This window comes from Pseudomonas sp. PB3P13 (genome assembly GCF_054897735.1).
On record NZ_CM142702.1, the window covers coordinates 1433949 to 1490459 of the forward strand.

The 56511-nt window shown below is 59.2% G+C and carries 51 protein-coding genes and 2 tRNA genes (2 of these 53 running past the window's edge); 17 read left to right on the forward strand and 36 right to left on the reverse strand.

Translation table 11 applies throughout. From position 1 onward, the window contains the following. From ACYZT1_RS06385 to rimO, 4 genes are all read right to left on the reverse strand, one after another. Positions 1-164, reverse strand: the 5' portion of a protein-coding gene (locus tag ACYZT1_RS06385) for a YehS family protein (RefSeq protein ID WP_462018180.1). It extends 304 nt beyond the left edge of the window; the window shows 164 of its 468 coding nt (coding positions 1-164); it begins with the start codon at positions 162-164; the stop codon falls past the left edge of the window. A gap of 74 nt (positions 165-238) precedes the next feature. Continuing rightward, positions 239-949 carry an rRNA pseudouridine synthase gene (locus ACYZT1_RS06390; protein ID WP_462018181.1) on the reverse strand — a complete coding sequence of 237 codons (711 nt, stop codon included), beginning with the start codon at positions 947-949 and terminating at the stop codon, positions 239-241. Positions 950-1052: 103 nt separating this feature from the next. Then, positions 1053-1526: a GNAT family N-acetyltransferase gene (locus tag ACYZT1_RS06395; protein WP_462018182.1), complete on the reverse strand. Its 474-nt coding sequence runs from the start codon at positions 1524-1526 to the stop codon at positions 1053-1055. A 111-nt stretch (positions 1527-1637) separates the two neighbouring features. Then, positions 1638-2975 (reverse strand): 30S ribosomal protein S12 methylthiotransferase RimO, encoded by a 1338-nt coding sequence (gene rimO / locus ACYZT1_RS06400; protein ID WP_462018183.1) that lies wholly within the window; start codon positions 2973-2975, stop codon positions 1638-1640. Positions 2976-3266: 291 nt separating this feature from the next. Between rimO and ACYZT1_RS06405 the strand changes: the two genes are divergently transcribed. After that, positions 3267-5168, forward strand: coding sequence for a potassium transporter Kup (locus tag ACYZT1_RS06405; protein ID WP_462018184.1), 1902 nt, complete (start codon positions 3267-3269; stop codon positions 5166-5168). A 62-nt stretch (positions 5169-5230) separates the two neighbouring features. On the opposite strand, the gene ACYZT1_RS06410 is transcribed toward ACYZT1_RS06405, so the two are convergent. The 4 genes from ACYZT1_RS06410 to ACYZT1_RS06425 form a co-directional block, all read right to left on the reverse strand. After that, positions 5231-6520: a virulence factor family protein gene (locus ACYZT1_RS06410; protein ID WP_462018185.1), complete on the reverse strand. Its 1290-nt coding sequence runs from the start codon at positions 6518-6520 to the stop codon at positions 5231-5233. Beyond that, on the reverse strand, positions 6520-9090 hold the full coding sequence (mprF, locus tag ACYZT1_RS06415) for a bifunctional lysylphosphatidylglycerol flippase/synthetase MprF (RefSeq protein ID WP_462019199.1): 2571 nt from the start codon (positions 9088-9090) through the stop codon (positions 6520-6522). Before mprF ends, ACYZT1_RS06410 begins: the two co-directional genes overlap by 1 nt. Before the next feature lie 347 nt (positions 9091-9437). After that, positions 9438-9514 (reverse strand) — tRNA-Met (locus ACYZT1_RS06420). Positions 9515-9719: 205 nt separating this feature from the next. Further along, a tRNA-Met gene (locus ACYZT1_RS06425) sits at positions 9720-9796 on the reverse strand. A 300-nt stretch (positions 9797-10096) separates the two neighbouring features. Here ACYZT1_RS06425 and dinB point away from each other — a divergent pair. Further along, positions 10097-11158, forward strand: coding sequence for a DNA polymerase IV (gene dinB / locus ACYZT1_RS06430; protein ID WP_462018186.1), 1062 nt, complete (start codon positions 10097-10099; stop codon positions 11156-11158). A 66-nt stretch (positions 11159-11224) separates the two neighbouring features. Here the strand turns inward: dinB and ACYZT1_RS06435 are convergent, their stop codons facing one another. From ACYZT1_RS06435 to ACYZT1_RS06450, 4 genes are all read right to left on the reverse strand, one after another. Further along, positions 11225-12178, reverse strand: coding sequence for a hypothetical protein (locus ACYZT1_RS06435; protein WP_462018187.1), 954 nt, complete (start codon positions 12176-12178; stop codon positions 11225-11227). 17 nt (positions 12179-12195) lie between these two features. Next, positions 12196-13911, reverse strand: a complete 1716-nt coding sequence (locus ACYZT1_RS06440; protein WP_462018188.1) for a proline--tRNA ligase — start codon at positions 13909-13911, stop codon at positions 12196-12198. Positions 13912-14052: 141 nt separating this feature from the next. Then, positions 14053-15612, reverse strand: a complete 1560-nt coding sequence (locus ACYZT1_RS06445) for an AmpG family muropeptide MFS transporter (RefSeq protein WP_462018189.1) — start codon at positions 15610-15612, stop codon at positions 14053-14055. A 43-nt stretch (positions 15613-15655) separates the two neighbouring features. Then, positions 15656-16009: an MGMT family protein gene (locus ACYZT1_RS06450; protein WP_462018190.1), complete on the reverse strand. Its 354-nt coding sequence runs from the start codon at positions 16007-16009 to the stop codon at positions 15656-15658. Positions 16010-16167: 158 nt separating this feature from the next. On the opposite strand from ACYZT1_RS06450, the gene ACYZT1_RS06455 reads away from it, so the two are divergent. Next, entirely contained in the window at positions 16168-17175 is a 1008-nt protein-coding gene (locus ACYZT1_RS06455; RefSeq protein ID WP_462018191.1) for a DUF481 domain-containing protein, read from the forward strand. Positions 17176-17258: 83 nt separating this feature from the next. Here the strand turns inward: ACYZT1_RS06455 and ACYZT1_RS06460 are convergent, their stop codons facing one another. Continuing rightward, positions 17259-18695 carry a toxin-antitoxin system YwqK family antitoxin gene (locus ACYZT1_RS06460; RefSeq protein WP_462018192.1) on the reverse strand — a complete coding sequence of 479 codons (1437 nt, stop codon included), beginning with the start codon at positions 18693-18695 and terminating at the stop codon, positions 17259-17261. 131 nt (positions 18696-18826) lie between these two features. Then, positions 18827-19036, reverse strand: coding sequence for a cold-shock protein (locus tag ACYZT1_RS06465; RefSeq protein ID WP_002554837.1), 210 nt, complete (start codon positions 19034-19036; stop codon positions 18827-18829). Between the two features lie 353 nt (positions 19037-19389). Between ACYZT1_RS06465 and dcd the strand changes: the two genes are divergently transcribed. Then, positions 19390-19956, forward strand: a complete 567-nt coding sequence (gene dcd, locus ACYZT1_RS06470; protein WP_462018193.1) for a dCTP deaminase — start codon at positions 19390-19392, stop codon at positions 19954-19956. Between the two features lie 106 nt (positions 19957-20062). Continuing rightward, positions 20063-20272: a hypothetical protein gene (locus ACYZT1_RS06475; RefSeq protein WP_462018194.1), complete on the forward strand. Its 210-nt coding sequence runs from the start codon at positions 20063-20065 to the stop codon at positions 20270-20272. 156 nt (positions 20273-20428) lie between these two features. Here ACYZT1_RS06475 and pdeM read toward each other — a convergent pair whose 3' ends face one another. From pdeM to ACYZT1_RS06525, 10 genes are all read right to left on the reverse strand, one after another. Next, a complete protein-coding gene (gene pdeM, locus ACYZT1_RS06480; RefSeq protein WP_462018195.1) occupies positions 20429-21085 on the reverse strand; it encodes a ligase-associated DNA damage response endonuclease PdeM in 657 nt (218 codons plus the stop codon). Then, on the reverse strand, positions 21085-23571 hold the full coding sequence (locus ACYZT1_RS06485; RefSeq protein ID WP_462018196.1) for a ligase-associated DNA damage response DEXH box helicase: 2487 nt from the start codon (positions 23569-23571) through the stop codon (positions 21085-21087). The genes pdeM and ACYZT1_RS06485 overlap by 1 nt, the downstream gene beginning before the upstream one ends. A gap of 200 nt (positions 23572-23771) precedes the next feature. Further along, positions 23772-24536 (reverse strand): ABC transporter ATP-binding protein, encoded by a 765-nt coding sequence (locus ACYZT1_RS06490; protein ID WP_462018197.1) that lies wholly within the window; start codon positions 24534-24536, stop codon positions 23772-23774. 13 nt (positions 24537-24549) lie between these two features. Further along, positions 24550-25668, reverse strand: a complete 1119-nt coding sequence (locus ACYZT1_RS06495; RefSeq protein WP_462018198.1) for a succinylglutamate desuccinylase/aspartoacylase family protein — start codon at positions 25666-25668, stop codon at positions 24550-24552. A 24-nt stretch (positions 25669-25692) separates the two neighbouring features. Then, the gene (locus ACYZT1_RS06500; protein WP_462018199.1) at positions 25693-26403 is read right to left on the reverse strand and encodes an ABC transporter permease; all 711 of its coding nucleotides are present in this window, start codon (positions 26401-26403) and stop codon (positions 25693-25695) included. Continuing rightward, positions 26400-27128: an ABC transporter permease gene (locus ACYZT1_RS06505; RefSeq protein WP_462018200.1), complete on the reverse strand. Its 729-nt coding sequence runs from the start codon at positions 27126-27128 to the stop codon at positions 26400-26402. Before ACYZT1_RS06505 ends, ACYZT1_RS06500 begins: the two co-directional genes overlap by 4 nt. Before the next feature lie 58 nt (positions 27129-27186). After that, the gene (locus ACYZT1_RS06510; RefSeq protein ID WP_462018201.1) at positions 27187-27969 is read right to left on the reverse strand and encodes a transporter substrate-binding domain-containing protein; all 783 of its coding nucleotides are present in this window, start codon (positions 27967-27969) and stop codon (positions 27187-27189) included. 311 nt (positions 27970-28280) lie between these two features. After that, positions 28281-29969, reverse strand: a complete 1689-nt coding sequence (locus ACYZT1_RS06515; RefSeq protein ID WP_462018202.1) for an ATP-dependent DNA ligase — start codon at positions 29967-29969, stop codon at positions 28281-28283. Next, complete coding sequence (locus ACYZT1_RS06520) at positions 29966-31000, reverse strand: ligase-associated DNA damage response exonuclease (RefSeq protein ID WP_462018203.1); 1035 nt, start codon at positions 30998-31000, stop codon at positions 29966-29968. Before ACYZT1_RS06520 ends, ACYZT1_RS06515 begins: the two co-directional genes overlap by 4 nt. Positions 31001-31187: 187 nt before the next feature. After that, positions 31188-33638: a penicillin acylase family protein gene (locus tag ACYZT1_RS06525; protein WP_462018204.1), complete on the reverse strand. Its 2451-nt coding sequence runs from the start codon at positions 33636-33638 to the stop codon at positions 31188-31190. Between the two features lie 298 nt (positions 33639-33936). Here ACYZT1_RS06525 and ACYZT1_RS06530 point away from each other — a divergent pair, with 298 nt between their 5' ends. Continuing rightward, positions 33937-35250, forward strand: coding sequence for an IS4 family transposase (locus ACYZT1_RS06530; RefSeq protein WP_462015893.1), 1314 nt, complete (start codon positions 33937-33939; stop codon positions 35248-35250). A 108-nt stretch (positions 35251-35358) separates the two neighbouring features. On the opposite strand, the gene ACYZT1_RS06535 is transcribed toward ACYZT1_RS06530, so the two are convergent. Beyond that, positions 35359-36003 carry a glutathione S-transferase N-terminal domain-containing protein gene (locus ACYZT1_RS06535; RefSeq protein ID WP_462018205.1) on the reverse strand — a complete coding sequence of 215 codons (645 nt, stop codon included), beginning with the start codon at positions 36001-36003 and terminating at the stop codon, positions 35359-35361. Positions 36004-36139: 136 nt separating this feature from the next. Between ACYZT1_RS06535 and ACYZT1_RS06540 the strand changes: the two genes are divergently transcribed. Next, a complete protein-coding gene (locus tag ACYZT1_RS06540; protein ID WP_462018206.1) occupies positions 36140-36697 on the forward strand; it encodes a cysteine hydrolase family protein in 558 nt (185 codons plus the stop codon). 161 nt (positions 36698-36858) lie between these two features. Here the strand turns inward: ACYZT1_RS06540 and ACYZT1_RS06545 are convergent, their stop codons facing one another. From ACYZT1_RS06545 to ACYZT1_RS06560, 4 genes are all read right to left on the reverse strand, one after another. After that, the gene (locus ACYZT1_RS06545) at positions 36859-37062 is read right to left on the reverse strand and encodes an SEC-C metal-binding domain-containing protein (protein WP_038979222.1); all 204 of its coding nucleotides are present in this window, start codon (positions 37060-37062) and stop codon (positions 36859-36861) included. Continuing rightward, positions 37059-37553 carry an LEA/WHy family protein gene (locus ACYZT1_RS06550; RefSeq protein ID WP_462018207.1) on the reverse strand — a complete coding sequence of 165 codons (495 nt, stop codon included), beginning with the start codon at positions 37551-37553 and terminating at the stop codon, positions 37059-37061. The genes ACYZT1_RS06545 and ACYZT1_RS06550 overlap by 4 nt, the downstream gene beginning before the upstream one ends. 72 nt (positions 37554-37625) lie before the next feature. Beyond that, entirely contained in the window at positions 37626-38102 is a 477-nt protein-coding gene (locus ACYZT1_RS06555; RefSeq protein ID WP_462018208.1) for a YchJ family protein, read from the reverse strand. A 4-nt stretch (positions 38103-38106) separates the two neighbouring features. Next, positions 38107-38604: a DUF6231 family protein gene (locus tag ACYZT1_RS06560; RefSeq protein WP_462018209.1), complete on the reverse strand. Its 498-nt coding sequence runs from the start codon at positions 38602-38604 to the stop codon at positions 38107-38109. Between the two features lie 190 nt (positions 38605-38794). On the opposite strand from ACYZT1_RS06560, the gene ACYZT1_RS06565 reads away from it, so the two are divergent. From ACYZT1_RS06565 to ACYZT1_RS06580, 4 genes are all read left to right on the forward strand, one after another. Beyond that, positions 38795-39490 (forward strand): OmpA family protein, encoded by a 696-nt coding sequence (locus ACYZT1_RS06565; protein ID WP_462018210.1) that lies wholly within the window; start codon positions 38795-38797, stop codon positions 39488-39490. A 91-nt stretch (positions 39491-39581) separates the two neighbouring features. Then, positions 39582-40304: an OmpA family protein gene (locus tag ACYZT1_RS06570; RefSeq protein ID WP_462018211.1), complete on the forward strand. Its 723-nt coding sequence runs from the start codon at positions 39582-39584 to the stop codon at positions 40302-40304. A 147-nt stretch (positions 40305-40451) separates the two neighbouring features. After that, positions 40452-40730: a DUF1145 domain-containing protein gene (locus tag ACYZT1_RS06575; protein ID WP_462018212.1), complete on the forward strand. Its 279-nt coding sequence runs from the start codon at positions 40452-40454 to the stop codon at positions 40728-40730. Continuing rightward, on the forward strand, positions 40723-41481 hold the full coding sequence (locus tag ACYZT1_RS06580; protein WP_462018213.1) for a collagen-like triple helix repeat-containing protein: 759 nt from the start codon (positions 40723-40725) through the stop codon (positions 41479-41481). The genes ACYZT1_RS06575 and ACYZT1_RS06580 overlap by 8 nt, the downstream gene beginning before the upstream one ends. Before the next feature lie 35 nt (positions 41482-41516). On the opposite strand, the gene ACYZT1_RS06585 is transcribed toward ACYZT1_RS06580, so the two are convergent. Continuing rightward, the gene (locus ACYZT1_RS06585) at positions 41517-41981 is read right to left on the reverse strand and encodes a CopD family protein (RefSeq protein WP_462018214.1); all 465 of its coding nucleotides are present in this window, start codon (positions 41979-41981) and stop codon (positions 41517-41519) included. Between the two features lie 98 nt (positions 41982-42079). Between ACYZT1_RS06585 and dinG the strand changes: the two genes are divergently transcribed. From dinG to ACYZT1_RS06615, 6 genes are all read left to right on the forward strand, one after another. Beyond that, positions 42080-44224 carry an ATP-dependent DNA helicase DinG gene (dinG, locus tag ACYZT1_RS06590; RefSeq protein ID WP_462018215.1) on the forward strand — a complete coding sequence of 715 codons (2145 nt, stop codon included), beginning with the start codon at positions 42080-42082 and terminating at the stop codon, positions 44222-44224. A gap of 96 nt (positions 44225-44320) precedes the next feature. Next, the gene (locus ACYZT1_RS06595; RefSeq protein WP_462018216.1) at positions 44321-46762 is read left to right on the forward strand and encodes a beta-agarase; all 2442 of its coding nucleotides are present in this window, start codon (positions 44321-44323) and stop codon (positions 46760-46762) included. Between the two features lie 105 nt (positions 46763-46867). Then, the gene (locus ACYZT1_RS06600) at positions 46868-48013 is read left to right on the forward strand and encodes a serine hydrolase domain-containing protein (RefSeq protein WP_462018217.1); all 1146 of its coding nucleotides are present in this window, start codon (positions 46868-46870) and stop codon (positions 48011-48013) included. A gap of 114 nt (positions 48014-48127) precedes the next feature. Further along, positions 48128-49255 (forward strand): OmpA family protein, encoded by a 1128-nt coding sequence (locus ACYZT1_RS06605; RefSeq protein WP_462018218.1) that lies wholly within the window; start codon positions 48128-48130, stop codon positions 49253-49255. Between the two features lie 24 nt (positions 49256-49279). Beyond that, on the forward strand, positions 49280-49927 hold the full coding sequence (gene pdxH, locus ACYZT1_RS06610) for a pyridoxamine 5'-phosphate oxidase (RefSeq protein WP_462018219.1): 648 nt from the start codon (positions 49280-49282) through the stop codon (positions 49925-49927). Between the two features lie 189 nt (positions 49928-50116). Then, positions 50117-50581 (forward strand): outer membrane lipoprotein, encoded by a 465-nt coding sequence (locus tag ACYZT1_RS06615; protein WP_064676178.1) that lies wholly within the window; start codon positions 50117-50119, stop codon positions 50579-50581. Positions 50582-50656: 75 nt separating this feature from the next. Here ACYZT1_RS06615 and ACYZT1_RS06620 read toward each other — a convergent pair whose 3' ends face one another. From ACYZT1_RS06620 to ACYZT1_RS06645, 6 genes are all read right to left on the reverse strand, one after another. Next, positions 50657-50911: a colicin E3-like toxin immunity protein gene (locus tag ACYZT1_RS06620; RefSeq protein ID WP_462018220.1), complete on the reverse strand. Its 255-nt coding sequence runs from the start codon at positions 50909-50911 to the stop codon at positions 50657-50659. Between the two features lie 7 nt (positions 50912-50918). Further along, entirely contained in the window at positions 50919-52139 is a 1221-nt protein-coding gene (locus tag ACYZT1_RS06625; RefSeq protein WP_462018221.1) for a colicin E3/pyocin S6 family cytotoxin, read from the reverse strand. 119 nt (positions 52140-52258) lie between these two features. Beyond that, entirely contained in the window at positions 52259-53446 is a 1188-nt protein-coding gene (gene nhaA / locus ACYZT1_RS06630; protein WP_462018222.1) for a Na+/H+ antiporter NhaA, read from the reverse strand. A 277-nt stretch (positions 53447-53723) separates the two neighbouring features. Next, positions 53724-55337, reverse strand: coding sequence for an NAD(P)/FAD-dependent oxidoreductase (locus tag ACYZT1_RS06635; protein WP_462018223.1), 1614 nt, complete (start codon positions 55335-55337; stop codon positions 53724-53726). Positions 55338-55432: 95 nt separating this feature from the next. Further along, positions 55433-56098: a COG3650 family protein gene (locus ACYZT1_RS06640; RefSeq protein ID WP_462018224.1), complete on the reverse strand. Its 666-nt coding sequence runs from the start codon at positions 56096-56098 to the stop codon at positions 55433-55435. A 195-nt stretch (positions 56099-56293) separates the two neighbouring features. Then, positions 56294-56511 carry the 3' portion of a short chain dehydrogenase gene (locus tag ACYZT1_RS06645; protein WP_462018225.1) on the reverse strand. Its footprint extends 382 nt past the window's final position, so 218 of the gene's 600 nt are visible here — the last part of the coding sequence; its start codon lies beyond the right edge, outside the window — the gene reads right to left on this strand; it ends in the stop codon at positions 56294-56296.

Here is a 56511-nt window from a genome sequence, read left to right on the forward strand (position 1 = left end):
GGGCAACGGACGAAGCCTTCCTCGTCTTCCTCTTTCTTGTCGAGGTACGTCAGCAAGTCTTCGAGGCTCACGTCCATGCCGCCGATCTTGATGATCTCGATGACTTTCTTGTCACTGATGTCGAGCATGTAGCGCACGCTGCGCAGTACGTCGTTATGAATCATGGTGTGCAATCCTGATATTCAGCAGTGGGCGCCGCATAAACAACGACGCCAAAAATGGGGGGCGGCGTAAAGTCTTAAAACTTCTCTTTGCCGGACAGGTAGCGCCACTGTCCCAGCGGCACTTTGCCGATGGACACGCCGCCGATACGGATACGGCGGATGGCAACGACCTTCAGGCCAACGGCCTGGCAGAACAAGGCGATGACGCCCGGTTGCGGGTTCTTCATCGCAAAGCGCAGACGGTTTTCGTTCTGCCAGCTGGCCTTGACCGGCGGCAGCTCCTTGCCTTTGTAGGTCAGGCCGTGATTCAGGCGATTGAGACCGTGAGCCACCATCTCACCTTCAACCTCGACCACATATTCTTGCTCGATCTTGGCAGCATCGGCCGTGAGCTTGCGCAGGATCTTCCAGTCCTGGGTGAACACCAGCAAACCGCTGGCTTTGGCCTGCAGGTCAGTGCTGGCGGTCAGGCGCAGGAAGTGACCCTTGAGCGGGCGTTTGCTGAAGCGGTGTTCTTCGCTCAGGGTTTCGGCGCTGATGGCCGCCATTGCCGTGTCCGCATCCATGTTTGCGGGGACGTTGAACAGGATAGTCACCGGCTCCGGTGCAGTGGCCTTGGCTTCAGGATCGAGCTCGACTTTTTGCTTTTCGACCTTGAATTGCGGTTCGTCGATGACTTCACCGTCCACGGTGACCCAGCCGCCCTCGATGAACAGCTCAGCCTCGCGACGGGAACAGCCGACGAGTTCGATGAGGCGTTTGGAGAGACGAATCGGGTCAGTCATGACAGGGCCGTAACAAAAAAGGAGTGAGCATTGTACCTGCCTGGCGCCGGTTAATCGCGGGTCCATTTCATTGGGGCTGATTTTCCTGTGGGGTTGCGTGGTGTCAGCCCTTTCGCGTCAATCGTTCCGCCTGCCGCAACCGCATATGCAGCAATGGATAGGGCTTGCCCATCCCGTCTACTTCAGAGCGCGCGATCACCTCGAAGCCCTGCTTGAGGTAAAACGCCAGTGCCTGGGCGTTCTGTTCGTTAACGTCCAGTTCATCGGCGTTGAACTGCTCCATGGCATAACGCAGCAATTGTTTGCCAATTCCCTGGCCGCGATGCGCCGGATCGATAAAAAGCATTTCAATCTTGCCCGCCGCGACCCCGGCAAACCCGGTAATGCGCTGGCGTGAGTCTTTGGTGCACACCAGCATCACCGCATCAAGGTAGCGGGTCAGCACCAGATTCTTCAGCAGTTCAATGTAGCTGTCCGGCAAAAAGTCATGGGTGGCGCGCACCGAGGCTTCCCATACCCGAGTGAGTTCTTCGTAGTCGCGTTGTCTGGGCGTGTGGATGACCGAATGCAGGCCCATGCCGGGGGCTCCTTGAGTCGTTGATGTGATGCGTCCCTCTCATCCTCAAACGATAGACCTAAAAAAGCCCCGCATGTCGTCAGGAGAGCAGGGCTTTCGTATTTTTTGCGTTTAGATCTGTTCAGCCCACAGGTCGTATTCGTCGGCGTCGGTCACTTTGCACCAGACTTTATCGCCCGGTTTCAGGTTGCTGCCGTTGTCGATGAACACGTTGCCGTCGATTTCCGGGGCATCAAAGAAGCAGCGGCCGACCGCGCCCTGGTCGTCGACTTCATCGACCAGCACTTCGATTTCCCGGCCAATACGCAGTTGCAGACGCGCCGAGCTGATGGCTTGTTGATGCGCCATGAAGCGATCCCAGCGGTCCTGCTTGACGTCGTCCGGCACGATGTCCAGGTCCAGCAGATTGGCCGGCGCGCCTTCGACCGGCGAGTACTGGAAGCAGCCGACGCGGTCAAGCTGGGCTTCCGTCAGCCAGTTCAACAGGTACTGAAAATCTTCTTCGGTTTCGCCCGGGAAGCCGACGATGAAGGTCGAGCGGATGATCAGGTCCGGGCAAATCTCGCGCCAGTTCTTGATGCGCGCCAGGGTCTTGTCTTCGAAGGCCGGGCGTTTCATCGACTTGAGGACTTTCGGGCTGGCGTGCTGGAACGGGATGTCCAGGTACGGCAGGATTTTGCCGGCCGCCATCAGGGGAATCAGCTCGTCAACGTGCGGATACGGGTAAACGTAGTGCAGGCGCACCCAGACGCCGAGCGAGCTCAAGGCTTCGCACAGTTCGGTCATGCGGGTTTTCACCGGCGCGCCGTTCCAGAAACCGGTGCGGTACTTCACATCGACGCCGTAGGCGCTGGTGTCTTGCGAAATCACCAACAGCTCTTTGACGCCGGCCTTGACCAGGCGTTGTGCCTCGTCGAGCACGTCACCGACCGGACGACTGACCAGTTTGCCGCGCATCGACGGGATGATGCAGAAGCTGCAGCTGTGGTTGCAGCCTTCGGAGATCTTCAGATAGGCGTAGTGGCGCGGAGTCAGTTTGACCCCTTGCGGCGGCACCAGATCGATCAGCGGGTTGTGGTCCTGACGCGGCGGCACGGCGTCATGCACGGCATTGACCACTTGCTCGTACTGCTGCGGACCGGTCACGGACAGCACGCTGGGGTGAATCTTGCGAATGTTGCCTTCTTCCACACCCATGCAACCGGTGACGATGACCTTGCCGTTTTCCTTGATCGCTTCGCCAATCACTTCCAGCGACTCGGCCTTGGCCGAATCGATGAAACCGCAGGTGTTGACCACCACGACGTCCGCGTCCTGATACGTGGACACGACGTCATAGCCTTCCATGCGCAGCTGGGTAAGGATGCGCTCGGAGTCGACCAGTGCTTTGGGGCAACCCAGGGATACGAAGCCAACCTTTGGATTGGCCGGCGCAGGAGTGGTGGACATGTCTAACCTCGGTATTTGTGACGCCTCGTGCCACAAACGGGCAAGACGACAATCGGACGCCTTGTAGCGTCTCTGATCAAAAAGTGCGCAATTCTAGCGATGAGGCGCGCACTTGACCAGCTTTATGCAGGGAAATACGACGAGTGCTGCGCTATGCTTCGCGGCTTTGACCTTTATCGATTTTTGACAGTCAACAAAACGTCTGTAACAGCAAGTAAAACAGCGCATGCTGCGCAGCAAAAGAATAGTGCTTCTTTCGAAGAAGTCCGGTCTGAGTATCAGGAGTGGTAGATGGGTCAGGCAAGTAGTCAGGCGGCGGGCGCAGAGCATTCGGCGGCAAAGCCGATCGGTATGCTGGTCGCGGCAGTCGGGGTGGTTTATGGCGATATCGGCACAAGCCCGCTGTACACCCTTAAAGAAGTGTTTTCCGGCGGCTATGGCGTGCCCGTCAATCATGACGGCGTGCTCGGGATTCTGGCGCTGATTTTCTGGTCGCTGATCTGGGTGGTCTCGATCAAATACATGATGTTCGTGCTGCGAGCCGACAACCAGGGCGAGGGCGGCATCATGGCGCTCACCGCGCTGGCTCGGCGCGCCGCCGCAGGGCACGCGCGGTTGCGCAGTCTGTTGGTGGTGTGCGGACTGATAGGCGCGGCATTGTTCTATGGTGACAGCATGATCACCCCGGCAATTTCCGTGCTCTCGGCCGTTGAAGGCCTGGGCCTGGCATTCGAAGGAATCGACCATTGGGTGGTGCCGTTGTCGTTGATCGTGCTGGTCGCGTTGTTCCTGATCCAGCGTCACGGCACGGCGCGAATCGGCATCTTGTTCGGGCCGATCATGGTCACCTGGTTTGTGGTGCTGGGGGCGCTGGGGGTCTACGGCATCTTGCAGCAGCCGCAAGTGTTGCAGGCGATGAACCCGGTGTGGGCCGTGCGCTTTTTTGTGGTGCATCCGGGCATGGGCGTGGCGATCCTCGGCGCCGTGGTGCTGGCATTGACTGGCGCCGAAGCGCTATACGCCGACATGGGCCACTTCGGCCGCAAGCCGATTGCCCGGGCCTGGTTCATCCTCGTACTTCCGGCGTTGGTGCTCAATTACTTCGGTCAGGGCGCACTGTTGCTGGGTGATCCGGAAGCAGCGCGCAACCCGTTCTATCTGCTGGCGCCAAGTTGGGCACTGATTCCGCTGGTCGGTCTGTCGACCATGGCCACGGTGATTGCTTCGCAAGCGGTGATTTCCGGTGCCTTTTCCCTGACCCGCCAAGCGATCCAGCTTGGCTACATTCCGCGCATGCACATCCAGCACACCTCCAGCGCCGAACAGGGCCAGATCTACATTGGTGCGGTGAACTGGTCGCTGATGGTCGGCGTGATCCTGCTGGTGCTGGGCTTCGAATCCTCCGGCGCGCTGGCTTCGGCTTACGGCGTGGCGGTCACTGGCACCATGCTGATGACCACCATTCTAGTGTCGGCGGTGATACTGCTGCTGTGGAAATGGCCGCCGATTCTCGCGGTCCCGTTGTTGCTCGGTTTCCTGCTGGTGGACGGTTTGTACTTCGCCGCCAACGTGCCGAAAATCATCCAGGGCGGCGCGTTCCCGGTGATCGCCGGTATCGCGTTGTTCGCCCTGATGACCACCTGGAAACGCGGTAAGCAGTTGCTGGTCGAGCGTATGGACGAGAGCGGGTTGCCGCTGCCGATTTTCATCAGCAGTATCGCCGTGCAGCCGCCACATCGGGTTCAAGGCACGGCCGTGTTCCTCACCGCCCGCCCGGACGCCGTACCTCACGCGTTGTTGCACAACCTGTTGCATAACCAGGTGTTGCACGAACAAGTGGTGCTGCTGACCGTGGTGTACGAAGACATCCCGCGCGTACCGCCGTCTCGACGTTTCGAAGTTGAATCCCACGGCGAAGGTTTCTTCCGGGTAATTCTGCACTTCGGCTTCGTCGACGAGCCGGATGTGCCGCAAGCGCTGAAATTGTGTCACCTGGACGACCTTGATTTCAGCCCGATGCGAACAACTTATTTCCTCAGCCGCGAAACGGTCATCGCTTCCAAACTCGAAGGCATGGCCCGCTGGCGCGAGGCGTTGTTCGCCTTCATGTTGAAGAATGCCAATGGCAATTTGCGGTTCTTTAATCTGCCGTTGAATCGGGTGATTGAGTTGGGAACACAGGTGGAGATGTAAAGGCGCGATATCCAGCCCCCGTTGCCGTGAAGGTAGCGGGGGCTTTTTGTTTGCGGCTCAGATCACTCTTGAGCGACTTTGCCCTGCCGCTTCTCGATAACATCCACCAACCGCTTGGCCAGCGCCGGGTAGTTCTCGTCGAAGTGATGGCCGCCCGGCAATTTGATTGCCTCGCCAACAGCCGTCTTTTCGGTGCAGCCGCTTTCGTCTACTTCCTCTTCGCCGTAGATGCACACCACTTTCCCAGACGGCAGCCTGGCCATTTCCGGGCCGGTGGCGGCTTCTTTGCCGGCGTTGCCGAGCCAGCCTTCAACTTCGATTTCGAAGCTGCCGGTGCGGGCGAAGGCTAGCAGGATGATGGCGTCGATGCGCTGCTGTTCGGCCGGTTCCAGGCGGTTGTAAATCGCCGGGAGCACGTCGGCGCCGAATGAGTAGCCGGTGAGGATGAAGCGCTTGATGCCCCATTTCTGCCGGTAGTGCTGCATCAACTCCGTCAGGTCCAGGGCGCTTTGCTCGGGGCTCTTGTGCTGCCAGTAGTAGCGCAAGGTGTCGATGCCGACCACCGGGTAGCCGATCTTGGCCATTTCGCCTGCGACGTTTTTATCGAGATCTCGCCACCCGCCGTCACCGGAAAGGAACAGGGTGACGGTGTCGTTGGCTTGACCGGCCGGCACTTCCACCACCGGAATCTGCAAACCGCCAGCGGCCTTGTCGCCACCGACCAGAATTTTGCGCAGTTCGTTGTTCAGCACCTGTGGCAAGTTGATGTCGTAGTCGCTGATGCTGGTCTCGGCATTGGGTTGGTCGCGCACAAAACCGGCACTGGTGTCATCCGGGTTGTCATTCCAGGCGACCAGCCAATGGCCGTGGGTGGCGCTTTTCGGCAGCAGGTGGGTGCAGCCGGGTTTTTCCAGGGCCAGGTCGACCGAGACAGCCTGAGCCTTGTTGTCCTTTTGCTCGGACAGCCAGCGCCAGGCCAGCACGGCGCCGGGGCCGATACCACTGACGAGCGTTGCGGGGCCGTTTAGCGCTCTCAAACCGGTTTGCAGAGCGCGGCTCTGCAGCAGGCAGTCTTCCGGCAGGATCACTTGAACAATCTGCGCCGAGCCGGTGCGGCTCAGGGTCATCAATTGCTTGTCGCTGAGCTTTTGCCCGGCAGTTACTGCCACCAGCACCTGTGCGCGCGCGGTGTTACCAGGCATGACGCGAGTCATGGCAGGACCGCCGGCCGCTGTCAGCACTTCGAGGGTCGGATGGGGCGCGGGACGATTGAGGTACCAATAACCGCCGGCGACAATCAGGGCCAGCACCAACAGCGTGGCCAATACATAGCGCAAGGAGCGTTGAATCATCAGCGTTTCACCAATCCAGTCAGACCGCCCGCAATCAGGGCGGCAGTGTCGGCCAGCGCGACCAGCGGATCGAGTCCGGCGGGCACGGCCATATAACGGGGTTCCCAGTCTGGCTGGAACTTGTCTTTGAAGCGGCGCAAGCCCTGGAAGTTGTAAAGCTGCTCACCACGGCGGAACACCATCGAGCCCAGGCGCTGAGTCAACGGCGCGCCACGTCGGGGCTGCAACCCCGAAAGCGGTACCATGCCCAGGCTGAAGCGCGCATAGCCATGACTTTTATAATGTTGCAGCAGGCCGACCATCATGAATTCCATGGTCAGTTTCGGAGCTTGCGGGTGCGCACGCATCAGGTCGAGGCTGGCCAGGTCGTGACCGTATGTCTCGAGCAAGTTGGCGAACGCCACCGGACGCCCTTCGAATCGAATCACCGCGATGCGGAAATGTTTGAGGTAGTCGTTGCTGAAACGGCCGAGCGAGAAGCCTTTTTCGCGCACATTTTTGCCGGTCAGCCAGGCATCGGAAATCACCCTGAGCTCATCCATCGGTGCCTGCCCGGGTTCATGGATCTCCAGTGACAGGCCATCGCGAGTGCCGCGGTTCCAGGTATAACGCAGGTCTTTCATCTCTTTGCCTTTGGCGTCGAGATCGAAACGAAGCAAGTCGACTCGCGCCTCTTCACCCAACTTGATCGCGCTCAGGCCGATGTCCATGTAGTACGGCAGGTTTTCTGCGCGCACTTGATAGAACACGGGGCGGGCATGATGCAGGTCGCACAGGTCACGGAACTGCCAGATCATTTCCGCGCGTTGCTGGCTGGGACCAATCGGGTCGTACAAGGCTACCAGGCTGCGACCACGCCGCGCGTACATCAGGAAGGCTTCGTCGTTGGGGTGGAATAGCAACGCCTTGTCACCGGTCAGGGCCAGGCCGCCATCCGGTTGCGCCGACGCCATGAGGATTTTTACCGCTCGGTCGAGTTCTGCAGGTGTTGGCAAATGGATGACCGGACGTGCAGTGCGCAACAGCCAGGTCAGCGACACCACCAGCAACAGCACAGCGGCGCCGAGTAGCGAGCGCAAGCCTCGTGGTGCGTCGGCGTCCAGGGTGAATTGCCACCAGAGTTGATGGCTGTAAGGAACGTCCTGATAGGCGAACAGCAGTAACCAGATCGACGCGCCGAGCACGCACAGGCTCGACACCAGATACAGCGGGGAGAAGGGCAGTTCCGTCAGCCGACTGGGGCGATAGAACGAGCGCCGGAAAACCCCCAGCAAACTCGCGGTCAGGGTCATCAGGCAGGCTTCTTCCCAATCGAAACCCTTGAGCAGGGAAAGCAGGGCACCGACCAGCAACAAAATGGTGGTCAGCATCCACGCGGCCGACAAGCGCCGGCGCAGGCCCTGAGCCAGCAGCAGGCAAAGCACCCCGACCAGGCTGGCACCGAAGTGCGAGGCGTCGACCAAGCGATGCGGGATCAGGAAGCCGATGTGTTCCAGGCGGGTATCGATCTCCGGAGTCACACCGGAAAACAGCAGCACCACACCGGACAGAAACACCAGTAACGCAAGGATCGGCGCGGCCATGCCGGATGCGGCGCGCAGGCTTTGACGTGTCTGGAACAGGCGCTGGCCTTCGTTGATCAGCAGCAGCAAACACGCGACCAGCAACGGCAGCACGACATAAATCAAGCGGTAGAGAAGAAGTGCTGCGGCGAGCGGAGCGGCGCCGAGTTTGTCGGCGAAGGCCGCCAGCAGGACCGCCTCGAACACGCCGACCCCGCCGGGCACATGGCTGAGCACCCCGGCAGCCAGGGCCAGCAGATACACCAACAGGAATGCGCCGAACGGTGGCGCTTGTGGCAGCAACAAATAAAGCACCGTTGCAGCGGCAGCGACGTCGAGCGCGGTGATGATCAGTTGCACAAAGGTCAGGCGGCGGCCTGGAAGGCGCAACGTGCGGCGTCCGGCTTTGACCAGCAGGTTGTCGGGGTAAGGTTGGTCCGGCAGGCGGCGACGGTAAATACCGACGGCCAAAGCGGCGAACAGCACCAGCACGGCAGCAGCCACTGACCCCAGCAACGTTTCCGAAAAACCCAGCGCAGCGGATGCGGCCGGCAGATTGCTCAGGGTTGCCAGCGCCGCCAGCGGGGGCAGGGCGCAACCGAGCGAGAGACTGGCGAACAGCGTCATGTGAGCGACTTCCGACGCTCCCAGGCCATGACGTGCATATAAACGGTAACGCACCGAGCCGCCTGACAGCATCGAAAGACCGATGGCATTGCCGATTGCGTACGCGGTGAACCCACCGAGCGCCAGAGTACGCGGCGCCAGCGTCACGCGGGCATAACGGCTAGCCGACCATTCATATCCGAGCAGGATGGTGAAGCCGACGATGGTCGCAGCGACTGCGCCTAGCAGCGCCGGTTTGGGAACATTGAGAACCGAGTCGTGCAACGCGTGCAAGTCGAGTTCGCTGAGCAGATGACGACAGGCGATCAGCGCGATGGCAAACAACAGCAGCGTGACCGCCAAGCCGATGGGCTGACGGTATTTGCTGACACGATCAAGCATGCGCAGACGTTCGGTTTTGATCGGTTGTGTCGCGGTGACGCAGTCATGTGAAGCAGACGAGTTGGCGCGCATCAATCACCTCTTGGATTGTGCGCGACAGGATGGGGGTATCCAGCCAAGTTACCAATCCCTGCAAGAAAAAATAATTCCAAATATTACGCTGCTCGCCCTCTTCCGGCGATCGCGAGATGGCCTCAGGCGAGTGTCTTGTTCAGTGTCAGCGTAGTTTCAAACGGAAAAAATGCAGCCCATGACTGTGTGTCGAAGGAAGACAGGTCATTGTTAAAACAGGACTTTTTCGACAGGCACAAAAAAGGCCACTCTCTCGAGTAGCCTTTCTTGATGTTTGGTTGCGGGAGCCGGATTTGAACCGACGACCTTCGGGTTATGAGCCCGACGAGCTACCAGACTGCTCCATCCCGCGTCTGTGTGGCGGCATTCTACAGGCGAACGACGGGGTGTCAACCGCTAATCCAAAATAAGCGTCAATTGCCCATGGATGGCGTCAAACGGTCGCAGGGGAGGAGTAAGCCTTGGAATCAAAACGGGTTCTGAGATTGTTAATCTCACGTCTCTAAAACACGCGTGCACAAAAAAGGCCACTCTTTCGAGTAGCCTTTTTTGATGTTTGGTTGCGGGAGCCGGATTTGAACCGACGACCTTCGGGTTATGAGCCCGACGAGCTACCAGACTGCTCCATCCCGCGTCTGTGTGTCGGCATTCTACAGAGGATCGCTGGGCTGTCAACCTTCGATACAGATAAAACCTGTTCAGGTTCAATCGCTTAGCAAGCGTGAAGACTGGAAGGGCAGGCTGGAAGGCACGTATGACAAGGGCTGTAGCTCTATCGGGCTAGGCCTGTCGATTGAGAAAATAAATTCATCGGTTACTCTTCCTACGCCGCGCAAAGAACATTCGCGGTACTGGTGCTATATACAGGTGTCAGTGAGATACTGCGCGTCCTACGCGCTTTGGCTCCGTTTCCCCTGATGAACGCCGCTTTTATATGACACAGCGAAAAATCATCCACGTCGACTGCGACTGCTTTTATGCGGCCATCGAAATGCGTGACGACCCTCAGCTAGCCGGAAAACCACTGGCGGTTGGCGGGTCGGCGGATCGCCGGGGGGTCATTGCTACCTGTAACTATGAAGCGCGGGCGTATGGCGTCCGTTCAGCGATGTCTTCGGGCCATGCCTTGAAATTGTGTCCGGACCTCACCATCGTCAAGCCTCGCATGGACGCTTATAGAGAAGCATCGAAGGAAATTCACACTATTTTCCGTGATTACACCGATCTGATCGAGCCGCTTTCCCTCGATGAGGCTTACCTCGATGTTTCCGACAGTGCGCATTTCGGAGGCAGCGCCACGCGCATCGCCCAGGACATCCGTCGGCGGGTGTCGAATCAACTGCACATCACCGTTTCAGCTGGCGTCGCGCCGAACAAATTTCTCGCCAAGATTGCAAGTGACTGGAAGAAGCCCAACGGCCTGTTCGTTATCACGCCCGACCAGGTTGAGGACTTCGTCAGCGGTTTGCCGGTCAGCAAGCTGCATGGCGTCGGCAAAGTTACCGCGGACAAACTGGGTCGGCTTGGCATCGTCGACTGCTCGCATTTGCGTGAATGGAACAAGCTGGCGCTGGTACGTGAATTCGGCAGCTTTGGTGAAAGGCTCTGGAGTCTGGCCCGTGGGATTGATGACCGTCTGGTGCACAACGACAGTCGCCGGCAGTCGATCAGTGTCGAAAACACTTACAACGTCGATCTGCCGGATCTGGCCAGTTGCCTGGAGAAATTACCGGAGCTGCTGGAAACCCTTGCCGGGCGTATGGCGCGCATCGACAGCAGCTATCGGCCGGGTAAGCCTTTCGTCAAAGTGAAGTTCCACGACTTTACCCAGACCACGCTGGAGCAGGCCGGGGCAGGGCGGGATTTGGGGAGTTATCAGCTGTTGTTGGCCCAGGCCTTTAACCGCGGCGGCAAACCGGTACGGTTGTTGGGAGTCGGGGTGAGGCTGGAGGATTTGCGCGGCGGGTTTGAGCAGATGGAGTTGTTTGAGCGGTAGTTTGAATTTACCGGCCTCATCGCGGGCAAGTCGGTTGTCGCATCGCCCGCGATCTTCAAAGAGGCCTTAATTCGGCCCTGGATCCGCCACCAACCGCCCGGCATCCTTGGTCAACGACTTCAAAAACTCGGTCTGTAACTCAGGATCATTGCGCGTCAATTCGATCAGGCTCTGCTCCAGCTCGCTGGCTTCTTCCTCAAGACCCAGCTCCGACAGACGTTTGACCCGGTGCACCCACTGGCTCACTTCGTCATCTTCGAGATCGTCATAAATCAGGCCGTGCGCCTCCAGCAACTTGCCGCGCAACGTGCTGCTCAGCGCGAGGGTAGAGTCGGAATGCACATCGTCCTGGCTGTCGGTCACGCTGATGTGCAGTTGGCCCAGGCGATTGAGATCATGTTCGGCAAACGGGCTGTCGAGCAGATTGATGCGCAGAACGCCATTTTTGTCCGTGGTCAGCTCGAACGTTTCCTTGCCGGCCTTGACCTCAACCGGGCGTTCACTCCACGGCAGGCTCGAGTACTCGGTGCGCTTGTCGAGCTGCACTTCGTCGATGCCAGCCAGGTTCTGCTGCGCGCGGCCGTTGGACTGCGCGTTCATGAACGGGTTGAGCCCGGCGAAACCGTAACCGAACCAGTCGCGGGTCACGCTATCCGGGAGATTGCCAAGGGCGAACACGTTGACCACGTTGGCGCCGACGCCACCCACCACCGCCACGGCGCCCAGCGGAATTTCGTAGACCTCGCGCCAGGGTTGGTACGGGGTGTAGCGGTCGTAGTGGCGAGTAACTTCGAATTCGGTGACCTCGAACGTTTTCTGCTCGTGGATCTTCACGCGACGTTGCGGCAGCTCAAGCACCTTGGGCTCGCCGACATCGATCTGCAGGCTGTGGTCGAGTAATTTGCGCTCGACACGTGCCTCGTGCTCGCTGCGTTGCGACATTTGATTGGCGCAGCCGCTGACCAGCAGAGTGCCGCACAGGGCGGCACCACCGAGGCCTAAGGTGTTTCGCTTGAACATGACGTCTCTATCTGGTGTCAGCGGCGGATACGGGCCTGGAGGAACGACAGCACGTCTGCAACCGGAAGCGCTTGCGCTTGCGGCTCGGTACGGCTCTTGTATTCCAGGTTGCCTTCGGCGAGACCACGGTCACTGACCACGATCCGGTGAGGGATGCCGATCAATTCCATGTCCGCGAACTTGATGCCCGGGCTGGTTTTCTTGTCGCGATCGTCCAGCAGAACCTCGAAGCCGGCGGCAGTCAATTCTGCGTAGAGCTTGTCGGTGGCTTCGCGAACCTGTTCTGTTTCATAGCGCAGCGGTACCAGGGCGATCTGGAATGGCGCGAGGGTGTCGCTCCAGATGATTCCGTTGGCGTCGTTGTTCTGCTCGATGGCTGCAGCCACTACGCGAGAAACACCAATGCCATAGCAACCCATTTGCAGGGTGACTGGTTTGCCATTCTCGCCCAGTACTTCGCACTTCATCGCTTGACTGTATTTGTTGCCCAGCTGGAACACGTGGCCGACTTCGATGCCGCGCTTGATTTCAAGCGTGCCTTTGCCGTCCGGGCTCGGATCGCCAGCCACAACGTTACGCAGGTCGGCAACGGTCGGAACCGGCAGGTCGCGTTCCCAGTTGACGCCGAAGTAGTGTTTGTCGTCGATGTTGGCGCCGATGCCGAAGTCGCTCATCAGCTCGACCGAACGGTCGATGATGATCGGCAGCGGCAGGTTCAGCGGGCCAAGTGAACCGGCCCCGGCGCCGATGGCGTCACGCAGTTCCGCTTCGGACGCCATGACCAGCGGGCTGGCGACGCCTGGCTGGTTGGCAGCCTTGATTTCGTTCAACTCGTGGTCGCCACGAATGATCAGCGCAATCAGCTTGCCTGCTTCTTCGGCGTGGACCACGAGGGTCTTGATGGTTTTTTCGATCGGCAGGTTGAAGCCTTCAACCAGTTGCGCGATGGTCTTGGCGTTGGGCGTGTCGACCAGGCGCAGCGCCTCTGCCGGCGCGGCGCGGGAGGTCTCCCGTGGCACGGCTTCGGCTTTCTCGATGTTGGCGGCATAGTCGGAACCGTTGCTGAAGACGATGTCGTCTTCGCCGGATTCGGCCAGCACGTGGAATTCGTGGGAGCCGGCACCACCGATCGAGCCGTTGTCGGCTTCAACCGGGCGGAAATTCAGCCCCAGACGAGTGAAGATGTTGCAGTACGCCTGATGCATGCGGTCGTAGGTGATCTGCAACGATGGCTGATCGGCGTGGAACGAGTAGGCGTCCTTCATGATGAATTCACGGCCACGCATCAAGCCGAAACGCGGGCGGATTTCGTCACGGAATTTGGTCTGGATCTGATACAGGTTGATCGGCAGCTGTTTATAGCTGCTCAACTCGTTGCGCATCAGGTCGGTGATGACTTCTTCGTGGGTCGGGCCGGCGCAGAAGTCGCGGCCGTGGCGGTCCTTGAAGCGCAGCAACTCAGGGCCGTATTCTTCCCAGCGGCCGGATTCCTGCCACAGCTCAGCCGGTTGTGTGCTCGGCATCAACACTTCGAGAGAACCCGCAGCGTTCATTTCTTCGCGAACGATGGCTTCGACCTTGCGCATTACCCGCAAGCCCATCGGCAGCCAGGTGTACAGGCCCGAGGCGAGTTTGCGGATCATGCCAGCGCGCAGCATCAACTGATGGCTGATGACGACCGCGTCGGAAGGCGTTTCTTTCTGTGTGGCGAGCAAAAATTGACTGGTGCGCATGGTTGGCCGTTGTCGGTTGCTGATGACGAGAAATGACGGAGCATTGTACGGGCGAGATCTGCTGGCGTACAGGCGTGCGGTCGACGGTGTGGCGCCGGGGCGGGGATGTCCACGCCCTTCGATGCTTGCAGGGTAAAACGTTTACGACTCTTCTGCGATCTGTGTCGGGGACGCCTCAGGCTTGGGCGTCAGGCGTTCGCGGCGGTTCTCCTGAAACCAGTGCAAAGCGATGAGCACCAGTGTCGGAACCCCCAGCAGCGCAGTAATCAGGAAAAAATCGTGGTAACCGTATTTTTCCACCATGACCCCTGAGTAACCGCCGATCAGTCGCGGCAGCAAGAGCATGATCGAACTGAGCAGGGCGTATTGGGTCGCGGAGAACTTCAGATTGGTCAGGCTCGACAAGTACGCGACAAATGCCGAGGTTGCCAGTCCGGAGCTGAAGTTGTCGAGGGAAATGGTGCCGATCAACATGTTCAGGTTGGCGCCCATGTCGGCGAGCATCAGGAACAGCAGGTTGGTCCCTGCCGACATGACACCGCCGATGAACAGGATCGGCAGAATGCCAAAGCGTACGATCAGCAAACCGCCCATGCCGGCACCCACAAGCGTCATGATCAGACCGAAGATTTTGCTGACGCTGGCGATCTGATCCTTGGTGAAGCCTTGATCGATGTAGAACACGTTGGCCATCACGCCCATCACCGTGTCCGACATCCGATAGGTGGCGATCAGGCCGAGCAGCAGTAATGCTTGCCAGCGATAACGCAGGATGAAGTCATTGATCGGCGTCAGCACCGGCGCCAATCCACGCCGGCCGATTGCAGACAAGCACAGGGCAGTCAGCGTGATGTAGAGGATCGCGCGCAAAAACGCGCGGTCTTCGAGCAGCAGGTCCAGCAAGCTCATGTCGCCGAACAGCACGCTGGCGAAATCGGTGTTATAGAGCTGCGTGAACATGGCTGGCACGGAAACCAGCAGCACGATCAGCACGAACACCGAAGCCAGTTGATGGACGAAGCTGTAACGTCCGGCCTGCAGTTGCGTGCGCAGTGGCACCGGCGGTTCGCGCATGAAAAAGGATGTGAGCAGCGCCGGAATCATCAGCGCGCCAAACAGAATGTAAGTGCCGGCCCATGCCGAGTGCTTATAGTTGAAGCCGGTAGAGCCAAAACCTTCGGCGAAGAACAACGCACCGGCGGTGGCCAGCAGCGCAGCGATTCGGTACCCGGACATATAGCTGGCGGCGAGTGCGGCCTGTCGGCTGTCGTCGGCAATTTCGAGGCGATAAGCATCCACGGCTATGTCTTGCGTCGCCGAGGCGAAAGCAACGATGACGGCAATGGCAATCAACCAGGACAAGTGTTTTTGCGGGTCGCAGAAACCCATCCCGATCAAGCCGAGGATCACCAGCGCCTGTGAAAGCACCAGCCAGGAACGTCGGCGACCGAGTTTGCCGAGCAACGGCAATCGCCATTGGTCGAGCAGCGGCGACCAGACCCATTTAAAGGCGTAGGCCAGACCGATCAGGCTTGCGTAGCCAATGGTTTCGCGAGCCACACCGGCTTCACGCAGCCAGACCGAAAGTGTCGAGAACACCAGCATGTAGGGTAGGCCGGCGGCGAAACCAAGCAACAACAGCACAAGTGTCGAAGGGCTGGCATAGGCGGCGAGCGCGGCGCGCCAGGTTTTACGGGGCATGGGCTGAAGTCTGCCTCAAGATTACGGAAACAAAGCGCGCACTCTAACCGCTGTGCTCTACCGGGCGCCAGCCATGACGCTGAATATCAACACGATTGTTCAGGATACTGATGCCTTCCGAGCGTAATCTCGCGCGTTGTTCGTCGCCAGACGGGCTGCCAACAGGCAGGCTGATTCGACCGCCGGCACCGAGTACCCGGTGCCAGGGCAGCTTGCTGTCACCCGGAAGTTGACTGAGTGTGCGGCCGACCCAGCGAGCGGCGCGTCCCAATCCGGCGAGCTCGGCAAGTTGCCCGTAACTCACGACTTTGCCCTCGGGCACTTGAGCCAGGGTCAGATACAGCGCCGCACGTCGGATCTCGGAAGCACTTTCATTTTCAGCGGCAGAATCGGTCACGTGTTGAATCCTGAGGAACTCATTACCGTTTGTAGAGTAATCCCCAATTCCGGGGATGAGAAATGAACTCAATAGAATTAGTTGAGTCAGTGCATGCTAGGGTCTTATTCCTCCGGATAATTCCGACTTTTTTCGCAATCTTGAGCCTGTATTTGCTTATGGTTTCCAGAACTCTGCTGTGCCTCGCTGTCCTCAGTGCTTCCACTCCTTTACTCGCTGACACCGTCTGGTTAAAGAACGGTGACAAGTTGAGCGGCAAGATCACTTTGTTTGACGGCGGCAAACTCTTGATCCAGACCGAATACGCCGGCGCCGTACCGATTGACTGGAAGCAGGTCAAAACCCTGGAAAGTGATCAGGAGTTGCTGGTCAAGCAGGATGCCTACACTGGCGAGAAGGCCAAGTCACTGCACGCGGCAGACGATGGCAAGGTGACCCTGGAGAACGGCGAATCACCCAAAACTGTCGAGTTGGCCAGTATCCAGCAGATCCTCAAGCCCAAGCCAGTGGTTGAGGACCTGGTGTGGAAGGGCAACGTCGACATGGCGCTTGATTATGAGCGCGCCGAGAAAGACACCGATGATTACGACATCGATTTCAAAACGAGCGCACGTCATGGCAGATGGCGGCACACGGCGGAAGGCGAGTACAACCGCGAGTTCCAGGATGACGTGGTCACCACGGACAACTGGCGCGGCGAATATTCGCTTGACCGCTTCCTGACCGAGAAATGGTTCTGGCAAGGTCGCGCCGTTTATAAGCGCGACAAAGTCGAAGACCTGGCACGCCAGCGCACCGTCGGTACCGGCCCTGGTTACCAATTCTGGGACGACGAGCTTGGCGCGTTCTCCTTGGGCTCGCTGCTTAACCGCACAGATTACGAATATGCAGATGGCGGGAAGGAGAACTTCTATTCCCTGGCCATGAAGTGGGACTACAACCGTTACCTGATAGGCAAGCAGGTTGAATTCTTCACCAACGGCGAGGTGGGCAAGCCGCTGTCAGGCGTGGCGGATTACGCGCTGGATGCCGAGGTCGGCCTGCGCTACAAGGTCACCGAATGGGCTTCGCTCAACCTGAAGGCCGAGCGAGACGTCATCAGCGGCACCAACGATGCCGATCTTGAGAAGACCCGTTACACCGCAGGGTTTGGCGTGGCGTGGTAAGGCAAATGTTTTGAGTCGTTAGGAGCGAAAAGCCCTGCAATCATAATTGCGGGGCTTTTTTAATGCTGTCGTCTCACGCAAGGTTAATTTGTTTGGTTGCATTCGCCTTGACGTTTACCTGCTTCATAGTGGCATTCGCGAGTAAGTCGGCCATCGGGCTTCCAGTTGCGCTGTATACCTTGCGGTACATTACCTTGATATTCCGTAGAGCTACTGATCTGACCGTTTTCGTGCCATGCGCGGAGCGTGCCTTCAATTTTGTCGTCCGCGTATACCGCATGGCTCTTTAGCTGGCCATCTTTGTACCATTCCTTGAAGTCACCCTGCTTTCGCCCTTTGTCGTCCCACTGCCATTGAAAAAGCTGAGCTTCTTGTTCATTCCACCGGGCATAACTGAGTCGTTTTCCGTCTTGGTAGTATGCTTTCTCTTTGACTTTGCCGTCGATGAAATAGTCGGTCAGCCAGCCCTCCGGCTTGCTGTCTATGTCGTGCCGAGTGCTCTTGATGGCGCCGTTCTCATGGTAATGTGTCGACAGGCCTTGAGCTTTGCCGTGAACAAAATGAGTGCTGTACTTCAATTGCCCCTTTGGGTAGTAGCCTAAGGCTGCTCCGTGCCATACATTGTTTCGATAACTACTACGGCCAATCAGTGCTCCGTCTTCGTCGTAGCTAAGGTACTCGCCATCCACCCGTTGGCCATTCTGCCAGTTGTAAGATTCAGCGATCTTGCCGTTGTCATGATAGATGGATTGCCATCCCTCAAGCTCGCCGTTCAGAAAGCTTTCTCGTTTGATGATGGTGCCATCTTCGGAATAGGTGAGCGCCTCTCCTTTGCGCAAACCGTTGGCGTCGTAGTGATAGCTTTCGCGAAGTTTGCCGCTTTTGTAATATTTTTTGTAATCGTCAACCGGTTTGCCTGAGGCAAAATCTTCAGCGTCTACGAAATATTCGTGACTAAGCGTTTGAGTTTTGGTCGAGAAAATCTGGGCGATCCATGCCTTGCGCTTGCTGTCATAGTCCATTGGCACTTTCAGATAATGAGACGCCTGGCCTTGCCCTGTTGGTAGGAGGTCGTGATTCAGATACTGCTTGCCGTCTACTAAAGTAGCCATGAGCTCCCCGCATTCTTCGGGCGTACACGGTCGTACCTTCATCAGAAACGCTCGTTTTCGTTCGCATTCAGAGAGCGTGGCCAGGAGAGGGATTTTCTGATCGATCAGTTGCTGAACTTCGTCGGTAGCGCGGCGGAAGGACTCATTGGGAATGCCCAAAGACTCCGCCGTCAAGTACACCTCATCACTCCCACAGGCATGTGGAGTGGAAAGCGTGAGCAGTGCGGCTAAGCGAAGCTGAACTGAGGAGTGGCCATTTACTTCAGGACCTTTCGCCAAGTACGTAGCGCGAGGATTCATCCCGACGATTACTGTCGGATGATCAACGGTCGATTCTGAGTGCGCTATGAGCGGCAATGCGAAAATGAGAATGGCGGTGCTAAGTATGGTCCAGGGGGTGAATTGCATCCTGCTTTTCCATATGATTTTTCCAGGCGCGAATCATATAGAGGCGGAACTGAGAAAGGGTGATGCAAAATATGCAGGCACAAAAAAGCCCCGCTTTTGAGGGCGGGGCCTTTTACTAAAGCAAGTACAAGTTAGATAACTTGAACTTCTTCAGCTTGCATGCCTTTCTGACCGCGGGTAGCGATGAAAGAAACCTGTTGGCCTTCTTTCAGGCTTTTGAAGCCGTCGGATTGGATAGCTTTGAAGTGAACGAACAGGTCGTCACCGGATTGTGGAGTGATGAAGCCGAAGCCTTTTTCATCGTTGAACCACTTAACGGTACCAGTTTGGCGATTAGACATGGTGTAACTCCTTGAACAAAGATAACTGCGACTCAGGAAGAACCCTGGCCGAGACTGAGTGCAAAGAGCAGGAAAAATTCTTGTAGATGGTTGGATCGAAATTCAACATATCGTGTAGAGATTCTCTGTGACACAAGCAGTTCAGTGGCGCCACCTTAACCCTTTTTGCAGAGTGTGCCAATGCTTCTTGCGAAGGTTTCTCTGATTTCGTGACTGACGGTGCTTCGTTTTGGCGCCAAGGCCCGGAATTTACGGGGGATCGACGAGAATGCGGCGGCAGAACTTTGAACCGGCCGCGCGCCCCGGTAAGATGCTGGACAGATTTTTCCACCTCGCTATTCAGGACACCCGCCATGAGCATCAAATCGGACAAGTGGATTCGCCGCATGGCGCAAGAGCACGGCATGATCGAACCTTTCGTCGAGCGCCAGGTGCGTGGCGAAGGCGCCGAGCGAGTGATTTCCTACGGTGTGTCGAGCTACGGCTACGATGTGCGTTGCGCCGACGAATTCAAAGTGTTCACCAACATCAACTCGGCCACCGTCGATCCGAAGAATTTTGACGAGAAAAGCTTCGTCGACATCAAGAGCGACGTCTGCATTATCCCGCCCAACTCCTTCGCTCTGGCACGCACCGTTGAGTTTTTCCGCATCCCGCGCAATGTGCTGACCATCTGCTTGGGTAAAAGCACCTACGCGCGCTGCGGCATTATCGTCAACGTGACACCGCTTGAGCCAGAGTGGGAAGGCCACGTCACTCTGGAATTCTCCAACACCACCACATTGCCGGCGAAGATTTACGCCAATGAAGGCGTCGCACAGATGCTTTTCTTCGAATCCGACGAAGAGTGCGAAGTCTCCTACAAGGACCGTGGCGGCAAGTATCAGGGTCAACGCGGCGTCACTTTGCCACGCACTTGATCGATCCTTCTGACGGGCCGTGGGAATTCTTCTGCACGGAAACACTCTATTGGGTGTACTGCCTGGTTAGCGCACAGCAAACCGGGCCAATGCTCAGGAGTGCTCCATGAAGATCGATCCGCGAATAAGTGCCGAACTGGCAAGGCTTGAGCCCAATCAGGTTGGCGTTTTAGCCTGGTCCTTGCTGGCACATCCGCCACTCAGTATGGCAGGGGGCATGCCCGGCCAGCCTGGCCCTGATACGCCATTCGAACAGCCCACCGAGCCAGGTGAGCCGACCCTTCCGGACGAGCCGCCACCGGCGCCGGTGGCGTGACATATTTGCCACATCGCCGGTCGCATGACCGGCGAATTTCTGCAGGAGCAAGCTTGCTCGCGATCGTGCTGTGTCAGTCACCCGGTTGCTGACTGATTTACCGCTTTCGCGAGCAAGCTTCTTTCGCGAGCAAGCTTCGCTACAGGTTGAACGGCTTCAACTGACCGGCCATATCTCGTTATCGCCGATCACAAATATCCTGCAGCTCTCATCTCGCTCGACCCGATACCCACCTGTAAACGCCCCAAATGCTGGCAGCAAGCTGACCTCCCCGGCAAATTTGAAACACGCCAATCGCAAGCTCTGACGTCCGCGTCCATGCAACCGGTAGACCGGATGCACGTGCCCGGCCAGAACGTGGCGACTTGGGTGCGGGTCAGGCTCGTGCTGCAGGGAAAACGGTCCCAGCAACAGCGGCTCTGGCACCACGCGAATGTTCAACGAGGCGGGTGGATCGCCGGCGCGTTTGTCATGGTTGCCGCGGATCAGCGTCATCGGCAGGTCCGGGTGCTGTTCCCGCCACTGGGCCAACGCCGCCAACGTAGCTTTCGCGTGGGAGCCGGGACCGTGCAAAAAATCCCCGAGGAAAATCAGCTGGCGGCACGGCAAAGCTGCGAGAAGGGCGTTCAACACCGCGATATTGCTGGCGGTGGTTCCCTGAGGCACCGGTTGGCCGAGGCTTCGATAAGCGGCAGCTTTGCCAAAGTGCACATCGGCGATCAGTAGCGCCTCCTGTTCCGGCCAGTAGATCGCCTTTTCAGGCAGCAACCAGAGCTCTTCGCCTGCCAGTTTTATTGGATAAGGCGTGCTCATCAGTCCTTCCCTGTTTCGGCAGTTTTCTCGAGATCGCTGACCATGCGTCTGATGCGGTCGGCGAGTTTTTCCGAACTCATGCTTTCGCGCATGCGCTCGACCAGTAGTGGAAAGCCTAAAGGCGTAGGACGTTTGATGAGGTGCAAGTCCATTTTCAAGGTGTTGAGCCGCTCCAGAGTCTGTTCCAGTCGACGAATATCCAGTTCTTCTCGCAGGACTTCTTCCCCGGCCTGCGCCAACAGGAGGTTGCCCGCGTCATATTGTTTGAACACTTGAAAAAACAACCCGCTCGACGCCTGGACCTGGCGCGTGCTTTTCGGCGCGCCGGGGTAACCGGCGAACACCAGCCCGGCGATGCGCGCGATTTCGCGAAAGCGTCGCAACGCGAGTTCCCCGGCGTTGAGGCTGGCGAGCACGTCTTTCAACAGAGACTCGGGACTCAACAGTTCTGCATTGAGGTGCTCGGACCAGTCGATGTACGTGGCGCTGAGCAATTCCAGCCCGTAATCGTTGACTGCGATGGAAAACGTCACCGCCACGCGCTGACTCACCCGCCAGGCCAACAAACTCGCCAGGCCCAGATGCACCTGGCGACCTGCGAAAGGGTAGAGAAACAAATGCCAGCCTTCGCGCGACTTCAGCGCCTCGGCCAGCAGACTGTCTTCGGTCGGCAATCCTGACCACTGTTGTTGCACGTCGAGCAGTGGTCGCAATGCGCGCATTTCCGGACCGATGAATTCACCCCGTGCGGCCGCGCCGAAGCGCACGACCACTGCATGGGCCAGTTCATTGGATAACGGCATGCGCCCGCCATTCCAGCGCGGCACGGCGGCTTTTTTCGCGGTGCTGCGTTTGACATAGGCAGTCATGTTTTCCACTCGTACCAACTCGAGCAAGCGTCCCGCAAAGAGAAAGCCATCTCCCGGTTTCAGCCGCGCGATAAACCCTTCTTCGACGCTGCCCAGTTGCTTGCCGCCCCCGCCCTTGCTCCAGAACTTCAAGTTGATGCTCGCGTCACTCACGATAGTGCCGACGCTCATGCGGTGACGTCGGGCCAGTCGCGCATCAGGCACACGCCAGACGCCGTGCTCATCCGGCTCGACCCGGCGATAATCCGGATACGCTGTCAGAGAAAGCCCGCCGTGACGTACGAATGCCAGCGCCCACACCCAGTCCTCCTGGGTAAGGTCGTGGTAAGCCCAGGCGCCGCGGACTTCTTCGTACAACTCATCGGGCAAAAAACCGCCACCCAATGCCATGCTGACCAAATGCTGCACCAGCACATCCAGCGGTTTGTGGGGTGACGCACGTGGTTCAATGCGGCGCTGCGCTACGGCGTCTTGTGCTGCGACGGCTTCGATCAATTCCAGGCTGTGGGTCGGCACCAGCGTCACACGCGATACGCGGCCCGGCGCGTGACCCGAGCGCCCGGCGCGCTGCATCAGGCGCGCCACGCCTTTGGCCGAGCCAATTTGCAGCACCCGTTCCACCGGCAGGAAATCCACCCCAAGGTCCAGACTCGACGTGCATACGACAGCTTTGAGCTGACCGTCCTTGAGTGCCCGTTCGACCCAGTCACGGGTCTCGCGCGAGAGCGATCCATGGTGCAAGGCGATTATTCCTGCCCAGTCCGGGCGAGCTTCGAGCAGGGCCTGATACCAGATCTCGGATTGCGCACGGGTGTTGGTGAACACCAGGCAACTGGGGCTGGAGTCCACCTCGGCGACCACTTGCGGCAGCATCTTCAAACCGATGTGCCCCGCCCAGGGAAATCGATCGGTAGCCGGAGGCAATAGCGTGTCGACGCGAAGGTCTTTGCTGGACTTCCCCTGCACGCTGATCCCGCCGCCCTGTGGGATCAGGACCTGTTCGGCGTGAGCCTGATTACCCAAGGTCGCGGAAACGCCCCAGACGATCAGGTCCGGATGCCATCGACGTAAGCGCGCCAGTGCCAGTTGTAATTGCACGCCCCGTTTGTTGCCGAGCAATTCATGCCATTCGTCGACCACCACCATGCGCAAGGTCGATAACGCGGTGTGCGCGTCGGCGCGGGCGAGCATCAGGGTGAGGCTTTCGGGGGTAGTGATCAGTGTGGTGGGCGCGCGACGGCTTTGGCGGGCACGCTCGCTGCTGCTGGTGTCGCCGGTTCGCACACCGACGCTCCACGGGATCTGCAAGTCGAGCAGCGGCGCTTCGAGTGCGCGCGCGGTATCTGCGGCGAGGGCGCGCATCGGAGTTATCCACAGCACCGTCAGCGGTTCAGCCACCGGCTTGCGTTTGCGCGGGTTTCCAATGGGAGGAGTCAGGCGCGCCAGGCGGTTGAGCGCGGCGAACCACACGGCGTAGGTTTTGCCGGCGCCAGTGCTGGCATGCAGTAATCCGGATTGGCCTTTTTTGACGGCGGACCACACCTGTTTCTGAAAGACGAAAGGCTGCCAGCCGCGAGCGGTGAACCATTCTTTTGCGAAGTTGGGGGATCTTCCCATACCGGCCGTGTGCGCTCTGAAAGTGTTCTTTCAGTGACCGCGGCGGTATGGGACAAGTTTAACCGGGGTGCTGTGGTGTCAGCGATTGACGCATGACTTGTGGGAGCGAGCTTGCTCGCCATAGCGGTGTGTCAGTCACCATAGGCGGTCGCTGACAGGGCCTCATCGCGGGCAAGCCCCGCTCCTGCAGTGACCGGAGGTCACTTGAGGTTGCCGCTAAGGAATTGCTGCAAGCGCTCGCTCTTCGGATTGCCCAGCACGTCTTCCGGCGCGCCTTCTTCTTCGACCAGCCCCTGATGCAGGAACAGCACCTGACTCGACACCTTGCGCGCAAAGCTCATCTCGTGGGTGACCATGATCATCGTCCGGCCTTCTTCGGCCAGGCCCTGAATCACCTTGAGCACCTCGCCGACCAGTTCCGGGTCCAGCGCCGACGTCGGTTCGTCGAACAGCATGACTTCCGGCTCCATCGCCAGCGCGCGGGCAATCGCCACGCGCTGTTGCTGACCGCCTGACAGAAACGCCGGGTATTGATCGGCCACGCGAGCCGCCAGGCCGACCTTGTCGAGGTAGCGTCGGGCGCGGTCTTCAGCCTCTTTTTTGTCACAGCCCAACACCCGGCGCGGGGCCATGGTGATGTTTTCCAGCACGGTCATGTGGCTCCACAGATTGAAGTGCTGGAACACCATCGCCAAGCGTGTGCGGATCCGCTGCAACTCATCGGCATCGGCCACATGAATGCCATGGCGATCCTTGACCATGCGAATGTCCTTGCCATCCAGACTCATGGTGCCTTCGTTGGGTTGCTCGAGAAAATTGATGCAGCGCAGGAAAGTACTTTTGCCCGAACCGCTGGCGCCGATCAGGCTGATCACGTCACCGGTGTTGGCCTTGAGCGAAACGCCTTTGAGCACATGGTGGTCGCCATAGCTCTTGTGCAGGCCGTCGATGGTCAGTTTGTACATGGGACGTGCATCCTCAAGGCGAAAGTAGGTAGCCGCTGCGATAGGCTTCGGTGCCCGCGACGTGGGCGATCACCATGCCGGCAGTGGCCATGCGCCGCAGCGAGCGGGCGTACATCAACCCGGCGGCGGTGCAATGAACGGGGGTGACGCAGTTCAGGATCGGGTCGATGATTTCAGCGATCAATTGCCCGGCTTCCAGGTACTCGCCGGGCAGCGCAGTGAACACCAGCAGGCCACCGACCGGCGTAGTGACGGGCTCGACGGCGGCGAGCGGGGTGGCGGGGTAGGGCAAGTCCGGCAGCGGCAAAGGCTCGCCGGCAATTGCGCCGAAATGAATCAGGTAGTTGATCAACGCCTGGCAATCGAGGCGGGCCATTGGGTGATTGACGTCGCCCTGGCCGCGCAATTCGACCGTCACCGAAAAGCTGCCCATCGGAATGTCGAAGTGCTCGCCAAAGCGTTCGTTCAATTGCCACCACAGCAGGGTGAAGCATTCATCGAACGACTGACCGCCGGAATCCGTGGCCAGCAGGCTGGCCTCGGCGCCGATGTAACGGGCCAGGGGCTCGACTTGAGGCCAGGCCTGCGGCGTGGTGTAGAGGTGCGCGACGGCTTCGAAATCACAGTGCAAGTCCAGCACCATATCGGCATCACAGGCCAGTCGTTGCAGGATCAGGCGCTGGGATTGCAGTTGAGTGCTGGCGCTCTGCCGCGCCAGCGCATGACGCAGGCTGGTGCGGATCAGTTCGAGGTTGCGCTGCGGATCGTCACCCAGCTGACCTTCGATCTCATTGCCGACTTCTTCACTGAGGTCGACAAACCAGCGGTTGAAGTTTTGCCCGCTTTCCAGATCGTAGCGACCCAGCGGCACGTCCATCAGCACTTGCTCGAGGCCGACCGGGTTGGCCACCGGCACCACCACGATTTCACTGCGCAGACGGCCAGCAGCTTCCAGTTCCGCCAGGCGTTGTTTGAGGTGCCAGGCAACCAGCATGCCGGGCATTTCGTCGGCGTGCAGGGAAGCCTGGATATAGATTTTGCCTTGAGCCGATGTCGGGCCGAAGTGGAAGCTGTGGATCTGTCGCGCGGTCCCCGGCAGCGGGGCCAGCAAGTCATGAATCTGGTGGCGCATGTCTCTTTATTCCTGAAGCGGGTCTTAGTGGGTCGGCCCGAGAAAGGCCAGCCATCGGCGTTCGGCGAGGCGAAACAGGCCGACCAGCGCAAAGGTAATGGTCAGGTAGATCAGTGCGGCGATACCAAAAGACTGAAACGTCAGGAAGGTTGCCGAGTTGGCGTCCCGCGCGACTTTCAGAACGTCCGGAATGGTTGCGGTGAACGCCACAGTGGTCGAATGCAGCATCAGGATCACTTCGTTGCTGTAATAAGGCAACGAGCGACGCAGGGCGGACGGCATGATCACGTAGGCATACAGCTTCCAGCCTTTAAGACCATAAGCCTTGGCCGCCTCGACTTCACCGTGGTTCATGTTGCGAATCGCCCCGGCGAAAATTTCCGTGGTGTAGGCGCAGGTGTTGAGGGCGAAGGCCAGGATCGTGCAGTTCATCGCATCGCGAAAGAACGCATCGAGTATCGGCTGCTCACGCACGGCTGCCAGGCTATAGATACCGGTGTAGCAGATCAGCAGCTGAATATAGAGCGGCGTACCGCGAAACAGGTAGGTGTAGAACTGCACCGGCCAGCGAACGTAGAAATGCGGCGAGACGCGGGCGATGGACAGCGGAATCGACACCACAAAGCCGATCAGGATCGAGATGCTCAGCAGCCACATCGTCATGGCCAGGCCGGTGATGTTGTAGCCGTCGCTATAAAGGAAGGGTTTCCAGTATTCCTGCAGGAGTTCGATCATCGTACCGCCTCCCGGGAACCGGCGGCATAACGGCGTTCGAGCCAGCGCAAAATGAAGTTGGACGCACTGGTGATCAGCAGGTAGATCAATGCAGCGAGCACCAGAAAGTAGAACAGTTGATAAGTGCTTTTGCCGGCGTCCTGAGCCGCTTTGACCAGATCGGCCAGGCCGATGATCGACACCAGCGCGGTGGCCTTGAGCATCACCATCCAGTTATTGCCAATGCCCGGCAGGGCGAATCGCATCATTTGCGGAAACACGATGATCCAGAAGCGCTGACCGCGCTTGAGGCCATAGGCCGTGGCTGCTTCGACCTGACCCCGTGGAACCGCAAGGATCGCGCCGCGGAAGGTTTCGGTGAAGTACGCACCATAGATGAAGCCCAGGGTCAGCACGCCGGCACTGAACGGGTTGATCTCGATGTATTCCCATTCCATGAAATCGGTGAAGGTGGTCAGCCAGGTTTGCAGGCTGTAGAAAATCAACAGCATCAGCACCAGGTCCGGCACCCCGCGAATCAGCGTGGTGTAGAGCTGCGCCGGCAAACGCACGAGTTTGACTTTGGACAGTTTGGCACTGGCGCCCAGCAGGCCGAGCAACACGGCCACCAGCAGCGACAACGCCGATAATTTGATGGTCATCCAGGTGCCTTGCATCAGCAGCGGGCCAAAGCCCTGCAAGCTGAAAGCGGAGAGCCCCAGATTTTCCAGGAGGTTTTCGAACATGGGAACAGCAACCTGATCAGGAGAAAAAAGCGCCCATCAGACGATGGGCGCCGGGGCATTATTTGCCGCTGTAGAGATTCAGATCGCCGAAGTGTTTCTTCTGGATGGTGGCGTAGGTGCCATCATCATGTAACGCTTTGATACCTTTATCCAAAAGTGCTTTGAGTTCGGTGTTACCTTTACGGATGCCGATCGCGGTTTTCGATGGCAGCAACTCGCTGTCCACCGGCTGGCTGACTTCGTAGCCATCACCTTTTGGCGACTTCAAAAAGCCCAGTTCGGCTTGCAGCATGTCCTGGATGGCGGCGTCGAGACGACCCGACGTCAGGTCCGAATACACCTGATCCTGGTTCTGATAGGCCTGGGTTTTCACTCCGGCCTTGTCCAGCACAGCCTTGGCGTAGGCTTCCTGAATGGTGCCTTGCTCGTAGCCGACGGTCTTGCCTTTCAGCGAAGCGGGGTCCGCGCTCAGGCCGGAACCTTTCTTGAACACGTAAGCGGTAGGGCCGGAGAACAACTCATTGGAGAAGTCGATGACTTTTTCGCGGGCCGGGGTGACGGTCATCGAGGAGATCACGCCGTCGAATTTATTGGCCTTGAGGCCAGGAATCATGCCGTCGAAATCGCTTTCGACCCATTTGCATTTGACCTTCAGTTCGGCGCAGATCGCATTCCCCAGATCGATGTCGAAACCTACCAGGTTGCCGTCAGCCGCTTTCGACTCGAATGGCGCGTAGGACGGGTCAACACCAAAACGCAGTTCCTTGTATTCCTTGGCCAGCGCGGAGCCGGCGGCCACGCACAATGCCAGTGCAGAAAGGGTCAGCAATGCTTTTTTCATTATTCAATCCCTAAGAACCAATATGAGCGCTTGTGGCGCAGAATTATTGTTACTGCAAAGCGTAAGGCCCGTTGAAGGTAGCAATTTCCGAACCAGAGTCCCGAACGAGTGTTTTAAAAGGTGATTCAAGAAGTGGCAAGTAGAAAAAGGTGCCTCGGAACAATCGCGGGGAAATTGCTGCACCAAATGAGTTCAGGGCCGCCGAGATTTCCTGTGGGAGCGAGCCTGCTCGCGATTGTGGTGTATCAGCGATATGTGCGCCGCCTGTCACACCGCTATCGCGAGCAAGCTCGCTCCCACAGGGGATAGGTTCAACTTAGAAGCTCTTGCAGCGTCGCAAGGTTGTCGGCTTCCTCGACAGTCTTGTCCTGGCGCCAGCGCAACATTCGCGGGAAGCGCACCGCAATCCCGCTTTTATGCCGCTTGGACAGGGCGATCCCTTCAAAGCCCAACTCGAATACCAGGCTGGGCTTGACACTGCTGACCGGTCCGAATTTTTCCACCGTCGTCTTGCGCACGATGCTGTCGACCTGACGCATCTCGGCATCGGTCAGCCCGGAATAGGCCTTGGCGAAAGGCACCAGCGTACGTTCGCTGGATTCGGGCGGGCCGTCCCACACGGCGAAGGTGTAATCGCTGTAAAGACTGGCCCGTCGACCGTGGCCGCGCTGGGCATAGATCAGCACTGCATCGACGCTGAACGGGTCGACCTTCCATTTCCACCAAACCCCCATGTCCTTGGTGCGGCCAACGCCGTACAGGGAGTCGCGAGCTTTGAGCATCATGCCTTCAACGCCCAGGCTGCGTGACGCTTCGCGCTGTCGTGCGAGGTCGAGCCAGTCTTCGCCGGCAAGCACGGGCGAGGGCAGCAGCACCGGGTTGGCGCAGTCGGCGATGACCTGGTCCAGTTGGACACGACGCGTGGCCTGGGGCTGATTGCGCCAGTCTTCACCTTGCCATTCCAGCAAGTCGTAGCCGAGCACAACAACGGGTACATCTTCGAGGATTTTTTTGCCCAAGGTCTTGCGGCCGATACGCTGTTGCAGCAAAGCGAAGGGTTGCACGCAAGGCACAGTCGGCGCCTGCGGGTCGAAAGCGTCTTCGGTGTTCGGCGTTGGCGCTTTCCAGACGACAATTTCGCCGTCAATCACCGTGCCGTCCGGCAGGCAGTGGACCAGGCTGTCGAGCTCCGGAAAGCGCTCGGTCACCAGCTCTTCACCCCGCGACCAGACCCACAGCCGACCGTCGCGTTTGACCACTTGCGCGCGAATCCCGTCCCACTTCCACTCCACTTGCCAATCGCTGGCCGGGCCGAGCAACGCTTCGAATTGTTCAACCGGCTGCGAGAGTGCGTGAGCCAGAAAAAACGGATACGGCTGGCCGCCTCGCTGGGCATGTTCGTCGGGCGATTGCGCAGCGATCAACTTGAGATAACTGGCCGCGCTCGGACGGTTCGACAGGTCGGTGTAACCCACCAGTCGCTGCGCCACACGTTTACTGTCGAGCTGAGCCATGGACGCCAACGCGCGGGTCACGAGCAATTTGGAAACGCCTACGCGGAAGCTGCCGGTGATCAATTTGATGCACAACATCAGACTGTGACGGTCCAGCTGCGCCCATAACTCTGGCAGTCGTTCGCCCAATACTTCGGGAGATTGGCCGCGCAAGGGCAGCAGTTTTTCTTCGATCCACGTCGCCAGGCCGTCGGTGGAACTGTGCAGCGCCTCGGGCAGCACCAGCGAAATGGTCTCCGCCAGATCGCCGACCGCCTGATAACTTTCCTCGAACAGCCAGGTCGAGAGTCCGGAATATTCCACGGCCAGTTCACGCAGGATTTTGGCCGGCACCAGTTGCCGTGGGCGTCCGCCAGATAAAAAGTACACGGCCCATGCGGCATCTTCGGGCTCGGCCTGGGCGAAGTAGCGCTGCATTGCCGCCAGTTTTGCGTTGCTGGAAGTCGTCGCGTCGAGGTCGGCGTACAGCTCGGCGAAGGCCTTCATGCCTGAACCTCCGCGTTCGCGGCGTCGGCGACTGCACTTTCTTCTTCGTCATCGCCGTATTCGGTGTTGAAGCCTTGAGCATCGAGCCCTTTTTCGCGCAGGTGCCGCACCAGCACGCCGATCGAGCCGTGGGTGACCATGACGCGTTCAGCGCCGGTCTGCTCGATGGCCCACAGCAGGCCCGGCCAGTCGGCGTGGTCGGATAAAACGAAACCACGGTCGACGCCGCGCCGACGCCGGGTGCCGCGCAAGCGCATCCAGCCGCTGGCGAAGGCGTCGCTGTAATCACCAAACCGTCGCATCCACGTGCTGCCGCCCGCAGAGGGGGGCGCGATGACCAAGGCTTTGCGCATCATCGGGTCAGTCTTTTTGACCTCGCCCGCGTAAATCGTCGGCGGGATATGAATGCCGCCCTCGCGATAGACCCGGTTCAGCGGCTCGACGGCGCCGTGAGACAGGATCGGCCCGATGCTGGCGTCGATGCCGTGGAGAATCCGCTGGGCCTTGCCGAACGAATAGCAGAACAGCACGCTCGCCTTATCGACGGCCGCGTTGGTTTGCCACCATTGATTGATTTCGTCGAACACTTGCGCCTGGGGTTGCCAGCGGTAGATCGGCAGGCCGAAGGTCGATTCTGTGATGAAGGTGTGGCAGCGCACCGGCTCGAACGGTGCGCAGGTGCCGTCGGGCTCGATCTTGTAATCGCCGGAGGCGACCCAGACTTCACCACCGTATTCCAGTCGCACCTGGGCTGAACCGAGCACGTGGCCGGCGGGATGGAAACTCAAGGTGACGCCGTGGTGCAGCAACCGTTCGCCATAGGGCAGGGTTTGCAGGTTGATATCCTGACCGAGTCGCGAGCGCAGGATCCCCTCGCCGGGTGCGGCTGCGAGGTAGTGCTGGTTACCGCCCCGGGCGTGGTCGCCGTGGGCGTGGGTGATCACCGAACGCTCGACCGGGCGCCACGGGTCGATATAGAAATCTCCGGCGGGGCAATACAAACCTTCGGGGCGCGCGATAACAAGATCCATGGGCTGACCAAATGGATGGATTTGTTAGGTATGAGGCAGTGGCGAGGGGAGAAGTTCTATCGAGATATCTGCAGCGTGGCGCAGTCCTTGTGGGAGCCAGCCTGCTGGCGATGGCGGCGTGTCATTCACCAAAAAAGTGTCAGACAGTTCCTCATCGCTAGCAGGCTAGCTCCCACAGTAGGGTGGATTACTTGCCGGGCGTCAGCGTCAAGCGCTTGGTGCCGTAAGCCTTGTCGAAGTTCTGCGGCTGCATCGGCAAGCTCATGTACTTGCCCTTGAGCCACGGATCAACGCTATCGAGGTAATTGGGGCTGGCAGGATTATCCGATTGCCCCGTGCCGTTCTGCCCCATCAGCGGCTCGGCCTGGCCGAAGTCGACGATGAACCGTGTGGCCGGTGCCAACGTGGTGTTGAAGTCCTGACCCCAGGCAAACGCAGCGGTATTGAGCGTCGTGTGATCTCCCCCTGCCGCAAGCGGACCGCGCACGGTCTGGCCACTGCTGTTTTTCCATTCGTAGCGATGCAGTTTGCCCCACTGCCAGGCTCTGTGATCGCTGCCCGATTGGCTGTCGCCAGCGGTGATCGCTGCCGAGAGGGCGCGTGCGAGGATCGCCGGTTTGTCCTCTTTTTGCGGCGTGCGCAGGTCATCCCAGAAAGGACTGTCTTCGCGACTGAGCAAGTGATCGGCCTGTGGGGAGTAGGACAATTCCCCATTAGCGATAAACGCTTTCAACGCCGGGCCGTTTTCCGGACCCAATTCGTCGAAGAATGTCTGCCGCGCGCTTTCCTGCAGGAACAACTCATAAATCGCCGCATCGGCCGATGTCGACGCCAGTTTGCCATCGAACGCCATCAAGCGACCCAACGCCTCGCGAGCCTTGGCCTGATCGGCTGTCGGCAACGCTTCGATGGCCTGTTTCAGCGGTTGCGCCATGCCCGGCGCGGCAAACATTTTCTTCAGTTTGGCAGCGAACGTGGTGGTCTGATCGTACTGCATGGCGATCACGCTGCGGGTGTCGTGTTTCCCCGCACCGGCCAGTTCCGCCAGGCGTTCGCCACGTTCCGGCGCCGACCAGGAATTGGACAGCTGCATACCGTAGCCATCGGGAATGACCCGCTGATTGGCGGTGCCTAACCAGCCCTGGGCCGGATCCTGATCGTAGGGATGCAGCATCGGATCGGCATAACCGTCCCAATCGTAACGACCTTCCCAGCCCGGCGATGGCAGCAGGCCTTCGCCTTCCCGACGATTCGGGTAGCGACCGGTGACTTGCCAGCCAATGTTGCTGGCGTCGGCGAAAATCAGGTTCAGGGTCATGGCGCGGATTTCACGGCTGGCGTCCGAGGCTTTCTCGACGTTCTGGGCCCGGGACAGGTCGAAAAATGCGTCCAGCGATTTGTCATCGGTAAAGTTTGGCGTTTGCAGGGCCAAGCCAAGGCTGTTGCCGAGCGCGGTGCCCTGGGCACTGTTGAGCAGCGGACCGTGGCGGGTTTCATACACCGCTTCGCGAATCGAGCGCTGACCTTTGACGAAATAGGTTTCGTTGCGCACGATCACCGGCTGCCATTTACCGTTCGCCTCGTAGGACAAGCCGCTGCCCTGGCGTCGGATTTTTTCAAGAAACAGGTCCTGGTTATCGCCCATGACCGAGGTCATGCTCCACGCCATTTTGCCGTTGAAACCGCCCAGCACCATCGGCAACCCGGCGATGGTGACGCCGGAAGCCTGATATTTCGGCGCGCGGATATGCACATAACTGAACAACGACGGCACGCTCAACGGCCCATGGCTGTCGCTGGCCAGCAGACTTTTGCCACTGCGGCTGCGTTGCGGGGAGATTGCCCAGTTGTTCGATGAAGTGGCGCCCAGCAAATTCAGGTCCGCCAGTTGCCCGGTGGCTTTGCTGATTTGCGCAAGACCGGCAATCGCGCCGTTGAGCTTGATGCCCTGGAGTTTCGCGGCTTCTGCGACCGGCAGTTTTTCATCCGGCGCAGACGGCGCCAGCCAGGCGAGTTTGTCGGTGGAAACCGTCTGCGCGAGCACCAGCAACGAAATCTCTTCAGGCAAGTTCGCCGATTGGCTGAAATTGAGCAGGCAGAAGATCAGCGCTGAATCTTCCGGCTTCCAGTATTCGGGTTGGTAACCGGTGGCCGCGAGGTCGACCGGGAGTTTGTCGCGATAGCGGAACAGATAGGCATTGACGCCGCGAGCATAAACTTCGAAGAAACGCTTGAGACGCGGCGATGAGGCCTTGTAGAGCTCAGCCGCGTTTTTTTTCAGATTGACTGCGCGCATGTAGCGGTCGGCATCGAGCAGGTCCGCGCCATACATCTCCGACAAACGACCCTGAGCCAACAGGCGCAGGGTGGCCATTTGCGTCATGCGGTCGGTGGCGTGCACGTAACCGAGCGCAAACAGCGCGTCGTGAAAGTTGCTGCTTTCGATCAACGGCATGCCCATGGCGTTGCGGCGCACCGAGACGTTTTGCGCCAGACCTTTAAGCGGCTGTACGCCAATGGTGGGCGGGAGGGTGTCCTGAGTGTTCCAGGTCTGACAACCGGTCAGGCTCAAAACACCGGCCACTGCTGCGGCAACGCCGAACCGGGGGATAAAATGTAAGAGGGCTGGCGAGGCCATGGCGAAGCTCCTGCGGGGGTAAAGTCGCGATAAAGCCGCTACGTTAGAGAGCAGGAGGTGGCCGCGCAAGCGGGGTATGGAGTTATTTCAGGATTTGTCACCTGTGGCGAGGGGGCCTGCCCCCGCTGAAGTGCGCAGCACTTCCCCTCCAGATTCCGCGTTCACTCACGAACGCGGTGTCTGAATGACGACTGCGTTGCAGTCGAACGGGGGCAAGCCCTAATGCCAGTCAGTTAAGGAATTGACTTGCCCGCCCAGCAGTAATAGAAACGGGTTTATGTTTTTATGAGTCCGCTTCATGTCCCTGCAAAACGCCCTTCAAGAAGTTACCAAACTCAATCCGATCTCTTTCGAACGCTTCGCGCAATTGATCGATCCCCTGTGGATCGAGCAAGCGCTGGCTTCGACCGGAACTGTTTCCCTGCGCCGCAGACGCCTGCCGGCCGAGCGCATTGTCTGGTTGGTGGTGGGGTTGGCCTTGTTCAAGAACGAGCCGATTTGGCTCATCGTGCAGCAGCTGGGACTGGCTTTGGGCGAAGCAAAGGTGCCTGTGCCTAGCGCCGCAGTCCAGGCCCGGCAACGGCTTGGATCAGAGCCTCTGGCGGCACTGTTTAAGCAATTGGCAGAGTCATGGGGCGGTGCTGAGCAGCCAGCTTCGGCTGGCTTTTTAGGGTTACGCAGCTTTGCGGTAGACGGCGTGGTGTGGTCTACCCCCGACACACCGGAAAACCGCCAAGCCTTCGGTGGCGGGCGGACTCACTCGGGAGACGGAGCCTGGCCACAAGTGCGCGGTGTTTGCCTGATGGATACCTATAGTCACTTGATTCGGGACGCCTGTTTTGGCGAGTTTTCGGTCGGCGAACTTCGCCATGCCAAAGGTCTTGAGAAATCGGTAAGCGATCACTCGGTGACGATTTTTGACCGTGCCTACTACTCGGCAGCGCTCTTGCTTGACTGGCAGCAAAGCGGAACCGAACGGCACTGGCTCATGCGGGCACGCAAACCGCTTAAATACGAGGTGATCAAAGAGTTGGGCGCCGGTGATTGGCTTGTGCGACTGACTGTTTCCAGAGATGCACTCAAGCAACGTCCCGACCTTCCTAGCCATTGGCAGGCACGACTGATTGAGTACTCGATAGACGACAAACCCCGCCGCTATCTCACCTCGTTGATCGATGCCGAACGTTACCCTGCCCATCAGGTGGCAGGGCACTACAACGAACGCTGGGAAATCGAATTGGGTTACCGCGAGATCAAGCAAAACCTGCTCAAAGGAGAGCAATTGCGCAGTAAACAGCCTGATCTGGTGCGCCAAGAACTGTGGGGAGCTCTGCTGGCCTACAACCTGATCCGCCAGGAGATGCGCTTGATGGCTGAAGAAATAAAGGTGGTACCACAACGTTTGAGCTTTCTCTGGTTGGCTCAAGCGGTCAGCAACGCGCTGCGTTTCTGCCCGCTTGAAACGCCAGGTACGATCCCTAAACGACTGGCAGAGCTGAGAGTCCAGGCTCAACACTTCATGCTACCTGCCAGACGACAGCGAAGTTACCCAAGGGTGGTCAAGCCTAGACCAGTCAAATATCCCAAAAAGAAGGCTGGAGGGCTTAACTGACTGGCATTAGGGCAAGCCCCCTCGCCACAGAAGCCCTCCCACAGCAAGCCCCCTCGCCACAGAAGCCCTTCCACAGCAAGCCCCCCTCACCGCAGGTGGGTAATGGGCTCAGGATTTTGGTGGGTTGACCTTGGCCACGAGCTCATACGCCTTCACCGTCGCCGGACGATTCTGGATGTGATTGAACCAGCGCAGAACATTCGGAAAATCCTCAAGGTTCTGGCTCTGCCACTTGTGGGAAACGATCCACGGGTAAATCGCCATGTCGGCAATGCTGTATTCACTGCCGGCGACAAATTCACTGTTGGCCAGTTGCTTGTCGAGCACCCCGTAAAGCCGCGCCGTCTCGTCGATGTAGCGCTTGATCGCGTAAGGGATTTTCTCCGGCGCGAATCGACTGAAGTGATGATTCTGCCCGGCCATCGGCCCCAGCCCGCCCATTTGCCAGAACAACCATTGCAACGCTTGCTGACGACCGCGCAAATCTTTGGGCAGGAACTGACCGGTTTTTTCGGCGAGGTATAAAAGGATCGCGCCCGATTCGAACAGCGCCAACGGCTCGCCGCCGTCAACCGGCTGATGATCGACGATGGCCGGGATTTTGTTGTTCGGCGAGATCTTCAAAAAATCGGGTTTGAATTGGTCGTTCTGGCTGATGTTGATCGGGTGGACGGTGTAGGGCAGGTCGGCTTCTTCCAGGAAAATCGAGATTTTGTGGCCGTTAGGGGTGGTCCAGTAATACAGGTCGATCATGAAATACTCCAATCAAGAGACGTCGGTATGTGCGGACAGCAAACGTCGGCATCAGGTCGTCCTGTTTGCCTTGCCTGTAGGAGGAGGTGATGCTGAAGTGCGAGAAATTCAATGACCCCGCGTGAGAAAAGTCGGCATGGAGCTTCAGACGAATGCAGCACTGATCATCATTGATCAACAAAAAGGCATCCTTCACCCTCGACTGGGTCGCCGAAACAATCCACAGGCCGAAGAGCGAATTCTGCAATTGCTGGCCTTTTGGCGGCTAACCGGGCGACCGGTGATTCATGTGCAACACCTGTCCCGTTCGCCGGACTCGGTGTTCTGGCCGGGGCAATCGGGGGTTGAGTTTCAGCAGCGATTTCTGCCACTGGCCGGTGAACAGCTGATCCGCAAACAGGTACCCGATGCATTTTGTGCGACCGGGCTGGAAGTTACTTTGCGCGAGGCGAGGATCGAACAGTTGGTGATCGTCGGCGTCGCGACCCACAACTCGGTGGAGTCGACCGCGCGCTCTGCCGGGAATCTGGGGTTTGCCACGTGGGTGGTGGACGATGCGTGTTTTACGTTCGACAAGGCCGATTATTTCGGCAACCTGCACTCCGCTGAAGTGGTGCACGCCATGTCGCTGGGGAACCTGCAGGGCGAGTACGCCAGCGTCATCAGCTGCGCAGAAATTCTGAAGCCCAGGTGAAATCCCTGTGGGAGCGAGCTCGCGATGGCTTTAGTGCCTGCCACCTCTACGGTGCATGTGCGCGCCTCTTCGCGGGCAAGCCTCGCTCCCACACATTCTGTTGCGCGCGAAGCTGCCCGCGTAAGCGATTCAACGGGTGCAGACAACCTCCGCCTGGAGCCTCAAGCGCCGTGGCACTTCTTGAATTTCTTGCCATTGCCGCAGGGGCACGGGTCGTTACGGCCGACGTCTTTCAAAGCGTTGCGCACCGGTTCCTGGTGAGCGTGGCCGCAGTTTGGGCCGTGCACATGGCCATGGTCGTGGTGGTCGTGATGGTCATGGTCATGGTTGCAGTCAGGGCCATGCACGTGGGGTTGCTGGGTCATCGGTTTTGCTCCGGAATAAAATCGGCGGGGATTATCACGCCATTACGCGCCAGGTGCACGTAGTGTGCGATGAATAAGCCGGTTTCCATTTCGCCTTCCAGACGATAGGGAATGGGCTGGTCCGATTTTTCCAGCATTTTCACCAACTCACGCACTTTGGGCCACAGGTTGGTACGGATCGGTACCTTGAAATAGGCACTGCGCTTTGGACCGACCGTAAACCAGTGTTCATGTTCGCCTTCGGTCAGCAGGACAGTGCCCAGATGAATGCGGTATTCCAGGCCTCGCACGGTCAGGTCGCTGTCATCGGGATTGTCGACGCGAAAATGCAGCAGAAAACGTTGCTGCATCAATTTGGCCTGAACGACTTCGACCCTGACAAGATGCACTTGCGGCTCCGGTCGATCGTCGTCAAACCATGAGGCGCAGCCGCTGAGCCCGAGCGTCAGGAACAGAGTGAATAAATAGCGTGCGAGTCGCCGGGTGATCATGGTTGTGTCTCCCTTGAACCCCCAGTTTAGACCTGAAAGATCGCAGCCTTCGGCAGCTCCTGCAGGGTTTACCTAAACGCCGAAATACCCCGCGCAGCACTTCTTGAATTTTTGCCCGCTGGCACAAGGGCAGGCGTCATTGCGCCCCGCTTTGAGCTGCACGGTTGGGTCGATGAAGTACCAGCGGCCGCTGTTCTGTACAAATGAAGAACGTTCGCGGTGGCTGTGTTCGCCGCTGCCGTCGTGCCAGCGCGCGGTGAAGGTCACGAAGGCATGTTCCGGCTGGCCGCCCAACACTTCGGAGCTTTCCACCTCAAGGCCCAACCAGGTGCTGCGGGCGCTCCAGTCGCTGATCGACTGACGGTCCAGCCCGGTCTGTTGCGCCGGCAGGGTGGTCGCCACCAGATAGTCGACCAGCCCCAGCACATAGGCGCTGTAGCGCGAGCGCATCAACGCTTCGGCGCAGGGCGCGGGGTGCCCGGCATGATAATGGCCACAGCAGGCGTCCAGCAGGGTGCCGCTTCCGCAGGGGCAAATGGTTGTACTCATGGCATTACCACCAATATTTCCCGAAGTTTTCCGGATTGGCCCAGAAGCGTGAATTGAGCCAGTCGGGTACCTGTTTGTAATCCAGCAAATCGTAGGTGAACAGGGTCAGCACCTGATCGTCGCGCTGAAAACGTTCACTGGCTTGCAGCGCCAGGGAGAAAAAATCAGTCTCCTGCCAGCCGCTCGCCGCCAGATCCGCCAACACTGCAATGCGACTGGCATTGAGATTACGGATCCCGCCCAATAAATTCAGGCCATCGCGTTTGGGCAAATGTTCCAGGCAATCGACGGCCAGCGCCAGGTCAAACCGGCGTGCAGCCAGCTCGGCGGGCAGCGGGCCGGGTGGGGCATGCGCAACACAGGTGTCCGGGTGTGCAAGCTTGAACGCCTCGAGCGCGGGGAACTCGCTGGCGCCAATCAGTAGCAATTGCGCCGGGGCATAACGATCCAGCAAAGCGGCTACAGCCTGCTGCGGCGTGCGCGGAGAAATACCTGCAGTCATCGAAGATCCTCAATCAGTCTCCCAAGACTAGCCTGCCGGAAGGTCCAGACATAGAGCCATCTCGCGGCAAAAGGGTCGATCAACCGCAAACGCGGGGCTAATGCGCGGTGAGCCTAGTGCTGGCGGAGATTAAAACTCGGGTCTTTACTCCCTGAATCGGTTTCAAGCCGATCCTTCAGGAGATAACTAGATGAGCATAATTCGGACAGCATTACCCTTGGTTCTGCTAACCAGTGTGTTGACTGGTTGCGCAGGTTTGCAGAAAACCGACTGGCCGACCTGTGCGGCGGTCGGTGGCGTCATCGGTGCGGGCCTTGGCGCGACCGAGGCTTCGTCATGGGCAGGTTATGGCGCACTGCTGGTCGGCGGTACTGCAGCGGCCTATTGCTGGGTTCACGGGGATGCGGATGAAGACGGCGATGGTGTGCCGGACAGTCGCGACAAGTGCCCGGGTACGCCGAAGGGCGTGCAGGTCGATGCCGATGGTTGCCCTCCACCCGTCCCTGCACCTGTGGTCGAAGAGGTGGTTGTGGTTGAGGAAGAAACCATTGTCATCCGCGATGTTCACTTCCAGTTCGACAAAGCCACCCTCACGCCTTCTGACAAGGAAGTACTCAACACCATCGCTACTCGCCTGAAACAGGAAGCCGCCAGTGCCCAGTTGACCGTTGTCGGTCATACCGACAGTGTTGGCAGCGACACCTATAACCAGCGCCTGTCGGACAAACGTGCGCACTCGGTGGTCGACTACCTCGTACAGAGCGGCGTGCCGCGCGCGAGCTTCGTTTCTGTGGCCGGTGCCGGTGAAAGCCAGCCAGTGGCGGATAACAAAACCGCTGAGGGCCGCGCGATGAACCGTCGCACGGAGATCAAGATCAAGCGTTGAGCCCCTCGCAGTCCGCGGCTTGTATAGTCGCGGATGCCGGGCTTTAATCCTGTGTAACCGGCATTGGCCGGTAACACAGGAGTTTTTAAACATGAGCGTTCGTACGAGGACCGTCTTGCCGGTTCTGCTATTTGGCAGCTTGTTGACCGGTTGCGCTACTCACAGCAATGGCACCGCCCCCCTCAATCAACGTACCTGGCCGGTTTGCAGTGTGATCGGCGGCCTGGTCGGTGGAGGCTTGGGTGCACTGCAAAGTGGGGGCTGGGCGGCCGGCGGAGCAGCGCTTGGTATTGTCACCGGAGGATTGATCTGTTTCGCCCAGGATGGCGACGAAGATGACGACGGCGTATTCGACCGGCGCGACCGCTGCCCTGACACACCGGCCAACACACCTGTCGAACACCATGGTTGTCCGCTGCCGCAATACCCGGCCAGCGTGAAACCCGAACCTGCACCTGCACCTGTCGAAGTCGTGACTTTGAGCGATGCGAACGACGTTCTGTTCGCCTTCAACAAAGCCGACGTCACGGCCTCAACCCGCAGCGAACTCGATTCCTTGATGGCGAAATTGCAAACCGCCGATGTGGTGAGCATCAAGGTGATTGGTCACACCGACAGCGTCGGCAGCGACGCTTACAATCAGGGACTCTCGGAACGTCGCGCCAGCAGTGTGGCCGGCTATCTGTTGAGCCAGGGCCTGGCGCCGAACAAACTCACCAGCGAAGGACGCGGTGAAAGTGAGCCGGTGGCCGACAACGACACCGATGAAGGTCGCGCGCAAAATCGTCGCGTGGAACTGCACATCAACCGCTGAGCCGTGTGATAGAGCCGTCGAGCAGTCATGATGGCTGCTGCGACGGCCATTCGGCGGCCTTCATGAAGAATTTTCGTTGCCCTCTGGCTTATCCCGCGTGGAAGCCGGTACTGTGCGCGCAAAGAATAATTCTCCACGGAGGAGCGTATGAAGGTCTTTTGGGGGCTGGGCAAACTGTTGACCCTGCTGTTCTGGTTGGTAGTACTGGTCAACGCGCTGCTGCCGTTCGTGCATCCCTTGCACCTGCTGGTCAATGCGGCAGGCGCTGCGTTGGCGGTCCTCCATCTGCTGGAAGCGTTGTTTTGTTTGCGCAGCTTTCGAGGTCGGACCCATCCGTGGCGCGACCGTTTGAAAGTCCTCTTTTTTGGCGTCTTCCACCTGCAAACCCTCCCGGCTCCGACCGTATCGAAGGCTTCCCATGCGTAAACTCTGTCTGCTCGCAGCACTCATCAGCCCGTTGGCTTGCGCCCAAGTGGTCAACGTCGAAACCAACTCGCTGATGCGCCTGCCCAATACCACCAGCACCCTGCAGCTTGAACGCCTGGATGTGGCCGATTACGGCACGTTGTTGATCCCTTCCAACGTGACGCAGGTATCCGTGGGTGAACTGCACCTGGGTAAGGAAGCGCGGATCGCTATCGTGCCCGGCGAACAGGCACTGACGTTGACGGTCAGTCGTGCGGATTTGTCCGAAGGCAGCCAGATCACCGCTCGCGGTGCCCCCGGCACTTACCTGAAGGCCGCCCGAGCGGGGCGCAATTTGAATCTGCAGATCAAGGCACTTGACGCACCGCAGCTGTCGATCGATGCGCGCGGCGGTGCAGGCGCCCCGGGTTTTGTCGGTCTTGATGGCGCGAACGGCCAAGCGCCGGGTTGCACGTGGGGTCAGGCTGGGCGCGGTGCCAATGGCAGCGACGGCAGCGATGGCCAGCCGGGCGCACCTGGAGCATTGGTGCGTCTGGAAGTGCCGCGCGATTACCCGGTTGAACAGATCAAGGTTCAAGTCGCGGGCGGCGCTGGTGGCCTGGCAGGTCCGGGCGGCAAACCGGGGGCGGGCGGCAAGGCCAAGGGTTGCTTCGTTTACAAGGCTGATGGTGGCAAGAGTGGGCGTCCTGGCCTCGACGGACAACCAGGGCCTGCTGGCGTAGAAGGGGCGGTGACCCTTCAGCGGTTGTAAAGGGCACTGCTTTTCCTGTGAGGTTGCGCACGGCCTCAAAACATAGGTCTGGCCGCAGCGATCGCCACCAATACCAATCCAACAATCAGATTGACCCCCACCAACCGGCGGATTCGTCCCAGCACGGCAGCGCCCGTTGGCCAATCCTTAGCCGCCACCGCCGCGCGCAACTGCGGCAGCATCAAGGCTTGAATGCGGATAAACAGCGCCGTCATCACCACATACAAACCCATCATCACCTGCACGTAACGCGGCGCGCTGTCGAAACCGGCATATTGCAGGTGAATCATGCCCACACCGCTGATCGGCAATAGCACCACCGCCATCCAGACCCAGCGGAAAAACCCTTGAAACACTTCCACCCACAGGCTTAACCGCGCGGGTCCTTCAAGCGCCTTCATCGCAGCGGGCCGCAAGACCATCCAGGCGAAAAACATGCCGCCGACCCACACCAGGGCCGAGAGGACATGCAGGGTGTAAACGATGCCAAAAGGTGTCATTGAGGTACTCCGTTCTGCGCGGGATTAATTAGCGCGGTATGATAGCCCCCGATCCGAACCACTGAAAATTTATCCAGCGTTTTTGCGCCCGACAATTCATGATCAGCACTGAACTCAAAACCACGATCCAGGGCGCCTACACGCGTTTTCTCGAAGCCAAGAGCCTTAAGCCGCGCTACGGCCAACGCCTGATGATCGCCGAAATCGCCAAAGTCCTCGGGGCCATCGACACCGATGACGAGGGCCGGCGCAGTGGCGACCCCGCGATAGTCGCGGTGGAAGCCGGCACCGGTACAGGTAAAACCGTGGCTTACAGCATGGCAGCGATTCCTGCGGCCAAGGCTGCGGGAAAACGGCTGGTCATCGCCACGGCCACCGTCGCCCTGCAAGAACAGATCGTCTACAAGGATCTGCCCGACCTGATGCGCAACAGCGGGCTGAGCTTCACCTTCGCGCTGGCCAAAGGTCGCGGACGTTACATGTGCCTGTCGAAGCTCGACATGCTGTTGCAGGAAGGCCACGCTCAAACGGCCACGGCGCAGCTGTTCGAAGAGGAAGGCTTCAAGATCGAGGTTGACGAGGCCAGTCAGAAGCTCTTCACCAGCATGATCGAGAAGCTGGCCGGCAACAAATGGGACGGCGACCGCGACAGCTGGTCCACTGCCCTTGAAGACGCCGATTGGGCGCGGCTGACCACCGACCACAGCCAGTGCACCAACCGTCATTGCCCGAACTTCGGCCAGTGCGCCTTTTACAAGGCCCGCGAAGGCATGGGCAAGGTCGATGTGATCGTCACCAACCACGACATGGTGCTGGCGGACCTGGCCCTCGGTGGCGGCGCGGTTTTACCCGATCCGCGCGACACCATTTATGTGTTCGACGAAGGCCATCACCTGCCGGACAAAGCCATCGGTCACTTTGCCCATTACACGCGCCTGCGCTCCACGGCCGATTGGCTGGAAACCACCGCCAAAAACCTCGCCAAATTGTTGGCCCAGCACCCGCTGCCGGGCGATCTGGGCAAGCTGATCGAGCAGGTGCCGGAGCTGGCCCGCGAGATCAAGACTCAGCAGCAATTCATGTTCACCGCTTGCGAGCAGGTCGCCGATTTCAAGCCCGGCGAAGACGTCGAAGGCCGCGAACGGCCGCGCCATCGCTTTGTCGGCGGGGTGATTCCCGAGCACATGCGCGAGATGGGTATCGAATTGAAGAAGGGTTTTGCCCGTCTCACCGACCTGTTCACCCGGCTCACCGAGTTGCTCAAGGAAGGCATGGACGGCGAGGTCAACATCGGCATCGCGAGCAACCAGGCAGAAGAGTGGTATCCGCTGTTCGGCAGCCTGTTGTCGCGCTCCTCGGGCAACTGGGAATTGTGGACGGCCTTCACCGTTGAAGATCCGGAAGACAACCCGCCCATGGCTCGCTGGCTGACCCTGGCGGAAAGCGGTTCGCTGTTCGACATCGAGGTCAATGCCAGTCCCATCCTCGCTGCAGAAATGCTGCGCCGCAATTTATGGAACGTGGCTTACGGCGCGCTGGTGACCTCGGCGACCCTGACTGCGCTGGGTACGTTCGATCGTTTTCGCATGCGTGCCGGCCTGCCGAAAAAAGCGGTCACCGCCGTTGTCCCGAGCCCGTTCCACCACGCCGACGCCGGTGTACTGCGCGTGCCGGACCTCAAGGCCGACCCGCGTGATGCGCCGGCGCATACCGCCGCCATCATTCGTGACCTGCCGCAACTGGTCGAAGGTTCGCGCGGCACCCTGGTGCTGTTCTCTTCGCGCAAGCAGATGCAGGACGTATTCGACGGCCTCGACCGCGACTGGCGCAAGCAAGTGTTCATTCAAGGCAACCTGTCGAAGCAGGAAACCCTGAACAAGCACAAGGCGCGGGTCGATGGCGGCGATTCCAGCGTGCTGTTCGGTCTGGCCAGTTTCGCCGAAGGGGTCGACTTGCCCGGCGCGTACTGCGAACACGTGGTCATCGCCAAGATTCCGTTTTCGGTACCGGATGATCCGGTCGAAGCGGCGCTGGCCGAATGGATTGAAGCTCGCGGTGGCAATCCTTTCATGGAAATCTCGGTGCCGGACGCCTCGCTGAAACTGGTTCAGGCCTGTGGCCGCTTGCTGCGTACCGAAGAGGACCGCGGCACGATCACCTTGCTCGACCGACGTTTGGTGACCCAGCGTTACGGCAAGGCGATTCTCAATGCGCTGCCGCCATTTCGACGCGAAATTTCCTGACACAGCGGCGGGCCATTTTGTCCGCCGCGTTGTCTATCCTTCTGTCATCGCATTTCCACTGGCCCATTGAAGGTCGTTAGGGAGAACTTCGTTCTTATGATCCGCCGTTCGTTGCCCGCTGTATTCGCTCTGATGTTTGCAGCCCCTGTGCTGGCTGCCCCTGCCGGCCAGCAGACGCTGTTCAACTTTGTGCGCCCCGCCGATGTCGTGCAGGTGGCGACCCAGGACGCCAGCTTGCCGCAGTCCAACGCGGAGCAAACGGCCGAAGGCGAGGTGTTGCGCCGGGTGACATTCAATCCGGTGGCCCAACCAACCTTGCGCCTGACTCCACAAACCGGCGCATGGGACTGGTCGCAGTCCGGGGTGATGAGTTTGCGCATCCAGAGCGCAATGAACTGGGCCGTGACGCTGTACGTGAAAATTCAGAGCAATGACGGCAAGACCCTGGTCAGTCGCGTCGACCTGCCGGCCGGCCCCGCGCAAACCCTGTTGGTGCCGCTGCAGCCGAGTTCACCACTGGGCATGGGCATGAAGGCGGGTCCGCCGATGCCGATGACATTTGACGGCCAGCGCGTATTGCTCGCCAGCAGCGTCGGCGAACTGGATCGCAGCCAGGTAGTGTCCGTGACCCTGTCGATGGACCAGCCGAAAGTCGCACAAAGCATTTTGCTGGAGCGCTTCGGTGTGCAGAACGCCGAGGCGGTAACCCAAGCCGCTTATGGCGCACTGGTCGATGCTTACGGGCAATCGACTCGCGCCAAATGGCCGGAAAAGGTCAGCAGTGACGAGCAGCTGAAGAACGCCGCAGCCAAGGAGCAGCAGCAATTGAAAGCCTGGCTGGCGGAACGTCAGAAAGGCTCTCTGGACAAGTTCGGCGGCTGGACCCAGGGCCCGGCGTTCAAGGCCAGCGGTTTCTTCCGCAGCGAAAAACGCGACGGCCGCTGGTATCTGGTCACGCCTGAAGGGCATCCGTTCTATTCGCTCGGCGTCAACACCGTTTCGCCGAACGTGAATCAAACCTACGTTGCCGGTCGCGAGTGGATGTTTGAATCCTTGCCCAAGCCCGACGACGCGTTGGCCACCCATTACGGCGAAGGCGATAACCGTGGTGGCAATGGCGCCGATAAGGGACGCGGTTATAACAGCGGACGCTGGTACGATTTTTACGGCGCCAATTTGCAGCGCTTGTACGGCGACCCTTGCTCGTTGGGCAGCGATAGCAAGGCCGGCGTAGCGGAAGCGGCCAAGGCTGATGCCGTGGAAGCGACGGTCGAAAAAGCCACTGACCAACCCGTCGCGCCTCCTTCTGAAGCAAAGGCGGGTGTCGCCGAAGCGGCGAAGACAGACGCCGTCGATGCAACCGTTGAGAAAGCGGCTGCGCAAACGGCCTCGCCAACCTGCAAGAGCGTGGTCGATGAGAAGCAGTGGGCTCACCACACACTCGATCGCCTGCAGGCGTGGGGTTTCAATACCCTTGGCAATTGGAGCGCGCCGGTGTTCGAGAATCTGGATCGCGTGCCGTACACCCTGCCGTTGTCGATCGTCGGCGATTACGCCAGCATCAGCACGGGCACTGACTGGTGGGGCGGCATGCCCGACCCGTTCGACCCGCGTTTCGCCATGGCCACCGAACGTGCCGTGGCCATCGCCGCTCGCGACCATCGGGACGATCCATGGCTGATCGGTTATTTCGCCGACAACGAGCTGGCCTGGGCCGGTCCGGGCGACGATCCAAAAGCGCGCTACGCCCTGGCCTACGGTACGTTGAAAATGACCACCGACGTGCCGGCCAAGCGCGCGTTTCTCAAGCAGCTGCGTGACAAATACCGCAATCAGGCGGGCCTTTCCAAAGCCTGGGGCATCGATCTGCCAGCCTGGGAATTGATGGAGGACCCGGGTTTTGTACCGCCGTTGCCAAGCGCCGAGTACCCGGAAATCGAGGCCGACTTCAAATATTTCCAGAAAGTGTTCGCCGACACTTACTTCAAGACCATCTCCGATTCACTCAAATGGCACGCGCCAAACCAGCTGTTGCTGGGCGGCCGTTTCGCCGTGAGCACGCCAGAAGCTGTGAATTCCTGTGCTCAGTATTGCGATGTGCTGAGTTTCAACATGTATACGTTGCAGCCACAGGACGGCTATGACTTCGCAACCTTGCGGAACCTGGACAAGCCGGTGCTGATCACTGAATTCAACTTCGGCTCGGCGGATCGCGGCCCGTTCTGGGGGGGTGTGACGCAGCTGGCCAGGGAAGAGGATCGCGGAGCGGCCTATGCCAATTTCCTCAAACAGGCCATCAGCGAGCCATCGATTGTCGGCGTGCACTGGTTCCAATACCTCGATCAACCGGTGACCGGGCGTTTGCTGGACGGCGAAAATGGCCACTTCGGACTGGTGGGCATTACCGATCTTCCGTTTCAGGGTTTTGTAGAGACGGTGCGCAAAAGCAACCTGCAGGCGACAGATCAGCTGGTCAAGGCGTCGGAAAAAGCCAAAGCCGAAGCAGACAAAGCCGGCCAGAGTGCCGACGCCCGCTGAGTACCAATACACCGACTGCGGGTATTCGCGACCCTGTTCCCAAAACCTTCAATGGCTGGAACAATGCAGGCCTCAGCGTAGAGCGTTCAACCGAGGGAGTTGCGGGTGCAGATTCAGGGTCATTACGAGCTTAAGTTCGAAGCAGTACGTGAGGCTTTTGCGGCGTTATTTGACGATCCTCAGGAGCGCGGCGCGGCGTTGTGCATTCAGATCGGCGGGCAAACCGTAGTCGATCTCTGGGCCGGCACTGCCAACAAGGACGGCAGCGAAGCCTGGCACAGCGATACCATCGCCAATCTGTTCTCCTGCACCAAGACATTCACCGCGGTCACTGCGCTGCAACTGGTTTCTGAAGGCAAGTTGCAGCTGGATGCGCCGGTTGCCCGCTATTGGCCCGAGTTTGCGGCTGCCGGCAAGCAATCAGTCACGTTGCGTCAGTTGCTCTGCCATCAGGCAGGGTTGCCGGCACTGCGCGAGTTGCTCGCCCCCGAAGCGCTTTACGATTGGCAGACCATGGTCGATGCACTGGCCGCGGAGTCGCCATGGTGGACGCCGGGTGAGGGGCACGGTTATGCCGCGATCACTTATGGCTGGCTGGTTGGCGAGTTGTTGCGCCGCGTCGATGGCCGCGGCCCGGGCGAATCCATCGTGGCCCGCGTGGCCAAGCCTCTGGGGCTGGATTTCCATGTCGGTCTGGCGGATGTAGAGTTTCATCGTGTGGCGCATATCGCTCGGGGTAAAGGTAACGCGGGCGATGCCGCTGCACAGCGTCTGCTTCAAGTCACAATGCGCGAACCCACTGCCATGACTACCCGCGCTTTTACCAATCCGCCTTCAGTACTGACCAGCACCAACAAACCTGAATGGCGGCGCATGCAACAGCCGGCCGCGAACGGCCATGGCAATGCTCGCAGTCTCGCAGGTTTTTACGCTGGTCTACTGGACGGCAGCCTGCTGGAAAGCGAGATGCTCGACGAGCTGACCCGCGAACACAGCGTTGGCGAAGACAAGACGTTACTGACCCGGACCCGTTTCGGTCTGGGTTGCATGCTCGATCAACCGGATGTGCCGAACGCAACCTATGGCCTGGGCTCGCGCGCGTTCGGCCATCCGGGTGCCGGTGGCTCCATCGGGTTTGCAGACCCTGAGCATGATGTCGCGTTCGGCTTCGTGACCAATACACTGGGGCCTTACGTTTTAATGGATCCGCGCGCGCAAAAGCTGGTGCGGGTGATGGCCACTTGTCTGTAAAACGTGTTGATGGGTTCCAGGGCCGGAACCCAAATGCCTTAATGGTTTCAAATCGCTGTTTATCCGGTCCATTCCGGCCTGATTTTTTTATGACTTCATCTTTGTGGATATCCAATGTCATCTAACAAAACTTTCGCCTTGGCCCTGTGTTTCGCCATTACCGGTTGCGCACAGACTCCACAAAATGATGCCGATGGCAGTAGCTGGTGGCCGTTTGGTTCCGCTGACAAAGTCGCAGCAAAAGAACCAGCACCGGCTCCGGCCCCGGCCCCGGCCCCGGCCCCACTGAAACCTGCTGCAACAGCGCCAGTGGCGAAAGCTGAAAGCGCCAATCCTTGGTACTGGCCGTTTGGTTCGGAAGAAGTGCTCGACAAAAAAACCGAGGTCAAACCTGAAGCGAAACCGGTCGAAGTGGCCAAGACCGAGGCCGCAGCCGGCGGCAAATGGTGGTGGCCCTTCGGTGGTAAGGATCAACCGACCGCCAAAACCGTGCCCCTGCCTGATCCAAAAGTGACTCAGGCTTGGCTCGACGATTACGAACCGCGCCTTCGCACCGCGATCAAGGACAGCAATCTGCAACTTGAGCGCCGTGAAAATGTATTGGTGGTCACCGCACCGGTCGATGGCTCGTTCAACCCTGACCGTCCTGCCATGCTGCTGCCAGTGACGCTGGGCCCGTTCACCCGCGTTGCGAAAATGCTTGAAGTCGATCCAAAAACGGCGGTGTTGGTACTGGGTCACAGCGATAGCTCGGGAGCTGCCCCGGTTAACGTCAAACTCAGCCAGGAACGTGCCCAGGCCGTCGCCGCGATTTTCCGCCTCAGCGGTTTGCAGCGCGATCGTCTGATGTTGCGCGGTATGGGCAGCGAAGCACCGCGCGCCGCCAACGACAGCGTGGAAGGCCGTGCCTTGAACCGTCGCGTGGAACTGCTGGTAACGCCACAAAACACCATGGTTGCACTGCTGAGCAAGTACAACATGCCGGCGCCGGCGCCCATTCGTATGGTCGCGGCGCAGGATGTCAAACCCGCCGTGGCGCCAGTTGCGCCAGCGCCTGCCGCGAAGAAGGCCGCCGCTGCACCTGCCGCGAAGAAAGCCCCGGTGAAGAAAGCAGCCGCTAAAGCGCCAGCGAAAAAAGCGCCGGCCAAACCTGCAACTCCCGCGAAGAAAACAGCGCCAGCCAAAGCAAAAGCTCCAGCGACCGACAAGAAAGTCGCCGCCGCCGACGCTGCGAAGAAGTGATTCGCTAACCACAAGGAGTGCGTCATGACCCAGGGCCTGGCGGATATGCGCCGCGATTACACCCGTGATGGCCTGACCGAGGCGCAAGCTCCGGCCGAGCCTTTCGCGTTGTTCCACCAGTGGTTCGCTGACGCGGTGAAAACCGAGCAGGCGCCAGTGGAAGCCAACGCCATGACCCTGGCCACCGTCGACAGGGACGGTCGGCCGCATTGCCGCATTCTGTTGCTCAAAGGCCTGGACGAGCAGGGCTTTACGTTTTTCACCAATTACGACAGCGCCAAAGGCCAGCAGCTTGTCGCGAACCCGTTCGCGGCGATGACGTTTTTCTGGCCAGCGCTGGAGCGTCAGGTACGTATCGAGGGCCGCGCGGTGAAAGTGTCTCCCGCAGAGTCCGACGCCTATTATCAGGTTCGTCCGCTGGGCAGTCGTCTTGGGGCCTGGGCTTCGCCACAAAGCCGGGTGATCGCCGATCGTGCCGAACTGGAAGGGTTGCTGAAAAACACCGAGCAACGATTCAGCGAAACGCAGCCGCATTGCCCCGAGCATTGGGGTGGCTATCGCCTTCTGCCTGAGCGCATCGAATTTTGGCAGGGCCGCCCGAGCCGTCTGCACGACCGTCTCAATTACCGCCTACACAACGCCGACTGGATTCTTGAACGGCTGGCACCCTGAGCAGTCTACCGACCGGAATAGCTGGTCTTTTGAGTCCGTGGCGCAGAAAACGCCATTTACCGCTACTGTGTGGTGAGATCGTGCGACGTCTGTACCGGAACTGAATGAAACGGAATTTATCCGGGCGATCCCGTGACAGGCGTCAAGCTGCGGAGTTTAATGACTACCTGTCTTTTTGGAGTTGATGCTATGCGTAAGTCTGTTCTGTTGGTTGCTTCTTTTTCCACGATGGCAATGTTGCTCACTGGCTGCCAATCGAACCTGACCGGTGACTCCTATTCCCGTGACGAAGCGCGTCGTGTGCAGACGATTCGCATGGGCACCATCGAAGCGCTGCGTCCGGTCAAGATCGAAGGCACCAAAACCCCAATCGGCGGCGCAGCTGGCGCAGTCGTGGGCGGTGTCGGCGGTAGCGCCATCGGCGGCGGTCGCGGCAGCATCGTTGCCGCTGTGATCGGCGCAGTGGCCGGCGGCCTGCTGGGGTCTGCCACAGAAGAAGGCCTGACTCGCACCCAAGGCGTCGAAATCACCGTTCGCGAAGACGACGGCAGCATGCGCGCCTATGTGCAGCAGGTTCAGGAAAACGAAGTGTTCCGTGTCGGCGAACGTGTGCGGATCGCCACGGTGGATGGCACCAGCCGCGTTTCGCACTAAGCCAAAACAAGCGGTAAAAGAAAAACCCCGATCAGGTGACTGGTCGGGGTTTTTACCAACGGCTGCTCACTGGATTTACCAAGTATTCCGATAGTCAAAGCTGATCTGATAGTCGTAGGAGTCAATGTCTATCAGGTGTCGGAAATAGGGTTGGAGGATTGTTACCCAACTTGTTTGGACGTCAAATCCTCCGTTATTTATGGTGTTTTCTGTAGGTATGCCAAGCGCTTCAAGCACGGAAACGTCCTCTCTCAAGTCATCCGTGAATTCTCGACCTTCTCCTATCTCCGTAGTCTTGTCGTACCACTCAAGCCTTAATTTCAATCCCATGACCACCTCACAAATATTTTTTGATGTTGCGACTTTTGTCAGCGGGGGCTACCTGTTCCCCTGTGACATGGTCGAATGCGCCTAGATGACTACCATCACTGGATCGATACACCTCTAACTCCCCGTGAGAAGAATCCCACTCGTAAATCGTCCTGCCTTTCCTGTCCAGCCAGCGGTCGCGATATCCTCCACCACCCCGTATAGGCGTTCGCTTCTTCCCCACTTTCAAACCACTGAATCCGGTTATTTCTTCGGTTTTAGGTGCCGGGTGGTAATCATGGTTTTTTTCAGGCAATCCCTTGCGCGTATTGAAGACAACATAAACCGGCCGAACCCCCGATCCCACCGGAAACACAAGAATGAAATCTTTGTACTCCGGCGGATGCACCGGATTTACGATGATCGCGTCTGCTTGTTCAGTCGGCGGGTACACCCAGATGTGTGGCGCCTGCGGCGCGGCTTCCAGCGCAGGGATGCCGAGGATATCTGAGCCGTCCACGGCCGGCGTCCAGATTAGTTCAACGCCGTCGCCAAGGTCCGCGACATGTTGAGTGCCCCGCGCAGTGAACTGCACGACGTCGACCATTTCCCAATCGCGATTTTTACCGGTGTAAAAGGCGTATCCCTTCAGCCTGCCCTCTGCGTCCTGCTCGATGTGCAGACGCATGCGCGTCCTCGCTTTCTGCAGGGCACGCAATTGATCTTCAGTGTAAAGCGCGCTGTCGCCCAGGCTGGGTGACCAGACCATGGCCACCACTGCGGCCAATACGGCAGTTGCCGTAGCGCCGATGGCCGAGATCGGCGCAGCGAGCGCTGGGGTCGTCAGTGCAAATCGGCCAACGCCGAGCGCGACGGTACTGCCGCTAATGGTTTCGAGATTGAGCAGACCGTCGTCGTCTGCAGCGCGGGCGCCGAGCCAGGCGACTTCGCCGTAATCCTTGAGGCTGTCGGTCGGCACCATTCCCGAAGGATTGGAGTAATCGATGATGGCGTCCGGCAGCTTGCAGGACTTGGTGAAGACGCATCCCGCACGAATCGACGGGTCTTTCGCTGCGGTGACTTTACGGCCGCGTTCAAAGGCCTCTTGCCGCGCGAGCATGGCCTCGTAAGCGCTGTGTCGTGAGTCGCGTTCGGCCAGTTCAGTGGCCGTCATCAGGCGGTCGGTGACGATATGCCCGTCGCCGGAAGGTGGGTTGCGAACCCGGGGAATGTCCTTATTGCCAGCCACTTGTCTTCCTTGCGTTCGTCCGTCGACAGCCCCGGAGAAGGGTTGAGCGACGGTAACGAACGAGGTTGATCGTGGCTGTAGGACGCGTCTCTAAAGACGCCAGGAGTAATCTCTGTTTATCAGGAGCGCAGGGCGGCGGGTTTGCGGCTGGCGGCTGCGGTCACTACGTAGCCGATCAACGCGGCCAATATCGAACCGGTGAGGATACCCATCCTGTCCATCCCCGCGTATTCACTCGCGCCCGGTACGAATGCGAGGGAACCGACAAACAGACTCATGGTGAAACCGATCCCGCACAGAATCGCCACGCCCATTATCTGACCCCAATTGGCGCCTTGGGGCAGGGCAGCGATGCCGATTTTCACCGCGATCCAGGTCAGACCGAACACGCCCACCATCTTGCCCAGCAACAGACCGATCGCGATGCCCATCGGCACATCGTGGGTGAAGCTTTCCATGGTCACGCCACTCAAGGACAGGCCGGCATTGGCGAAGGCGAACAGCGGCAGAATGCCGTAAGCCACCCACGGGTGCAGGGCGTGTTCGAGGCTCAGCAGTGGCGACGGCTCGGCGTTTTTAGTGCGCAGTGGAATGCAGAAAGCCAGGGTCACGCCCGCCAGGGTGGCATGTACGCCGCTTTTGAGCACGCAGACCCACAGAATCGTCCCGATGATCATGTACGGCCCGAGTTTGATCACGCCGAACCGGTTCATGCCAATCAGCGCAGCAATGCAGGCGGCGGCCAGTGCCAGCGACAAAGTGGAAAGTGCACCCGAGTAGAAGATCGCAATGATGATGATTGCGCCAAGGTCGTCGATGATCGCCAGGGTCATCAGGAACAGCTTCAGCGAGACCGGAACGCGGTTGCCAAGCAGTGCGAGAACGCCCAGCGCGAAGGCGATATCGGTAGCGGTAGGGATCGCCCAGCCAGCCAGTGCTGACGGGTTGTCTCGGTTCAGGAACCAGTAGATCAGCGCCGGCACGACCATGCCGCCAATCGCCGCTGCGCCGGGCAACACGATCTGCGAGGGCTTCGAGAGCTGCCCGTCGAGCACTTCACGCTTCACTTCCAGCCCGATCAGCAGGAAGAACAAAGCCATCAGGCCGTCGTTGATCCACAGCAGCAGCGGCTTCGCGATTTTGAGCGCGCCGATCTGGGCGACCACAGGGGTGTCCAGAAGACCGTTGTAGAGCCAGGACAGCGGCGAGTTGTTGATGACCAGCGCCAGAATGGCCGCAGCGATCAGTAACAAACCGCTGGCAGCTTCCAGCTGGAAGAAACGCGTGAATGTGCTACGCAGAGGCAAGGTCGCTCTCCATCGATAAATTCAAAAGGTGGCACACCCTAACCCGTACCGTTTGTTGTTAAAACAAAAGTTATATTCTTATTTGTTATATGCCGTTACACGCTATAAGCGCTGAAAGACAGCGTAGCAGTCGCCAGCCGTAAGCAGACTCAGCGGTATCTGTTCGTGTTGTAGGGTTTTTCCCAAGCTTGCGGATTGGGCCTTGCGATAAGTCGACCCGTTTACCTACGCCATAAAGCAAAACGTGGGAGCGGGTTCGCTCCCACATTAGAACGGGTCAGGCCTCGAGGCCGAGAATATCGCGCGCCACCGCTTCGGCGATGCGGATCCCGTCAACCCCCGCAGACAGAATCCCGCCCGCATAACCCGCGCCTTCACCGGCAGGGAACAGACCTTTCACGTTCAGGCTCTGCATCGACTCATTGCGGGTAATCCGCAACGGCGACGACGTACGCGTCTCGATTCCGGTCAACACCGCGTCATGCAGCGAATAGCCGCGAATCTGCTTCTCGAACGCCGGCAACGCTTCGCGGATCGCCTCAATCGCAAAGGCTGGCAGCGCCAGCGCCAGATCGCCCAGAGCAACGCCAGGTTTGTAGGACGGTTCAACGCTGCCCAATTGGGTCGACGGCTTGCCCGCAATAAAATCGCCAACCAGTTGTGCCGGCGCTTCGTAATTGCTGCCGCCCAGCACGAATGCATGGGATTCCAGGCGTTCCTGCAGCTCGATGCCCGCCAGCGGACCGCCCGGATAATCGACCTCGGGGGTGATTCCGACAACGATGCCCGAGTTGGCGTTACGCTCGTTGCGCGAGTATTGGCTCATGCCGTTGGTGACCACGCGATTGGGCTCGGAAGTTGCGGCGACCACCGTGCCACCCGGGCACATGCAGAAGCTGTACACCGAACGGCCATTCGTTGCGTGGTGCACCAACTTGTAATCGGCGGCCCCGAGCTTCGGGTGCCCGGCGTATTTGCCCAGGCGCGCGCGGTCGATCAGCGATTGCGGATGTTCGATGCGAAAGCCCACCGAGAACGGCTTGGCTTCCATGAATACGCCACGGCCATGGAGCATGCGGAAGGTGTCCCGGGCGCTGTGGCCGAGGGCGAGAATCACGTGTCTGGAGTGGATCTGTTCGCCGCCATCGAGCTCGACGCCGACCAGTTGACCGTCTTCGATCAACACATCGGTGACGCGCTGCTGGAAGCGCACTTCGCCACCCAATGCGCGAATCTGCTCGCGCATGTTTTCCACCACGCCAGTCAGACGAAACGTACCGATGTGCGGTTTGCTGACGTAGAGAATTTCGTCCGGCGCGCCGGCCTTGACGAACTCGTGCAAGACTTTGCGACCGATGAATTTCGGGTCCTTGATCTGGCTGTACAGCTTGCCATCGGAAAAGGTCCCGGCGCCGCCCTCACCAAACTGCACATTGGATTCGGGATTGAGCACGCTTTTGCGCCACAGGCCCCAAGTGTCCTTGGTGCGCTGACGCACTTCTGTGCCGCGTTCGAGGATGATCGGTTTGAAGCCCATCTGGGCCAGCAACAGCCCGGCGAAAATCCCGCATGGCCCGAACCCCACGACAACCGGGCGTTGTGCCAGGTCGGCTGGCGCCTGGCCGACCGGTTTGTAGCTGACATCCGGCGCTGCATTGACGTTACGGTCGTCGGCGAACGTGTGCAGCAGCGTCGCTTCGTCGCGAACGTTGAGATCAATGGTGTAGATGAAGCACAGTTCGGAAGATTTTTTGCGCGCATCGTAGCTGCGCTTGAACAAGGTGAAATCGAGCAGATCATCACTGGCGATGCCCAGGCGCTGCACGATGGCAGGGCGCAGGTCTTCCTCGGGATGGTCGATCGGCAGCTTGAGTTCGGTGATTCGTAACATGACGGGATCCGGTTCGCGGGGCGCACAACTGCGCCAAGGCGTTTTAAGGCGGCGATTATAAGCCGCAACAGTCGATTCCCGTGAGGCTAAAACGATCAGTCGTCGCGGGAGCCGCCGAAATACCCGCAGCCACGCTGCACCTGGCCGTCAATGCGCAACTCGGCGCTCATGTGCTGAACGCTGCCGGTGGTGCTGTCGATGCAACGCTGCGGCGCAACCCACAGTTCGATGTGCTGATTATTGATTTCGGTGCTCAGGTTGAAGCGTCCATCGCCCAGTTGTTCCTCGACGTAAGGCACGGCCAAGGGTGGCTGGCCGGCGCGGTCGATGATCATGCCTTTGCCGCTGACTTTGACGCTCCACTGCGGACCATGGCCGGCAGCGCGCAGGATCAGTTGTTTGAAGTTCGGATCGTCGCACGCCGCGCCTGAACGTTCGACTCGATAGAGTTGTGCCAGATCGATTCTGCTTTCATTGCCGCTGGTGACCACACGCCCGCGCACATCGACGAACAGCTTGCCCTGGTCATCCGCCAGGGTAGCGGCCTCTTGCAGGACGCTGGTACCGCCCGTGTCGGTGACCACATAACTGCGCTGTTCGCGGCAAGGCTGGAACAGCAATTTGCCGTCGGCGGCGGTCAACTGACCTTGCATGCGGGTCTGGCCTGCGTGCGAAGCGCTTTCACGCTGGCCATCGAACAGCTGACACGCGGCGAACAGCGGCAGCAGGGTAACAAGGACTAAGGAACGGGCAACGCGCATCTTTGGCTCTCCTGACAAGTGCCGCCACGTTACTGAGCCTGGCCGTTCATCACAACCCCGGCGATCGTTGTCGAGTACCCGTCGGAGCTGCCGCAGGCTGCGATCTTTTGATCTTGATCTTTTCAATACCTCCGAAAATCAAAAGCCAAATCAAAAGATCGCCGCCTGCGGCCCCTCCTACGGAGCGCGTCGATTTTAACCGACATGAAACGTCTGACCCGTCTGCAGGCCTTCGACACTTTTCGCGTAGGCCAATGCCACCTCCGCCGCAGGTACCGGCTTGTAGCCGCGGAAGTACGGCGCGTACTTGCCCATGGCCTCGAGCAATACGGTCGGGCTCACCGAGTTCACCCGCAGGCCGCGCGGTAATTCAATTGCGGCGGCCCGCACAAAGCTGTCGAGCGCGCCATTCA

What these genes read in the sequence shown, in the direction of transcription:
- ACYZT1_RS06390 (WP_462018181.1), bottom strand. Translation starts at nt 949, where the DNA reads ATGACTGACCCGATTCGTCTCTCCAAACGCCTCATCGAACTCGTCGGC.
- ACYZT1_RS06395 (WP_462018182.1), bottom strand. Translation starts at nt 1,526, where the DNA reads ATGGGCCTGCATTCGGTCATCCACACGCCCAGACAACGCGACTACGAA.
- rimO (WP_462018183.1), bottom strand. Translation starts at nt 2,975, where the DNA reads ATGTCCACCACTCCTGCGCCGGCCAATCCAAAGGTTGGCTTCGTATCC.
- ACYZT1_RS06405 (WP_462018184.1), top strand. Translation starts at nt 3,267, where the DNA reads ATGGGTCAGGCAAGTAGTCAGGCGGCGGGCGCAGAGCATTCGGCGGCA.
- ACYZT1_RS06410 (WP_462018185.1), bottom strand. Translation starts at nt 6,520, where the DNA reads ATGATTCAACGCTCCTTGCGCTATGTATTGGCCACGCTGTTGGTGCTG.
- mprF (WP_462019199.1), bottom strand. Translation starts at nt 9,090, where the DNA reads ATGCTTGATCGTGTCAGCAAATACCGTCAGCCCATCGGCTTGGCGGTC.
- dinB (WP_462018186.1), top strand. Translation starts at nt 10,097, where the DNA reads ATGACACAGCGAAAAATCATCCACGTCGACTGCGACTGCTTTTATGCG.
- ACYZT1_RS06435 (WP_462018187.1), bottom strand. Translation starts at nt 12,178, where the DNA reads ATGTTCAAGCGAAACACCTTAGGCCTCGGTGGTGCCGCCCTGTGCGGC.
- ACYZT1_RS06440 (WP_462018188.1), bottom strand. Translation starts at nt 13,911, where the DNA reads ATGCGCACCAGTCAATTTTTGCTCGCCACACAGAAAGAAACGCCTTCC.
- ACYZT1_RS06445 (WP_462018189.1), bottom strand. Translation starts at nt 15,612, where the DNA reads ATGCCCCGTAAAACCTGGCGCGCCGCGCTCGCCGCCTATGCCAGCCCT.
- ACYZT1_RS06455 (WP_462018191.1), top strand. Translation starts at nt 16,168, where the DNA reads ATGGTTTCCAGAACTCTGCTGTGCCTCGCTGTCCTCAGTGCTTCCACT.
- ACYZT1_RS06460 (WP_462018192.1), bottom strand. Translation starts at nt 18,695, where the DNA reads ATGCAATTCACCCCCTGGACCATACTTAGCACCGCCATTCTCATTTTC.
- ACYZT1_RS06465 (WP_002554837.1), bottom strand. Translation starts at nt 19,036, where the DNA reads ATGTCTAATCGCCAAACTGGTACCGTTAAGTGGTTCAACGATGAAAAA.
- dcd (WP_462018193.1), top strand. Translation starts at nt 19,390, where the DNA reads ATGAGCATCAAATCGGACAAGTGGATTCGCCGCATGGCGCAAGAGCAC.
- ACYZT1_RS06475 (WP_462018194.1), top strand. Translation starts at nt 20,063, where the DNA reads ATGAAGATCGATCCGCGAATAAGTGCCGAACTGGCAAGGCTTGAGCCC.
- pdeM (WP_462018195.1), bottom strand. Translation starts at nt 21,085, where the DNA reads ATGAGCACGCCTTATCCAATAAAACTGGCAGGCGAAGAGCTCTGGTTG.
- ACYZT1_RS06485 (WP_462018196.1), bottom strand. Translation starts at nt 23,571, where the DNA reads ATGGGAAGATCCCCCAACTTCGCAAAAGAATGGTTCACCGCTCGCGGC.
- ACYZT1_RS06490 (WP_462018197.1), bottom strand. Translation starts at nt 24,536, where the DNA reads ATGTACAAACTGACCATCGACGGCCTGCACAAGAGCTATGGCGACCAC.
- ACYZT1_RS06495 (WP_462018198.1), bottom strand. Translation starts at nt 25,668, where the DNA reads ATGCGCCACCAGATTCATGACTTGCTGGCCCCGCTGCCGGGGACCGCG.
- ACYZT1_RS06500 (WP_462018199.1), bottom strand. Translation starts at nt 26,403, where the DNA reads ATGATCGAACTCCTGCAGGAATACTGGAAACCCTTCCTTTATAGCGAC.
- ACYZT1_RS06505 (WP_462018200.1), bottom strand. Translation starts at nt 27,128, where the DNA reads ATGTTCGAAAACCTCCTGGAAAATCTGGGGCTCTCCGCTTTCAGCTTG.
- ACYZT1_RS06510 (WP_462018201.1), bottom strand. Translation starts at nt 27,969, where the DNA reads ATGAAAAAAGCATTGCTGACCCTTTCTGCACTGGCATTGTGCGTGGCC.
- ACYZT1_RS06515 (WP_462018202.1), bottom strand. Translation starts at nt 29,969, where the DNA reads ATGAAGGCCTTCGCCGAGCTGTACGCCGACCTCGACGCGACGACTTCC.
- ACYZT1_RS06520 (WP_462018203.1), bottom strand. Translation starts at nt 31,000, where the DNA reads ATGGATCTTGTTATCGCGCGCCCCGAAGGTTTGTATTGCCCCGCCGGA.
- ACYZT1_RS06525 (WP_462018204.1), bottom strand. Translation starts at nt 33,638, where the DNA reads ATGGCCTCGCCAGCCCTCTTACATTTTATCCCCCGGTTCGGCGTTGCC.
- ACYZT1_RS06530 (WP_462015893.1), top strand. Translation starts at nt 33,937, where the DNA reads ATGTCCCTGCAAAACGCCCTTCAAGAAGTTACCAAACTCAATCCGATC.
- ACYZT1_RS06535 (WP_462018205.1), bottom strand. Translation starts at nt 36,003, where the DNA reads ATGATCGACCTGTATTACTGGACCACCCCTAACGGCCACAAAATCTCG.
- ACYZT1_RS06540 (WP_462018206.1), top strand. Translation starts at nt 36,140, where the DNA reads ATGGAGCTTCAGACGAATGCAGCACTGATCATCATTGATCAACAAAAA.
- ACYZT1_RS06545 (WP_038979222.1), bottom strand. Translation starts at nt 37,062, where the DNA reads ATGACCCAGCAACCCCACGTGCATGGCCCTGACTGCAACCATGACCAT.
- ACYZT1_RS06550 (WP_462018207.1), bottom strand. Translation starts at nt 37,553, where the DNA reads ATGATCACCCGGCGACTCGCACGCTATTTATTCACTCTGTTCCTGACG.
- ACYZT1_RS06555 (WP_462018208.1), bottom strand. Translation starts at nt 38,102, where the DNA reads ATGAGTACAACCATTTGCCCCTGCGGAAGCGGCACCCTGCTGGACGCC.
- ACYZT1_RS06560 (WP_462018209.1), bottom strand. Translation starts at nt 38,604, where the DNA reads ATGACTGCAGGTATTTCTCCGCGCACGCCGCAGCAGGCTGTAGCCGCT.
- ACYZT1_RS06565 (WP_462018210.1), top strand. Translation starts at nt 38,795, where the DNA reads ATGAGCATAATTCGGACAGCATTACCCTTGGTTCTGCTAACCAGTGTG.
- ACYZT1_RS06570 (WP_462018211.1), top strand. Translation starts at nt 39,582, where the DNA reads ATGAGCGTTCGTACGAGGACCGTCTTGCCGGTTCTGCTATTTGGCAGC.
- ACYZT1_RS06575 (WP_462018212.1), top strand. Translation starts at nt 40,452, where the DNA reads ATGAAGGTCTTTTGGGGGCTGGGCAAACTGTTGACCCTGCTGTTCTGG.
- ACYZT1_RS06580 (WP_462018213.1), top strand. Translation starts at nt 40,723, where the DNA reads ATGCGTAAACTCTGTCTGCTCGCAGCACTCATCAGCCCGTTGGCTTGC.
- ACYZT1_RS06585 (WP_462018214.1), bottom strand. Translation starts at nt 41,981, where the DNA reads ATGACACCTTTTGGCATCGTTTACACCCTGCATGTCCTCTCGGCCCTG.
- dinG (WP_462018215.1), top strand. Translation starts at nt 42,080, where the DNA reads ATGATCAGCACTGAACTCAAAACCACGATCCAGGGCGCCTACACGCGT.
- ACYZT1_RS06595 (WP_462018216.1), top strand. Translation starts at nt 44,321, where the DNA reads ATGATCCGCCGTTCGTTGCCCGCTGTATTCGCTCTGATGTTTGCAGCC.
- ACYZT1_RS06605 (WP_462018218.1), top strand. Translation starts at nt 48,128, where the DNA reads ATGTCATCTAACAAAACTTTCGCCTTGGCCCTGTGTTTCGCCATTACC.
- pdxH (WP_462018219.1), top strand. Translation starts at nt 49,280, where the DNA reads ATGACCCAGGGCCTGGCGGATATGCGCCGCGATTACACCCGTGATGGC.
- ACYZT1_RS06615 (WP_064676178.1), top strand. Translation starts at nt 50,117, where the DNA reads ATGCGTAAGTCTGTTCTGTTGGTTGCTTCTTTTTCCACGATGGCAATG.
- ACYZT1_RS06620 (WP_462018220.1), bottom strand. Translation starts at nt 50,911, where the DNA reads ATGGGATTGAAATTAAGGCTTGAGTGGTACGACAAGACTACGGAGATA.
- ACYZT1_RS06635 (WP_462018223.1), bottom strand. Translation starts at nt 55,337, where the DNA reads ATGTTACGAATCACCGAACTCAAGCTGCCGATCGACCATCCCGAGGAA.
- ACYZT1_RS06640 (WP_462018224.1), bottom strand. Translation starts at nt 56,098, where the DNA reads ATGCGCGTTGCCCGTTCCTTAGTCCTTGTTACCCTGCTGCCGCTGTTC.